Below are 54,873 nucleotides of genomic sequence, written 5' to 3'. Positions count from 1 at the left end.
TTCGAGATCCAAGAGCAAACAATGATCCACTCTTTCCTTCGAGGTAATTATGGAAAACTCTAAGCCGTTTCATGAAGTTGCAAATGGAGACATCAACGTTTGGGTCGATGAAGGCGGCGCCATTTGCATAAAATCTCGTGAACCGTTCGGAGACCCGGTGGAGCTTGCAGAGCATGAAGCTTTGGAATTGGCAAATTTGCTGATTCGATTAGTTGAGGAACTTCGTAACTAGGGCTGTAAGCTGGGCTGCAAAGCCCAGCCATTACAACGCGGTAAGCCAGACAGCGCCCGACCAACCGCTGACGGTCAACGCCGGTAGGGCGGATGAGCGCAGCGTTATCCGCCGTTTCACCGTGTTAGATACATCGAATGTAGGTGGTGCATCAAGCGGCGGATAACGCTGCGCTCATCCGCCCTACGCGTTGGTGGAATATCGACCCACGCCAACCACCTCACTCCACCCCCACCACATTCCACCAACCACCCCCCAAAGCCTGCAACAACGCCGCCGTATCGCTATAGCGCGCAGCCTGTGCCGCGATCCGCTCCAGGTCGGTTTGCAGGCGCTGGCGCTGGGCGTCCAGCAGGCTGAGATGGCTGATGCCGCCGGCTTGGTATTGCCGCTGCGTGATCGTCAGGCTGCTGGCGGCGTTGTCGCTGGCCTGGGTGCGCGCCTGCAAGGCTAGCGCGTCGTTCTCTAGCGCCCGCAACGCATCCGCTACCTGCTGCAGGGCCTGCAATACGGTCTGTTGATACAGCGCCGCGGCGGCGTCGTAGGCGGCTGCCGCGGAACGTTTTTTGGCGCGCAATTCGCCGCCGTGAAACAAGGGTTGCATCAATTTGAAGCCGACATTCCAGACATTGATGCTGCTGACCAGATCCTCGATCCGGGTCCGTTCCGTACCGGCGCTGGCCGCTAGCGTCAGGCGCGGATAAAGATTGGCGGTGGCGACGCCGAGCTGGGCGCTGGCTTGATGCAGCATGGCTTCCGCGGCTCGGATGTCGGGCCGCTGGCGCGCCAGCATAGACGGCAGGCTGAGCGGCAGCGTGGCGGGCAAGGTCAACGTGTTCAAGTCCAGCGGCTGGCGGTCGGTTTGCGCCGGCGCCTGGCCCAGGTAGACCGCGAGCTGGTGGCTGACTTGTGCCAGTTGCTGTTGCAGCGGCGGCAGTGTGGCCTCGCTTTGTGCTACCAAGGTGCGCTGATTCTTTAGCTCGACTTCGGCGATGCCGCCGGCGGCCAGGCGCTGCTGCATGATGTCGAGCTGTTCGCGCTGCAAGCGCAGTATCTGTTCGGTGGCGTCTAGCTGGGCTTGCAGCGCGGCTTGCCGGATGGCTGCCGTGACCACGTTGCCGGCCAAGGCCAGGCGTGCCGCCTGCAACTGGTATGCCTGCAGTTCCACTTGCGCCTGCAAGCCTTCCAGCGTGCGCAGGTTGGCGCCGAACGCATCCACCGTGTAAGAGACGTTGAGCGTCGCGTTGTACAAGTTGAACGGACCGGATTTGGGGATGTTGCGGATGCCTAGCGCTGTCGGGTCAATCTGCTGGCGGGTCGCGCCTAGCTGCAGATCGGCTTGCGGATAACGGGTGGCGCCGGTTTCCGCGTTCAGGTTTTCTTGGGCCTGGCGCAGCACGGCGCGCGCCTGGATCAGGGTAGGGCTGTTCGCAAGAGCAGCGCGCACCAGCGCGTCCAACTGGGGTGAATGGAATAGCGTCCACCATTGCGCGGGAATGTCGGCGCCGACCTCGAAGCTTTGCGCGGTGCCGCCCGGGCCGGTGCTGGCGACCGTGGCGAGTGCTTGCGTCCCCGGCGTGTACTGCTGCACCTCGGGCATCGCCGGCGCATGAAAATCCGGGCCGGCGGCGCAGCCCGCCAGCACACTCGCCGCCATGCATAGCCATCGTTGCATTTGTTTTCCTCAATCCAGCGTGCGGCGATAAAAGCGCACCGCAATCGCCATCACGATGATGGTGAACACTATCAGCGGCCACACATTGGGCCACAAGTCGGCCCAGCCGTTGCCTTTCAGCAGGATGCCGCGTATCAGCCGGTTGAAGTAGGTCAGCGGCAGCAGGTTGCCGATGAACTGGGCCCATTTCGGCATGCCCTGGAACGGGAACATAAAGCCCGACAACAGGATGTTGGGCAGGAAGTAAAACATGGTCAGCTGCATCGCCTGCAATTGGTTTTGCGCGATCGAGGACAGGGTGATGCCGACGGTCAGGCTGGCGCCGATGAACAGCAGCGCGGCCAGGTAGATCGCGGCCACGCTGCCGGCAAACGGCACGTGGAACAGGAAGCGCGCGCCGAGCAGGACGATGCTGGCCTGGATCAGTCCGATGGCGATGTAGGGCATGATTTTGCCGGTCATCATTTCTATCGGTTTGACCGGCGTCGCCAGCAGATTTTCCATGGTGCCGCGCTCGCGTTCGCGGGTCATCGCCAGGCCGGTCATCATCACCATCGTCATTGACAGGATCACGCCCATCAAGCCCGGCACCACGTTGTACTGGCTGATGCCTTCCGGGTTGTACAGGCGGTGCACGCGCACCTCGAAGGCGGGTGCGCCGCCGCCGAATTTGGCCAGCGGTCCGGTCAGATCCCTGTCGGCCACCGCTTGCGCCAGTTGCGGCAACGCGCCCAGGGCGATGGCGGTGGCGGTGGGGTCGGTGGCGTCGGCCTCGACCAGCAGCGCCGGCCGCTCGCCGCGCAGCAGAGCGCGGGTGAAGTCGGGCGGGATGTTGAGCACGAACTGCACCTTGCCCTGCGCCAGCGCGGCGCGGCCCGCTTCTTCGTCCGTCAGTGTGGCGACGATGTTGAAGTAGCTGGAGGCGGTCATCGCCGCGATGAAGCTGCGCGTGAACTCGCTGTGATCGGCGGCGATGACGGCGGTCGGCATGTGCTTGGGATCGCTGTTGATGGCAAAGCCGAACAACAGCATCTGCATGATAGGAATCATTGTGATCATGCGCACCGTGACGCGGTCGCGCATCAGTTGCAGGAACTCCTTGAGCACGATGCTCCACCAGCGCCTGAAAGAAAGATCGCTGAAACGGTTCATGCCTGCCCCTCGAAATTGTCCTTGGAGCGGTTCATCAAGTAGATGAACACATCTTCCAGGCTGGTGTCGATCGCTTCCATCCGCAGTTGCTGCCCCTCGGTGGTCTGGCGCAAGGTCTGTTCGAGCTGGGCCGCATCCTTGCCGCACACATGCAGCGCGGTGCCGAACGCGACCGTTTGATCGACCCCGGGCTGGCCGCGCAATTGCTGCGACAGCGCCACCAGGTTGTTGCCGTAGATGGCCCAGGTGCTCAAGGCTTGCGCGGCGACGATCTCGACCGCGGTGCCTTGCACCAGCAGCTGGCCGTAGGCGAGGTAGGCCAGCTTGTGGCAGCGCTCGGCTTCGTCCATATAGTGAGTGCTGACCAGGACGCTGATGCCCTGTGCCGCAAGCAGGTGCAGCTCTTCCCAAAAGTCGCGGCGGGCGGTGGGGTCGACGCCGGCGGTCGGTTCGTCCAGAAGCAACAGCTGAGGCTGGTGCAGCATGCAGGCGGCCAGCGCCAGCCGCTGTTTCCAGCCGCCGGACAGCGCACCGGCCAGCTGTTTGGCGCGGCTGGCCAGGCCCAGGTTGTGCAGGGCGCGTTCGACCGCTTCCTTGCGCTTGTCCATCTCGTAGACGCGCGCCACAAAATCCAGGTTTTCGCGGATGCTCAGATCGTCCCAGTATGAAAATCTCTGCGTCATATAGCCGACCCGGCGCTTGATTTGATCGCTTTGCTTGATGATGTCGAAGCCCAGGCAGGAGCCGCGTCCCGAGTCCGGCGTCAGCAAGCCGCACATCATGCGGATGGTGGTGGTCTTGCCGCTGCCGTTGGGGCCCATGAAGCCGAAGATCTCGCCGCGCCGCACTTGCAGCGACAGGTCTCTGACCACGTGCTTGTCGCCGAAATGTTTGTTGATGCGGTCGACGTCGATCGCCAGTTCGTTGATGGTGGCGCTATCGGTCGTCGTCATGGCAGCCTCACTTCCAGCGGCTGGCCCGGGTGCAGCTTGGGCGCATCGGCGGCGGCGGGACGGGCTTCGATCAGGTAGACCAGCTTGGCCCGGTTCTCATTGCTGTAGATGATAGGCGGCGTGTATTCGGATTGGGTCGAGATGTAGGTGATGCGCAGCGGCAGCTCGGCCGGGCAGCCGTCGCAATGCAGCGTCACCTGCTGATTCAGCTTGAGCCGGCCCAGTACCGGTTCCGGCACGTAGAAGCGGACTTTGACGTTCTCCGGCGGCAGCATGCGCAGCACCGGATTGCCGGCCGCCACCCATTCGCCTTCGCGATACAGGGTGTCGTAGACCAGTCCGGCACGGGTGGCTTTGACGGCTTTTTGGGCCAGTTTCCAATCGGCTTGCTCCAATGCCGCCTGCGAGGCCGCGACCTGCGCCTGTTGCGCCCGGATTTGCGCTTCGCGATTGGGCAGCCGGTCCACCGCCAACTGGCTTTGCCACTGCCGCACTTGCGCCGCGCTGGTGGCGGCGGCGGAGCGGGAATCGTCGAGCTGCTGGCGGGCGATGCCGCCGGCCTGATATTGGGCTTCGTCGCGCGCCAGCTGCAGCGCCGCTTTGCGGGCGGCGGCCTGTGCTTGCAGCAGCTGCGCCTGGGTCACGTTCACCTCTTGCGGCCGCTTGCCGCTCTGGATGTCGGCTAGTTGCGCCTCGGCAGCTTGCAGCTGACGCTGGGCCTGGCGCTGGGCCGCGGCTTCGGCGTCGGATTCCAGCGCAAACAGCGGCGCGCCGGCGGCGATCTGTTGTCCGCGTTCGACCGCCAGATGGTCCAGCCGCCCGGCTTGCGACGACGCGACGGCGACGAAATCGCCTTCCACATAACCTTGCCAAACGTTATCGGGTTTGGCCGAACAAGCTGCCAGCAGCAGCGGGCCGAAAGCGGGAGCCAGCGTCCGCAAGACAGTGAGCAGCAGAACGCGTTTTGTCTGGGGCCTATGCATGACGATTCCCTGGCTAGCGAGGGGAAGGGCGCTGAGGTATGGCAATACCTGCAAGCAGCGCCTCGATGTTTCATATCAGAACTGGTTTGTTCATCATAGTCGTCTTTATGCGTGAAAAATACCCTTTGACCTCGGAGGATATGCAGGGGGTGCGCTTATGCGTGGATGGCGGGGCGACGCTAAAGAAGTGTCGTGGATCGCACGTTTCATTTAATATTGCCGCTCGTTAATAACCAGGAGTGCACGAGCATGCGCAATACGAGAGGTCGATCTTTACGTTTCTTCACACCGGGAGTGCTGGCGGCACTGGGCGGCGGTTTGCTGCTGACTGCCTGCGGCGGCGGCGCCGACAGTCCGTTACAGCGCTCCACGCTGCCGACGCTCAATGGCGATGCGCCGCTGGTGATCGGGCATCGCGGCTTGCCTGGGCTTTTTCCGGAAGAAACCAAGCCCTCTTACGAAGGCGCCGCCGACCAGGGCGCGGATTCGCTGGAATTGGACCTGCATTTGACCAAGGACTGCGTACTGGTGGCCCGCCATAATCCCTGGCTCAGCGACAACACCAATATTGCCGAGGTCGCAAAAACCAATGCCGTGGTTGCCGCTCGCAAGCGCACCGTGCCTGGCGTCAATGTCAAAGTCGCGTACCCGGTCACGGCCGACAGCGGCCCCGCCACGTATTTGAGCGATCTGACCAATCCGAACGATCCGGCCTCAGTGCTGAAATCCCTGGTGGTCGATGGCGAGGATCACACCAACGACTGGTCGATCACCGATTTCACGCTGGCTGAACTCAAGCAATGGATAGGCGGCACCACCTATGATGCCCGCAACGAGCGCCCGACAGACCTGAACGGCAAGTACCCGGTGCTGAGCTTCCAGGAAGTGATCGACATCGCCAAGGCAAAGAGCCTGGCAAGCGGGCGCACGATTTCGGTCTACCCCGAGAGCAAAAACCCGATCTGGAATAACGCGCAGGCAATCGCCAACGGTTGCGGCAAAGCCGGCAGCCACCCGTTTGAGGACGCACTGCTCAAGATCCTCAACGACAACCAGTTGAACAGCAAGGATGCGGCGGTATTTGTCCAGAGCTTCGATCCCGCCAGTTTGAAATACCTGCGCTCCGTGGGTCTGCGGACCAAAGTGGTGCAACTGATCGACGGCAACGCCATCAATTTCAAGACCGGCGAAATGACTTACAACACCAACAACGCCTATACCTTTGTCGATGGCCGTCCCTATAGCTGGACGCTGGCCGGCGACGCGCGCTATTTCGGCGTCATGCTGACGCCGGCCGGCCTGGCCGAGATCAAGACCTATGCCGATGGCATCGGCCCCTGGAAGCCGCAGGTCGTGCCGCTCAAGGTGACGCCGTGGAAAGACCAGAACGCCGACGGCTCGCCTTATGTCGGATCGGCCGCCGACGCCACGTCCCAGACCCCCAACAGCCTGGTCGCCGATGCCCACAAGGCCGGCCTGTTCGTCCACGTCTATACCTTCCGCAATGAAAAGAAATACCTCGCAGCCAATTACAACGGCGACCCGCAAGCGGAATATCTGAAGTTCTTCCGTGCCGGGGTCGATGGCGTGTTTACCGATTTCTCCAATACGGCTTATGCCGCCCGGGCCGTTTATTTGCGCGAGACCGGCCGTTAACAAGCAGGTGCAGAGCAGGGACGAGGGCGGCAATAGGGCACCTCGAAAAACCGTAGCGAGCGGCCCAAGGTCGGGGCGACGAAGTTGCAACACCTGCAGCCGTACGGTTGTACGGCGAGCATCACAGCCCCGAGATTGGCGGGCTTGCCAAACCCTGCAGTAGGTTTTTCGAGGTGCCCAATAGTTTTGTGAAACTGGGCATGCGGCAGGATGCCGCTGCCCAGGGTGTTGCAGGCTTTATTGCGGACGATAGCTGACCGTCAGCTTGTACGACGAAGCGGCATAGCCGTTCAACAGGAGATAGACGTCGCCGTTGGCGGCCATATTGAGCGCGCAGTTTTCGGTGCTGGTCGGGCCGTCCGATTTGCAGTCATAGGTGGTGGTGCTGGGGGCCGCTGCCTTGCGGACGTAGAGGTCGGTATCGCCGCTGCCGCTCAGTGCCGCCTTGATGCTGCCGCCGGCGCCGACTTTGTAGGGGCCGTAGGTTTTTTTCTGGCCCTTGGTCAGGCTGCCGGAAAACGTTTCGACCTTGTCGGCAGGCGGGGTCCCGCCTGAGCCTTCGCTGCCCAATTCAACCGCATAGGCGGCGGCCAGGCGCGCGAATTTCAACGCATGCGCGGCTTGGCTGCCGGAGTTGGCATAGGTGTCGTCCGAGGTGTGGATGTAGGGGTTGTATTGGCTGAAGGCGGCTTCGAACGGCATCGACGTCGGATAGCCTTGCGCATCCCAGGAGGCATGGTCCGAGCACGCATAGCCGCATTGGTCGTAGCCTATGCTCAGGGTCGGCAGGTAGGTGCTGATCAGTTTGGCGACGAAGTCGTTTTGCTGGCTGTTGGTGTAGTCGGTGTACAGGTAGATGTCGCTGGACGAGCCTTGGTAGTTGGTCATGTCCAGTTGCATCACGCCGACCACGTTGACGTTGTTGTCCTTGAAGTTTTGGGCGATCTCTTGCGAGCCGCGCAGGCCGACTTCTTCCGCTGCATAGCCGATTATTTTGATGGTGCGGCGCGGCTTGTAGCCGTTGGCCAGCATGACCCGCAATGCTTCGGTGAGACTGGCGATGCCGGAAGCGTCGTCGTCCGCGCCGGGCGCTATGGTGGTCTCATAGGTGCCGTTCATATTGATGGTATCCAGGTGCGCGCCCAACACCACGACTTCGGCTGGATTGTCGCTGCCCTTGATGGTCAGGATGACCGATTTCTGGCCCCAGTTGGGGTGGCTGAATTGGGCCACTGAAATGTCGCTGCGGCCGGCTGTCATGTCGGTCCATTTTTTCAGTAGCCAATTCGATGCGTTGGCACCGTTGGTGGTGGCGTAGTAACGGTTGTCGAACGCGGCCATGTCGACGATGGTTTGCACGATATTACTGTCCTGCATTTGCGCCAGCATAGGCGTGACGATGGCCTGGTTGCCGATCGCGTAAGCGGGGCGGGCGGCTGCCGGGCGCTTGACCAGCGGCTTGTTCAATGCCTTGCGACCGGCGCTCTCGCTGGGGTGGAACATGAAGCCGCCGCAGCGCTTGAGTTCTTGATGGACCGCTGCCGACAGCTTCAGCAGTTGTTGTTCGTCGACTTCCACCAGATGCACTTTTTCGGTGCCGGTGAAGCGGCTGCTGGCCTGGTTGGTCAGGGTGATCCGGCTTTCCCTGGCTATCGCCTGCGGCGCGACTTTTTGCAGCTGGGCGTAGGCGGCGTCGCCCACGGTAATCCAGACCTTCTTGGTATCCATGGCCGCTGTGCTGCCGACAAACAATCCTGCGGCCAGCAAGGCGGCAATTTTTGGCGCGATGCCGGAAATGGCGAAGTGGCTCTTTCGAATGTCCATCTGTTCTCCTCTTTTTAGTGGTTGGGGGTGATTCCCCTTTACTCAGCGGACCTTTTGTTGATGGTCAAAAAGCCGCTCCTCCTGAAGTCAATGCCGCCTGGACGGCGGCATCGGTTTGGATCTAAAAATGCGGGCGCGAGAAACGAGGTCGCCTCAAGGGCGGCAGGATTTTTCTTGTGAAGACACTAAACGTGATTTCAGGCGCGGCGGCAACTGGCAAGGTTGACAGTGCGGAGCGCCGGTTCGGCGGCGGGCCGTTGCATGGAATGTCGTGGCTGGGCTGGGAAGCCCGACGATTGATGGCGATTAATGGATTGTTGTGCCTTGCAGCCCAACAATCCTGTTGGCGCGGCTAACCGTTTTACAACGCAGTCATGCCGCCGTCGATGATCAGCTCGCTGCCGACCGAGAACGCGGATTCGTCGGACGCCAAATAGACCACCGCCTTGGCGATCTCTTTCGCCTGGCCGAAGCGGCCGGCCGGGATCTGGCTCAGGATGTGGCCGGCCATTTTCTCCAGTTCCTCTGCCGGTAGTCCCAGCTTGCCGTAGATCGGCGTCGTGACCGGGCCGGGGCTGATGGCGTTGACGCGGATGCCGCGCGAGATCAGTTCGCCCGACAACGTGCGTGCCAGCGAGATCAGGCCGGCCTTGGTGGCGGCGTAGACGCTGGAGTTGGGCATGCCGATGTGTGCGTTGATCGAGGTGTTGAGCACCACCGATGCCGGATTGGCGAGAATCGGCAGCAATGCCTGCATCAGGAAGAACGGACCCTTGAGATTGATCGCCAGCGAGCGGTCGAAGCCGGCTTCATCCCATAGATCGAGCGGCCTGAAATCGCCGACGCCGGCGTTGAGGAAAACCACGTCGAGCTGGTCAAAGGCGTGGCCGGCTGCTTGCGCGAGTTGTTTCTGTTCGCTGACATTGCCGGCATTGATCTTCAAGATGAGGACCTCTTGGCCCAGTTCCTGTCTGGCCTGTTCGATGGTCTCGGGGTTGTTGCCTGTGATGGCGACACGCGCGCCTTCCGCCAGGAATTGTTTGGCGGTTTCAAGGCCGATACCGCTGGTGCCGCCGGTGATCAGTGCGCGTTTGCCGTTGAGCCTGAGCATGAAAATCTCCTGGTATGGACTTTGAGGTCCGGGACCGCAAATATAGGTTTTCTCAAGGAAAATGATTCGCCGAATCCGGACATCCTATGCGGCATCTCGCAGGCAGCACCGGTGTGCACAAGAATGCCGCGTCCACGGCAGGCTGGCATTTAACAGATCGAATGCGCCCAAAAAAACATAACAGTCATCCTCCGTATTTCCTTCTGTTAATGTATGCAGCTTGCTAGGGCCTGTTGACACATCGCTGGCTTGCGTTTGCGAGCTTTAACCTTACCGTGCAAATCCGATGGACCGATTAAGCGTAATGAGATTGTTTGTCGACGCCTCGATGTTGGGCAGCTTTTCGGCGGCGGGACGCAAACATGGATTGTCGCCTGCCGCTTCGAGCGCTTGCATCCAGCGACTGGAGGCGACGTTGCGTGTCAAGCTGTTCGAGCGCACCACGCGCCAGTTGCGGCTGACCGAAGAAGGGCAGTTGTACAAGCTGTACTGCCAGCAGGCGCTGGAGCTGATGGATGAGGCGGAGCAGGCGCTGCAGGCTGGCAAAAGCCTGGTGCAGGGCACGGTCAGGATCTCGGCGCCGTCGGATCTGGGGCGCAACGTGCTGCTCGATTACCTGGATGAATTCCAGCGGCAGTACCCACAGGTGCAGTTTGCCCTGTCGCTGACCGATTCGACAGCGAACCTGGTGCAGGACGATGTCGATCTGGCAATCCGCTACGGCGTGCCGCCGGACAGCGGCATGGTGGCGCGGCCGTTGATGGCGAACCGGCGCGTGGTGTGCGTTGCGCCCGAATGCGCGGCCCGGGTCGGACTGCCGCAGACGCCGGAGCAATTGAGCGAGTTTCCGGCTTTGGTATTGGTGACCGCCGCGGGGCCGATGAACGAGTGGCGCTACCGTCAAGGCGGCAAGAGCAAGTCGGTGCGGCTCAGCCGCTATCAGCAAAGCAACGACGGCGAAGTCATTCGCAAGTGGGCATTGCGCGGCCAGGGCTACGCCTATAAATCGCTGCTGGATATCAGCGAAGATTTGCGTGCCGGTCGCCTGCAAACGGTGCTGGATGATTTCTTCACCGACAGCGTGCCGCTCAACGTGCTGTATCACCGCAGCAGTTTCCGGCCGCCGCGGGTCAAGTTGCTGATCGAGTTTTTGCAAGACCGTTTCGCCGGCACGGCGTCTCAGTCGGCAAGCGCCGGATAGTCGGTATAGCCGCCGGCATCGCCGCCGAACAGGCGAGCGCCGTCGAACTCCGCCAGCGGCAGATTTTCGGCCAGCCGGCGCGGCAAGTCGGGATTGGCGACAAACGGCCGGCCGAACGCGACCAGATCCGCCAAACCTTCTTCCAATATCCGTGCGGCGCGCGCCTGGTCGTAGCGGCCGGCGACGATCAGCTGGCCGTGATAGACGGCGCGCAGATCGTGACGGAACTGCTCGGGGATGGTCGGCGCATCGTCCCAATCGGCCTCGGATAGGTGGATATAGGCGATCCCGATTTTATCCAGCGCGGCGGCCGCATGCAGGATGGTCGGCGCAATCTGCGGTTCCGCCATGTCCTTGAAAGTGATGTAAGGCGCCAGCCGCACGCCGACCTTGTCGGCGCCGATTTCATCGGCCACCGCCGCGCTCAGTTGCAGCAGGAAGCGGGTACGGTTTTCGATCGAGCCGCCGTATTCGTCGGTCCGCGGATTGGATACCGTGCGCAGGAACTGGTCGATCAGGTAGCCGTTGCCGCCGTGGATTTCGACGCCGTCGAAACCGGCGGCCATTGCGTTGGCCGCGCCCTGGCGGAAATCATTGATGACATCCTGAATCTCCTCCCTGGACAAGGCGCGCGGTGTCGGGCAATCGACCATGCGGCCGACGCCGTCGTCGCCGACGATCCAGACCTGGGTGCCGCGCGGCTGGATCGCCGACGGCGCGACCGGCGCCGCGCCGTCCTGGAATACGCTGTGCGACACGCGGCCGACATGCCACAGCTGCAAAAAGATGCGGCCGCCGACCGCATGCACGGCATCGGTGACCAGCCGCCAGCCTGCGATTTGCTCTTGCCGGTAAATGCCCGGTGTAAATGAATAGCCTTGGCCCTGGCGTGAAATCTGGGTCGCTTCGCTCACGATCAAGCCGGCCGTGGCGCGCTGTGCGTAATACTCGGCCATCAACGCATTGGGTATATCGCCCGGTTGCGAGCTGCGGGCGCGGCTCATCGGCGCCATCACGATTCGGTTAGGCAAGTGCAGATCGCCCAGCCGTGCGGGCGTGAAAAGAGTGGGAGTGGAAGAAGAGCCGTCGATGACGGCCGCGTTTTGATTTTTGACAGTAGTTTGCGTAAGCATGGAAAATTCTCGCGGTTGGTTGAACGGTGTGGCCGATGCACAGGCTGCAGTTTCCGCTCATGCGATGAATTTGATAATTGGCCGTAATTTTGAATCATCTGCTTGTTTATGTTGAATATAGGCGGGAGTCTGGTCATCAATCTGTCATCAATGGGTCTTACAATGTGTTCTCCTGGAAACCATTTGATAGATTTATGACCTCATTTTTGAACCAAAAACTGATTGCCGCTTCGTTCACCGCATTGTGTTCTGCAACGCTGATGACGGCTTGTGGCGGCGGCTCCGGCGATGCCGGTAGCGCCAACGCCAACACCGCGAGCAAGACGGCCGCCTCGAACCAAGCTATGCCATCGTCGTCGCAGGCCGTCAATCCGACCCCGGCTCAGACCGCGAACGGCAAAATGGTGCTGGCGTATTACTCCGACTACCCGAATAACTTCAGCTCGCTGAGCAAGTACGCCGCGAACGTCAACGCCGTCGCTGTCGACTTCTGGAACATCAGCAGCAGCGGCGACATCAGCGGCAACGGCGCTGCGGCTCCCGACAATGCGATGGCCTTCCTGAAAGCCCGAGGCATCGCGATCTACGGTTGTATTTCCAATGTCGATGACGGCGGCAATTGGAGCTCTGCCATTGCGCATGATGTTAGCGTTACCAACAGAGCTATCGCGATTGCCAACCTGGTCGCGTTCGCGCAAGCCAACGGCATGGCCGGCATCAATATCGACTTCGAAAATGTCGATCAAGGCGATCGCGCCAATATGAGCGCCTTTTCGGCCGACCTCGCCAGTGCGCTGCACGCCAACGGTCTGAAGCTGATCATGACCGTTCCGGCATTTTCGGAGAAAGATGAAAGCAATCCCTATAACTATGGATTCGACCTCGCGGCGCTCGGGAAGTCGGCTGATTTTTTGCAGATCATGACCTACGATGAGGCGATCCCGGCTTGGGACCCAGGCCCGGTCGCAGGCTCCGACTGGATGGAAAACGATCTCGATTACGCCGTCAGCAAAGCACCGGCGTCAAAGATCCTGAACGGCATCCCGGCCTATGGTTACGACTGGACCAAGCCCGGCACCGGCAGCCAGCTGTACTGGCGGCAAACGGCGGCACTCATCAAGCAATACGGCGTCACCCCGCGCTACGACGCCGCCAGCAATTCGCTGACCTTTAACTACACCGCCAGCGACGGCAGCGGCAACCACACCGTCTGGACCGAAAACGCCGCCAGCGTGACCTTGAAAGCCAGCCTGGTCAGCGCCTACGGACTGGGCGGCACCTCGGTGTACGCGTTCGGCATGGAGGATGGCAATTTCTGGAAGGGCGTCAATGCTGGGTTACAAAAGTAAATAGCGCGTTGGGTTGTGTAATCCAACGATCCTGCATGGATTGTCATGGCAGCTAATAGCGTTTATAGTCGGCCCCGTCCTTGAGAAAAAAATCGAGGATAAGGTTGGAAAGCCTTTAATTCCAAAAGGTGCATACCGCGCAATGCGGGTTATGTACGAACACCGTTGCTCGTCCCTATGGACGGCAGTGGTGGGGAGCCTTCGGGCTGCCGGTTTTTTCCTTTTGGTTCCGGTCTTTCCATCCTGCCTACTGCCGTCCTCCCGTTGGAAAGCGGGAGGTTGCTTCAATAACGCAACCAAAAGGAAACCGCTATGACTAAAGCCACACCGCCTAAACAATCAGGCAAATCTCCACCCGCACCAGACCGTCCTACCACTATTTCCACAATCAACAGCTATCCAGACCGGCATTTAACCGTCGGCGTCTGCCCGGAGGGTAAGCTCAGAACCCCCTGGATCCGGCTGCGCGGCAAGTGGTTATTAGCAGCAGGCTTCACGCCTCAGACCCGGATCCGGGTGCAGGTGAGACGAGGCTGCTTGTTTATTACGAGGGAGTAAAACGTAGGGCGGATGAGCGCAGCGTTATCCGCCGTTGGATGTGCCGCATGCATTCGATGTATCCGACACGGCGGAAGGCGCTGCGCTTTTCCGCCCTACGATTCTGGGGCGGAGAATGGTCAATGAGATTGTTAAATCCAATATTTGATTGAACGCTTGATCTGTTCTTCATCAACTATCGTTAGATTTTCCAGGCACCAGCGCAAGAAAGATGCAACGGCCGACCTCTGCTCGGCGTTGCATCGATATCGAAAATTAAAATGATTGTTGTGCTCAATCTTGCTGCGACCAAAGTTGGCGATTGCGTCTATCGTGTAATCAGTGACCAGTTGGTCGTAATTGTCTTTATTTCGAATGCACCACAGCATATAGGCCGGAACATATTTCAAATAATCCGGCGTACCTTCAATTTCCATCAGGCTTTCGTTTTGCTGTATGGCCTCGTCAGAAATTGAAGATTCATTCATTGCATCTGGAAACGCATTCTGTATCACTTGTACGATGTTCATGTGCTGGCATGGTTGAAATCAAGACGGTCGGCGTGGCTTCGTATCTCGATTAAATTTTGAATTCGCTTCAATCGTGACTTCGCCCCTTTTCTTTTTCGATCGTTCCCGCGTACCGACATCAGGTAAAAACCAGTCGCAGGCGTCAAAAATATCGCAGGCGCATGTGCCGAGATCGCACGTATCGCAAGAGTCGGATGGGCCCAGGTCGCACCCATCGCAATGGCCGGCTTGAAAATTGACCGGCTTGGCGAAATCAACGTTTTGTCTGCATGATTGAATATGCAGTCGGTGTTGTCTTGAGCATTCGTTCAGTCGTCGCCGTAGCAGCGCCAGTCCGATCCGGATGCCATGGCGTTCGATTGCCCGATAGCCAAAGGCTGAGCAGCTATCGCCGCCAGTACAAATTCGATACGCGCACGAAAATCCTTTTAGCGGTGAGAGGTGTCGCTGATACAGGGTGATGGCGGTCAGGCAGAGCTTCTTCATTGACTGAGTAATCGTTCAGAGCGGGACTGGGGATGCGGCTGGATTGACCGGCGCGCTTGCCCATCGCTCTTTGTCTTACCGCAAATTACGGCAGCGCATTTATACCACTGTAATGCTGTAAAGCAAGCAAATTTGCCGGCCTTGTGCCTGAAAATAGTTGCCCACTTCAATTTGGTCCGCGCCAAGAATCAACTAGACTGAATGCACTGCTGCCGCCCCGCTAAGTGGGGCATTGTCAATAATGAAGAAAGAAGGCCGTCATGCACCATTTTTACAAATTAGGAATTGCCGTGGCTTTGATGCTATCGGCCGCGCTGGTAGTTTCGTCGGCGCAAGCGCAGGGGCGCTGGGGATTGCCCGCGGGCTCTTATCAGGAATCTTGTCGCGATATCGTCATCCTGGAGGACGGGACTTACGGCACCAAGCTTGAAGCCACTTGCGACCAGTCCAATGGGCGCGAGATTCGCAGCGCGTTGCCATTGCCGTGCAACGCCGACATCGCCAATATCGAAGGCCGCCTGGTGTGTGAAGAGCGCAGAGGCGGCTACGGCCGGCTATACCCGCCCATGCAGCCCAGGGCGCAGCGCTTGCCCGAGGGTTCATATCAAAAATCCTGCCGCGATATCGTGATCCAGGATGACCGCTCTTATGGCCCCAGACTGGAGGCTACCTGCGGCAAATCCAATGGCGGCCAGCAGCGCAGTTCGCTGCCTTTGCCGTGCAACGGCGGCATCGCCAATATGGATGGCCGTCTGGTGTGCGAAGGGCAGGGCGCTTATCGCGACAATCGATACCCATCGGCGCGGCAAGGCCCGAGATTGCCTGAGGGTTCGTACCAGCAGTCGTGCAAAGATATCGAGATCCGGAACGGGCCTTATGGTCCCGAACTTGAGGCGACCTGCGGCAAATCCAATGGGCAGCAGCAACGCAGCTCGTTGCGTTTGCCGTGCCGCGGCGGCGTCGGCAATATTGAAGGCAATCTGGTATGCGAGGGCGGTCGCTAGAGCTTCTGAGTAGACCGTGAGCAGTTTTTCCTTAGCGATGTTAAATTGCTGCTTTGCAATTTTTGGCAAGTTGGCATCAATCGTATGAGCATGGGTTTATTTGAAGAGAAAGGTTTCATCGTCATTGGTCCGCTACTTGGTGCGGCCGAGTGCTTGGAGCTGGATTCGGCTATGCCTCAGCTTCAGGCGGGCAGCGCGGGGGCTAGGCATTTACTTGACTTCTCGTGGTGTACCAAGCTTGCGAAGTTAATTAAGGCCCATCCCGAAATCGGGCCGCTGCTGCCATCCGATCCCGTGGCGATCCAGTGTATTTTTTTTGAAAAGTCTAAAGATCAGAACTGGCTGGTTCCGCTGCATCAAGACTTGAGCATTCCGGTCAAAGAAAGAGTGCCGCATGCGGAGTTGATTGGATGGTCTGAAAAAGAAGGTTCGCTGTTTGTTCAGCCGCCGGATAGCGTTTTGCAAGAACTGGTGGCAGTCCGTCTGCACATGGACGATTGTGGGCCGGACGACGGCCCGTTGCGGATGGTCCCGGGTTCGCATAAAAAAGGTCGCTTATCCGGCGCGCAGGCATTGGCCGAGCGTGATCGTTTGGGAGAAATGGTCTGTCCGGTTGCAAGGGGAGGCGCTTTACTGATGAAGCCGCTGCTGTTGCATGCGTCGTCCAAAGCGTCCGGTCAAAGCAAGAGGCGGATCTTGCATTTTGTCTTCGGGCCGCGCTCATTGCCATGCGGCTTGCAATGGCAGTACGCGGTCTAATCAAATTTTTTAAGGGGGAGGCGTTATGAAAACCAAGATTTTTGTGAATTTGCCAGTCAAAGACCTTAATCAATCGGTGGCGTTTTTTACCCAGCTTGGCTTCAGTTTCAATCCGCAATTTACCGATGAGACGGCCACTTGCATGATCGTCAGCGATGATATTTTCGTCATGCTGTTAATTGAAGAAAAATTCAAGACTTTCACTCCGAAGGAAGTTTGCGATGCCAGGAAATACACCGAAGTGCTGGTGTGCTTATCACTGGAAAGCCGCGCCAAGGTTGATGAAATGGTGCGCAAGGCAGTCGCCGCCGGAGGCACCACTTACAAGGAGCCGCAAGATCACGGATTCATGTATGAACACGGCTTTCAGGACGTGGATGGCCATATTTGGGAGCTTGTTTTCATGGAGCCGAGCTCGATCAGCGAAGTTTGAATAGGTAATTGACTGAGCGTGATGAAGAAGAACGTTTTGCTTGAATTCGAATCCGCCGCGTTTGCGGACTCGCCTGGCGCGGACCAGCACACCAACCCCGGCGTGGTCGGCAAGGCCCTGGCGCAGTGGCTGGCAGAGCAGTTGCGCGCGCAAGGGCTGATCGTGGGTCAAGTTGTCGCGGAGGATTTTGGCTGGCTGGTGCCGGTGGAGGCCAAGCCGCACCTCCTTTTTGTTGCGTGCGCCAATGCTGAAGAAACGAACAATCGCTGGCGCGTATTCACCTTCGCGGAGAGCGGGCTGTTGAGCCGGCTGTTCGGCCGGGACAATAGCGCCGAGCCGCTGGCTTTTTTGTTTGCGGCCGTCAAGCAGGCCTTGCAGTCTGATCCTGCGATTCAGGGTTTGCGTGAAGTGGCGGCGTGACGCTCAAGCTTTCATTCCAGCGCGTCGTCTTCGACCTTCATTGAACGGCTGGCAGGGTTGAAGATTTACTGCGAGAGGCGCGTCCCTTGATCGATTAATTTCAGCAATTTTCCCTATGCTCCCGGCCGTGCTCGTCAGTCCAGCGCCCCGACCAGAGGAAGGGGAAAACCTGCTGCGCCCAGAAGCCTTGCGGTACGTAGTCTCCAAGCACGCCATACGCATTCGGCCAGATTTTATTTTTATCGGCTTTCACTGCAGTGCCGAACAAATAATCCAAAAATGCAAAATGGGCCGCGTAGCAACGGTCCAGCCCTTCCGCATCTCGGCTATGGTGCCAATGATGAAAATTCGGGGTAACGATGAGGTAACGCAAAGGCCCCAGGCGCACAGAGGCATTCGTGTGATTAAAGACGGCCTGCACCCCTGCTATCAATATGTAGAAATTAATCACATTTTGCGAAAACCCCAATAAAAAAGCAGGAGCCAGGATCACCACCGTGGACAGCACAGTTTCAATCCCATGGGTGCGGCTGCCCGATATCCAATCCATATCTTCCGCACTGTGGTGGATCGCGTGCAGGCGCCAGCCGATAGCGGTCTCGTGATAGAAGCGATGCAGCCAATAACGGGCAAGGTCGGTAATCAGCATCAGCAGCAACAGCGCCCAGCCGAACGGCAATTGTTGAATCCAGCCGCGCACCGAGTCTTGTGCAATCGGGGCGATAGAAGTGGCTGTATTGGTGATTCCGTAAAGAACGGCGTAGACCAGGAACAATGTCAGGCCTACCAGCAGATGCCCGGTCGCAAAGTAGGCGAAATCCGTTTGCCAGTATTTGCGGAAAACAGGCATCTCCAGCTTTAAAGGCTTGATTTTTTCTATCGTCGTAAACAGCAAGGTAGTCGCCAGCAAGTCGAAAATCAGCCAGTCGACTCCCAGGTAAGGTATGTGCGTAGGTATCTCTCCGGCCGACAACCAGCTGCGGCCGGCAAGACTTGCGCCTACCCAGGAAATGAGCAGGGCAACGGATAGCCATAGCAGCGCCCAACTGGAAAGTCTGCGAACGCGGTTAAAGACAATATTGAAAATGGCAATGGCGCCGCACGTCACCATGGCGGCCAGCAGCGCCACACGCATGGCGTCAAAGCTGACAAATTCGCGCACCTTGGGTGTTGTCAGGTAATTCGGGAATTGAAACATCAGCACCCCGAGCAAACAAAAATTCGCCAGAAATAGCGCAATCATGCCGCTGACCATGCCTTTTCCAGCGCGCAAAGGGCCATGTGACATTGCCAGGGCTATGCCTTTTTGTACTTCGCTATCGATGATGTTTTTCATGAATTGAATGCTTTGATTGGCTTGTGCATCCGTGCCCGATGCCGGATAAAGCGCCTCGCTCCGGCTGGTGATATCGCTGCTTTGTGAAAGTTGCTAAAAAGATATAGTTGCATTGTAGCATTCGGATGCCGGATTTTAGTGAAATTGAGCAACATGCTGTTGTAACTCATTGTTTTATATAGGCGCATACAGTGCTCAAATGTGGATGCTGTATAATGCCGCCACATTACATAACCCCATGATTCAATTAAGAAAAGACGCAATTTAAGATGCTTTCTACCGCAAATATCACGATGCAGTTCGGCCCCAAGCCGCTGTTTGAAAACATTTCCGTCAAATTCGGCGACGGTAATCGTTATGGCCTGATCGGCGCTAACGGTTGTGGCAAGTCCACCTTCATGAAGATTTTGGGCGGCGATCTTGAAGCGTCGGGCGGCAACGTGATGCTCGATCCCAATGAGCGCCTGGGTAAGTTGCGTCAGGATCAATTTGCGTTTGAAGAAATGCGGGTGCTGGATGTGGTGATGATGGGCCACACCGAGATGTGGGCGGCGATGTCCGAGCGCGATGCGATTTATGCCAATCCGGACGCCACCGACGACGATTACATGAAGGCCGCCGACCTGGAAGCCAGGTTTGCCGAATACGACGGTTACACCGCGGAAGCGCGCGCCGGCGAATTGCTGCTCGGCGTCGGCGTTGCGATGGAACAGCATCAGGGGCCGATGAGCAACGTCGCGCCGGGCTGGAAGCTGCGCGTGCTGCTGGCGCAGGCGCTATTTTCCAATCCGGATATCCTGCTGCTCGACGAGCCGACCAATAACCTCGATATCAATACCATCCGTTGGCTGGAAGATGTACTGAATCAGCGCAACTCGACCATGATCATCATTTCCCATGATCGTCACTTCCTGAATCAGGTGTGCACCCACATGGCCGACATGGATTACGGCACCTTGAAGGTGTATCCGGGCAATTACGACGACTACATGCTGGCTTCATCGCAAGCGCGCGCCCAGCAGCTGTCGGCCAATGCCAAGGCCAAGGATAAAGTCGCCGAACTGCAGGATTTCGTGCGCCGTTTCTCGGCCAACAAATCGAAAGCGCGTCAGGCCACCTCGCGCGCCAAGCAAATCGAAAAAATCAAGGTCGAGGATGTCAAGCCATCCAGCCGCGCCAATCCGTTTGTGCGCTTCGACGGCGAGAAAAAGCTGCACCGCCTGGCGGTGGAAGTGCAGGGCGCCAGCAAGACTTACGACCGTCCGATCTTCAAGAATTTCAGCATCATGGTGGAAGCCGGCGAGAAAATCGCCATCATCGGCGCCAACGGTGCCGGTAAAACCACGCTGTTGCGCTGCATCGGCGGCACCGATATCAGCGGCCTGGCAGCCGATAGCGGCATGGTCAAGTGGGCGGAAAACGCCAACGTCGGCTACATGCCGCAAGATCCGACCGAAGATTTCGCGACCGATAAGACATTGACCGATTGGATGGGGCAATGGACGCAAGAAGGCGACGACGACCAGGCCGTGCGTTCCAGCCTGGGGCGTTTGCTGTTCAGCGGCGATGACGTCAAGAAGTCGGTAAAAGTATTGTCCGGCGGCGAGAAGGGCCGCATGATGTACGGCAAATTGATGCTGGGGCGGCATAACGTGCTGTTACTGGATGAGCCGACCAACCACATGGATATGGAATCGATCGAGTCGCTCAATATCGCGCTGGAGAAGTACGCCGGCACTCTGATCTTCGTATCGCATGACCGTGAATTCGTATCGTCGCTGGCAACCCGGGTGCTGGAGGTCAAGGAAAATGAAGTGGTCGACTTCCAGGGCTCGTATGAAGACTACCTGAGCAGCCAGGGCATCGAATAAATCCTTACGGATGTAGATGTAAAAACGCGGCCGGGATTTCCCGGCCGCGTTTTTTTATGGAAGGGCACCTCGAAAAACCGTAGCGAGCGGCCCAAGGTCGGGTCGAGAAGCGCAGCCGTACGGAGGTACGGTGAGCATCACAGGCCCGAGATTGGGCCGCGCAGTAGATTTCTCGAGGTGCCCTGAAGCCGCATCGGGCTATCTTTGTGTACTTGAAGAAGGTGTTTTTTCGCCCAGGAACAGCAACTGATCAAGCCGGCCGCGCATGCTGCGAGCGATTTCGTCGCCCTTGGCTTTGTGTACCGCTTCCAGGTAAGCTTGCCGCAGTTCACGAAAATCTTCGATTGAGCTGGCGCGTTCCACCTTCAATTGCAAACTGTATCCGCGCAAACCGATCATGTTCTTGATGGTGTCGTTATAGAAATGGTAGATCGCCTCGAATTGGGTTTGTCCTGGCGGCAAAACCGGCTCGCTGGAAGGCGGCGGCGGTGCGTTTGATGAGGGGCTTGCCGGCATTGCCGCAGTGTTGCTGCGGTCGGCGCTGACCTGTATCAGGCCGGCTTGTCGCAACTCATCCAGATGTTCGGGGCCAAGGCCGAGTCCGGCGACTTTCTTTAACAACTCGTCATCGCTGGTTTTGCCGTCGACCAGTAACAGTAGCGTGCGCAGGCGCGGAGCCAAGGCTTGATCGCGGGTTTTGATCTGATCGCGACCGAGGTCGGTTTTATCAAAAATAATCATGATCCCCTCATATGACTTCTATTGAATTTTTGTTAAAGATATTACGGGAGATCATGACGGCTGGCAATATTTAATGGTCCGGTGCTTGGGGCCTGTTAATAATCAATTCACACTCACAAATTGATTGTTAACAGGCCCCATTGGTAGATAGCGGTAGAATTGCGCTCTTACCGAACCACGTTCAATCATTCATCGTCACCATGCAAACCCAAGCCATCAAAACCGTTGAATTCGAACGGCCGCAAATGGAGCTAGGCAGCAGTTGCACCGCACATGCCTGGGCTCGCGTCCCCGCCACACCGTCGCCAGAACAGAAGACCGCTCTCAAGGAACGCATCAAGCGCTTGTTGAAAGAACAGCAAGCGGTGCTGGTCGCCCACTATTACGTCGATGCCGATCTGCAGGATCTGGCGGAAGAAACCGGCGGCTGCGTCTCCGATTCGCTGGAAATGGCGCGCTTCGGGCGCGATCATCCGGCCCAGACGCTGGTAGTTGCTGGCGTCAAATTCATGGGCGAAACGTCCAAGATCCTGAGCCCGCACAAGCGCGTGCTGATGCCCGATCTGGACGCTACCTGTTCGCTCGATCTGGGCTGTCCGGCTGACGAGTTTGCGGCCTTTTGCGACGCTCATCCGGATCGCACCGTGGTGGTGTACGCCAACACCAGCGCCGCCGTCAAAGCGCGCGCCGACTGGATGGTGACATCCTCGATCGGGCTGGATATCGTGGCCCATCTGCACGCGCAGGGCAAAAAGATCCTGTGGGCGCCGGACAAGCATCTGGGTGGGTATATACAAAAGAAAACCGGTGCCGACATGTTGCTGTGGCAGGGTTCCTGCTTGGTGCATGACGAGTTCAAGGGTATCGAACTGGAATTGCTGCGCCGCCAGCATCCGCGCGCCAAGATCCTGGTCCATCCGGAATCGCCGGAAGCGGTGGTGGCGCAGGCCGATGTGGTCGGCTCAACCACCCAGTTGATCGCTGCCGCACAGACGCTGGATGCCGATGAATTTATCGTCGCCACCGACAACGGCATTTTGCACAAGATGAAAATGGCGGCGCCCGGCAAGCGCTTCATCGACGCCCCGACCGCCGGCAATAGCGCCACGTGCAAGAGCTGCGCGCATTGTCCGTGGATGGCGATGAATGGTTTGCAGAACCTGGCCGATGTGCTGGAATCCGGCCGCAACCAGATTCACGTCGATGCCGATATCAGCCGCAAGGCCGTGCTCTGCATCGATCGCATGCTCGATTTCGCCGCACAACGCAAAGCCAACGTTCGTCCATCCAGCGATCTGGCGCAAGAACAAAAACTGTTTTCAGGAATTGGCCCCGCATGAGCAACGCCACACCTCTCGCCAGCAATTTAAAGAACCGCTTCGCACCGTTTGACGCGGCGCTGCAAGCCGCCTTCGACAACAATATCCGTACCGCGATTGCCGAAGACGTCGGCAGCGGCGATGTGACCGGCAAGCTGGTGCCGGCTGACGGCATGGTCCAGGCGCGCGTGATCGTGCGCGAGGCGGCGGTCCTGTGCGGTGCGCCCTGGTTCGACGCCGTGATGCTGCAACTCGATGCCCGCATCCGCATCGACTGGCATTACGCCGAAGGCGATCTGATGATCGCCGACAGCGCCGTCTGCACCATCGAAGCACCGGCCCGCGCCTTGCTGACGGCAGAACGCAGCGCCCTGAATTTCCTGCAACTGCTGTCCGGCGTGGCTACCGCAACCCGCCACTATGTGAACGTCATCGCCGGCACCCGTGCGCATATTCTCGACACCCGCAAAACCTTGCCCGGCTTGCGCCTGGCGCAAAAATACGCGGTCCGCGTCGGCGGCGGCCAGAACCAGCGGCTGGCGCTGTACGACGGCATCCTGATCAAGGAAAACCACATCGCCGCCGCCGGCGGCATCACCGCTGCGATGCGTGCTGCACAAAACCTGGATGCCGGCGTCACGATCCAGGTCGAGGTGGAAAGTCTGGTGCAGCTGGAGGAAGCGCTGGCGGCCGGTGCGAGTTCGGTGTTGCTCGACAACTTTAGCCTGGCTGCAATGCGCGATGCGGTTAATTTGACCGCTGGCCGGGCGCTGCTGGAAGCTTCCGGCGGCATCAATATGGAAACCGTGCGGGCGATTGCCGAAACCGGCGTCGACCGGATTTCCATCGGCAGCCTGACCAAGGATATTCGGGCCACCGATTATTCGTTGCGGATCGTTGAGTGATCGTTAAGCAAGTAGCAAGTAGGGCGGAAAAGCGTAGCGTCTTCCGCCGTGTTGGATCCATCAAACGCATACGGCACATCCAAAACGGCGGATAACGCTGCGCTCATCCGCCCTACACCGTCGCAGATTTTGAGCAGCCTCTTAGAGCAACATGAAACAGATCGTCAGTTGGTTATCCGCGCTTGGCATCGCCGTCAGCATCTTTGGCTGCGCCAGCGCACCTGCGCCGATGACACCCCTGATGGCAGAGCACCTGCGCTCGCAGCCGCCGATCCGTTTCCTGCTGACTTTCGATGACGGCCCGAGCGCCTCCAGGTTTGCCAATCCTACCCAGTCGATTCTCGATGATCTGGCTCACAACCCGGTGCAATCCGGGATCAAATCGATTTTTTTTGTGCAGACTCATGCCAGCGGCGGCGGCGGGACCGAACTCGGCCGAAAAATCATGCAGCGTGAAAACGATGAGGGGCATCTGCTGGGGTTTCACACAGCCACGCCGCATCATGCCAATCATCGCTTTCTCAGCTCTGAGGAATTGGAGCAATCGCTGACCGACGGCGTGGCCGATATTAAAGCCATCACAGGTGCGGCGCCGACCCTGGTGCGGCCGCCATTCTGGAATTACGACCAGCGGACATTTGCCGCGTATCGGCAACACGGCCTGCATATTTTGCTGACCGATTTGAGCGCCAACGACGGCAAGACCTGGGGCATCACTTTCAGCCCGAGAAGGCGTTCCAACCTGGTCCGCCAATTATCCGAACTGCGCGAACACATCGCGGCCGGCGAGCGGCCGGCGGTCAATGCCTGCATTCCGGTGGTGGTGACTTTTCACGATGTCAATCGTTATACCGCCCGCCATATGCAGGAATACCTGCAGATCCTGGTCGATAGCGCGCGCGAGGTCGGCCTGGCGACCAGCGCCAAGCCTTTCTACGATGAGCGCTCGGAATTGCAGCGCGCTGCGATGGCCAGTACCGTCGCCCGTAGCGATCAGCCGGTCCATTTGCCCGGGGTATGGAATTGGATATGGAATGCCAATAAACCCTGAAAGCAAGTAGGGCGGAAAAGCGTAGCGTCTTCCGCCGTTTTGGATGTATCGAGCGCAGGCGGCACATCCATCGGCGGATAGCGCTGCGCTCATCCGCCCTACAAATGCTAATTCGTCCTGTTCGCCGGTCGACCTTCGCGTAGGGCGGAAAAGCGCAGCGCCTTCCGCCGTGTTGGGTGCGTCAAACGCATGTGGTACATCCAACGGCGGATAACGCTGCGCTCATCCGCCCTACAGGCCGTTGGAGATTTCTACCGGCAACGCTGCTGATCGCTTCAACGCCGTTGCGGCGTCAATACTGTTGGCAGAGCTTTGGCCAGCGTCTCCGGATAATCCTGGCTGAAATGCAGGCCGCGGCTTTCGTGGCGCGACAGTGCGCTTTCGACGATCAGCGAAGCGACTTGCACCAGGTTGCGCAGTTCCAGCAAGTCGCGGCTGATGCGGAAGTGGGCGTAGTACTCGTCGATTTCTTCCTTGAGCAGCCTGAGCCGGTGTTGCGCCCGTTCCAGCCGCTTGTTGGTGCGCACGATGCCGACGTAATTCCACATGAAGCGGCGCAGCTCATCCCAGTTGTGGGAAATCACGACTTCCTCGTCGGCGTCGGTCACGCGGCTCTCGTCCCAGGCGGGCAGGGCGGTGCTTTTCGGCGCCGGTTGCTGCGCGATGTATTTGGCGGCGGCGCGGCCGATGACGACGCATTCCAGCAGCGAGTTGCTGGCCAGCCGATTGGCGCCATGCAAGCCGGTGTAGGCGGTTTCGCCGACCGCGTACAGGCCGGGCAGGTCGGTGCGGCCGTTGAGGTCGGTGACGATGCCGCCGCAGGTGAAGTGGACCGCCGGAACCACCGGGATCGGCTGCTTGGTGATGTCGATCCCGAGTTCCAGGCAGCGGGCGTAGATGGTCGGGAAATGTTCTTTCAAAAATTCCGGCGACTTGTGGGTGATGTCCAGGTTGACGTAATCGAGGCCGCGTTTTTTCATCTCGAAGTCGATGGCGCGTGCCACCACGTCGCGCGGCGCCAGTTCGGCCCGTGCGTCGTGCGCCGGCATGAAGCGCAGGCCGGCATCGGCGCCTTCGGTATCGGGCAATTTGAGCAGGCCGCCTTCGCCGCGTATCGCTTCGGTGATCAGGAACGACTTGGCGTAGGGGTGGTACAGGCAGGTTGGATGGAACTGGATGAACTCCATATTGGCGACCCGGCAACCGGCGCGCCAGGCCATCGCAATGCCGTCGCCGGTGGCGCTGTCGGGATTGGTGGTGTACAGGTAGACCTTGCCGGCGCCGCCGGTGGCCAGCACGGTATGGCTGGCGGCTACGGTTAGCACTTTGCCGGTCTTGACGTTCTTGGCATACAAGCCGAGGCAATGCGGCGCGGCATCGTTGGCGCCGATTTTCTTGGAGGTGATCAGGTCGATCGCGTAATGATCTTCGAGCAGCGTGATGTTGGGATGGGCCCGGACTTTTTGTTCCAGCGTGACCTGCACCGCATGGCCGGTGGCATCGGCGGCATGGATGATGCGGCGCTGGCTATGACCGCCTTCGCGGGTCAGGTGAAAGCCCAGCTCGGCGCTGGCATCCGGGGTGAACGGCACGCCTTGTTCAATCAGCCATTCGATCGCGGCACGGCCGTTTTCAACGATGAAGCGGGTCGCGCTTTCGTCGCACAAACCGGCGCCGGCGATCAAGGTGTCGTTGATGTGCTGCTCGTGACTGTCGCCGGAGTCGAGCACGGCGGCGATCCCGCCCTGGGCCCAGTTGCTGGCGCCGTCGAGCAGCGCGCGTTTGGAGATGACTGCTACTTTATTGTTTTCAGCAAGATGCAGCGCGACCGACAGGCCGGCCAGTCCGCTGCCGATAATGGCGACATCGAATTTCATGGCGAATTGTGAGTTGTTGGTGTTTCTGATGATAAGTACCCTGCGGCGGCATTGATGCCGCCGCAGAGCGATGTCCTTAGCTGACGATCACCGGCTTTACTTTGGCCGCCGCCTGTTTGGCCCGGATCCGAGCATCGTCGATATCGTTGGCGGTGGCCAGCGCGACTCCCATGCGGCGGCGCTTGAACGACTCGGGTTTGCCGAACAGACGGATATCGACGCCGGGAATGCGCATGGCGTCGGCCACGCCCTCAAAGGCAATGCCCGGGGCATCGTGCTGACCGTAAATCACGGCCGAAGCAGCCGGGTTGCGCAGCGCCACGTTGACCGGCAAGCCGAGGATTGCCTTGGCGTGCAATTCAAATTCGCTTTGGTGCTGGCTGGCCATGGTGACCATGCCGGTGTCGTGCGGCCGTGGGCTGACTTCAGAGAACCAGACCATGTCGTTCTTGACGAACAGCTCAACCCCGAACAGCCCGAGGCCGCCCAGGTTGTCGGTGACCTTTTTAGCGATCTCGCGCGCCTTGCTCAAGGCTAGCGGGTGCATCGGATGCGGCTGCCAGGATTCGACGTAATCGCCTTGCACCTGGATATGGCCGATCGGTTCGCAGAAATGGGTCGCGATGCTGCCGTCCGCTTCCCGCGCACGCACTGTCAGCAGCGTAATTTCATAGTCGAAGTCGATGAAGCCTTCGACGATCACGCGGCCGGCATTGACCCGGCTGCCGTTGGCGGCATAGGCCCATGCGTCCTCAATGTCGGCGGCGCTGTCGAGCTTGGACTGGCCTTTGCCGGAGGACGACATGACCGGCTTGACCACGCACGGGAAGCCGACTTCGGAACAGCCGGTTTTCAGTTCGTCCAGGTTGTTGGCGAAGCGGTAGGGCGAGGTCGGCAGGCCCAGGGTTTCGCCGGCCAGGCGGCGGATGCCTTCGCGGTTCATGGTCAGCCAGGCGGCGCGGGCGGTCGGGATGACGCTGACTTTGCCGGCTTCTTCCAGCGCGACCAGGGTTTCGGTGGCGATGGCTTCGATTTCCGGCACCACCAGATCCGGCTTTTCCCGTTCGATCAATGCTTCCAGTGCGGCGCCGTTGGTCATGTCGATTACATGCGAACGATGCGCGACTTGCTGGCCGGGCGCGTTCGGGTAGCGGTCAACGGCGATCACTTCCACCCCGAGCCGTTGCAGCGAGATGATGACTTCTTTGCCGAGCTCGCCGGAGCCGAGCAGCATGACTTTGATGGCGGATGGGGAAAGCGGGGTACCGAGTCTGATGGGTGTCTTCATAGTGGGGCAGGAGTTGCGACCGATGACGGCTCGCAATAATCGTTAGTGGATGGGCTGGATGATGAGTTGAAAACAAATTGCTATTTATTTGTCAATAATCGGGTGGTCTAACCCTACGAGCGACCGACAATAGCAAATATTGTTGCTCATGCACAGTTGCCAAAACAAAAAAACCGCCAGAAATGATCTGGCGGCTTTCTTTTTCGATGGCTGCTCAGGCGTAGCCGTAAGCATATGCCATTTATAAGTGCCCTGCTCCGTATATGGAACAGGGCGCTAGCGCTCGGTCTGGTAAATGTCGTAATCCTTGGTTTCCCTGACAAACAGCATGCCGATGATGAAGGTGGCGACCGCGATCACGATCGGGTACCACAGGCCGAAATAAATATCGCCCTTGAAAGCCACCAAGGCAAACGCGGTGGTCGGCAGCAAGCCGCCGAACCAGCCGTTGCCGATGTGGTAAGGCAAGGACATCGAGGTGTAGCGGATACGGGTCGGGAACATTTCAACCAGCATCGCCGCAATCGGGCCGTACACCATGGTCACGTAGATCACCAGGATGAACAGTAGCAGCAGCACCATCGGCTTATTGATTTGATCCGGATTGGCCTTGGTCGGATAGCCGGCAGCCTTGATGTCGCCCGCCAGTTCCGCGGAGAACGCCTTGTCCTTGGCAGCGGCTTCTTCTTTTGATAGACCGTTGGCGTCATACGACGTCAGGACTTTGTCGCCGATCTTGACGGTGGCCACCGAACCTGGTGCGCTCTCCACGTTTTCATAGTTGACCGATGCGGCCGATAGTTTGGCTTTGACGATGTCGCAGGAGGAGGTGAACTTCTTGGTGCCGGTCGGATTGAACTGGAACTGGCAAGTGGCGGGGTCGGCGGTGACGATCACCGGAGCATTTTTCAGTGCCGCTTCCAATGCCGGATTGGCATAGTGGGTCAGGCCGGAAAAGATCGGGAAATAGGTCACTGCGGCAATCAGGCAGCCGGCCATGATGATGGGCTTGCGGCCGATTTTGTCGGACAGCGTGCCGAAGATCACGAAGAACGGCGTCGCCAGCACCAGCGCCAATGCGATCAGGATGTTGGCGGTGGACAGATCGACCTTGAGCGACTGGGTCAGGAAGAACAGCGCGTAGAACTGGCCGGTGTACCAGACCACCGCTTGGCCGGCGGTCAGGCCCAGCAGCGCCAGGATCACCAGTTTCAGGTTTTTCCATTGGGCGAAGGCTTCGGTCAACGGTGCTTTGGAAGTTTTGCCTTCCGCCTTCATTCTGGCAAATGCCGGCGATTCGCTCATCGACAGCCGGATCCAGACCGAGACCCCGAGCAGGATCACCGACACCAGGAACGGAATGCGCCAGCCCCAGACGGCAAACGCTTCTTCGCCGATCGCGGTGCGCACCCCCAGGATCACCAGCAAGGACAGGAACAGGCCCAAGGTGGCGGTGGTTTGAATCCACGATGTGAAGGCTCCGCGTTTGTGGTCCGGCGCGTGTTCTGCGACATAGGTGGCGGCACCCCCGTATTCGCCGCCTAGAGCCAGGCCTTGCAGGATGCGCAGCGAGATCAGGATGACCGGCGCGGCCAGCCCGATCGATGCGTAATTGGGCAGGATGCCGACAATGAAAGTCGATGTACCCATGATCACGATGGTGACCAGGAAGGTGTATTTGCGGCCTATCATGTCGCCCAGGCGGCCAAACACCAAGGCCCCGAACGGCCGCACGATAAAGCCGGCGGCAAATGCCAGCAAGGCAAAAATGAACGCGGTATTGGGATCGGTTCCGGCAAAGAACTGCTTGGCGATAATTGCCGCCAGCGAGCCGTACAGATAGAAGTCATACCACTCGAATATGGTGCCTAGCGACGACGCAAAAATAACCTTGCGTTCCTCGGGCGTAAGACCGCGTCCGGCCGGTTGTGCTGTCGCCATGCTTGGTTGGATGGTCGCCATGTTGTCTCCTCGTTATTGGGCACCTCTAAAAACCTACTGCGCGACTCAATCTCGGGGCTGCGATGCTCGCTGTACCTCCGTACAGCTGTGCTTCTCGCCCCGACCTTGAGCCGCTCGCTACGGTTTTTAGAGGTGCCCTATTTATATCGGTGGGCAAATTCGCTTTGCCCCCTTTGTACTGGAGTGGAGTGTGCGACGGAAACCTTACGCGGGACTTGCTTGAAACTTACGTCAAGCTGACGGGAGAATTGATCGTAATTCGTCGTGTCACACTGTTATTTCGTCCGAATAAAGACTTGAACAGAACAATAGAGACTTGAATGGGAGGCACGGCCCAAACAATAAAGTCTTGAATAGGAAGAATCGTTTCGATAATGTACCGTGGGGCTACCACCCGCAATGGGCGGTCGAGCGAAAAATCCCGATGATGATTAATGCCCATATCGAGAAAGCGGCCACCGGTCCGATGTTTCGCGGCATGTTCAAGTCGGGCCGCGCGATCGTGCCGGCCGACGGTTGGTTCGAGTGGACGGGCGACAAAGGCCGTAAGCAGCCCTGGTACATCAAGCTGAAATCCGACGAGCCAGTATTCATGGCGGCGATTACCGACTTCCGGCCAGGCAAGGAAATGCACGAAGGTTCCGGTTTCGTGATTGTCACGGCTGCGGCCGAGGGCGGCATGGTTGACGTGCATGACCGGCAGCCGGTGGTATTGGCGCCGGAAGATGCACTACTTTGGATGGATCCGGATTTATCCGCGGATCAAGCCGAACAGATCGCTCGGCAAATGGCGCTTGGCGCGGATGACTTCGAGTGGTTCAAGGTATCAACAGAAGTCAATAAAGCCGGCCACAGCGACCCACATATGATTGAACCGTTGGAAACATAAGTTATTCCTTCGATGGATACTCGTGCTCCCTCTGGGGGGGCATAAATGAATCACGTTCTACGAACGTGGTTCATTTACGCCCCAAATATGTCAGCTACCTGTCTGGCAATTTCGTTATCGTGTACGGGAATTGTCTTTAGCTCTAACTCATGTGCAGCAGTAAGTCGATGCCGGCCATCTAAAGTTCGAATCTTAGTCTGTCCACCTTCGTCCTCAAACGATTGTAAAATTATCGGCTTGACAGATTCCTTGTTGTTTTGCAATTGTTCTTTGTGATAATCAACACTATCACGTCTAATATTGTCATTTTTTTGTGATGATTGCCAATTGTTATAAATTGTCTTGACACTCATCTGAATAGGAGGTGCAGACGATTTACTCTCGGATATTTTTGCCGTTTCTTCCACTTCGGATGCGGAATCCTCTCCCGAGTCTGCCTTGAACTCTGTTTGTTGTCGAGCCATAGCAGCCATCGCTCTTGCTCGCGCCGCTGCCGCTTTAGCTTTGGCGTCCGCAGGTTGTTCTGTTCGCGTTTGATTATTTAATTGACCAGACGAATCAGGAACTTTAGGGGAGGACTGTTCGTTACCGTGAACAGGCAATGGAGGGCTGGAGGAACCAATGTTAACTTTGTGCATAAAACCACTTTCAATAAATAAGTATGCAAATATTTAGGGGTAGGTGCTCGGCCGGAACGCTCATTACCGAATACCCTTGCCTCCTAAAATGTTATAAATTAGCCTATATCGGCTCCATATCCGCGGCGTGAAGATCATCGACATCGCCAACATGAGCGGCACAGTTGGAATTTTGCGCCGAAGGCATCAATCATCTGAGCGGTACAAATACTAAGCGGCGCGGCTGCAACGACAATCCGGCATGACGAACATACCGCCGATGGCGCATACTGGCCGACCGATTAAATTCAGCCACGCCCGTAACGTCGAATGTATCGGCCTGCTTGGCAGGCGTTACCGCATTGCTGGCAGTTGCTGCGGCAACATCCGCGTTCGGCCTCGAATTGAAATTGATAGGAATGGCAAACATACCCTTTATGTGGCGAATGACACGTAGATGGTTCCATCACTGCCCTGACTTGGATTTCAGGTCGGTTCAGTTTTGGCAAGGCATTCTTAACATACCAAGAGATTAGGCAGAAAGTGTTTGAGAGCCGGAAGTCCTGGCGGGTGGACTCGGATCATTGAACTGGACGTTCATCTCCATGACCCTGTGCCATGGGTCGTGCAACGTAATGCTCTGCAGGAGATGCTGCGTTTTTTAACGGGGGATTTCTGGACCATCAACGTTTTGCCCGGTGGCGAGTCGCTGCCTCAGTCCACCGCTCCTGCTACGTACGATGCTGACTGTGTATCGCTTTTATCGGGGGGCGTGGATAGCCTCTGCTCTTAGATCTCAGAGTGGAAAGGCTGATAAGCCGACGAGTCTATTCAAGAATATATTGTTTCAGTGTAAGCAAAACCGACCGGTTTTCCATGATGTTCAAGATTCCGAGTCGTGTTGCCTGCCCAATCCGGAATCGTAAGTCTTTGATTTAATTGGAGTGCCATTCAAGTCTTTATTCGGACGAAACAGCCACCGTAGAAGCAGTGCCTTACGCCTGGCTATAGAGCATGCGAGATCGAACGCAATCTACCGGCTCGTTTTGCGGTATTTGCAAAAAATACTTCAGTTGCCAACTTTGCGTTTTTTGGGCTTGCCGACTGGTCGTCCGATCCCACGGAGGATAAACCCGTATTGCGCGCTTCCCGCCGGCGCCATTCTTTGAAACGATATCCTGCTCGCATAGAACGGATTTCGGAAATACGAACTGTCCAAAATGATCGTCCTGGCGGACGCTGACAATGAAAAAATCGACCGGGTCCGACAGGTCGTAAGGCTGGATCGGGCCGGTCCCGATTCTTTTCCATAGAGTCACGAATTGTCCGACCTTGGTTGGCGTGATTTTGGCGACGCGAAACCTGATGGCGCTGCCATTTAATTCGAAGACATAAGCGCCATATTCGGCGCTTTCCGCTTCCATTCGTGGTTCCGAACATTCGAAGCCGCCAGGGTAATAAACAAGATCCCTGGAGGCTAGAAGGTCGCTATGAATGTTTGAGTTTTGCATCTTTGCGTTCCTCGGGTGTAAGACCGCGCCCGGCTGGTTGTGCTGTCGCCATGCTTGGTTGGTCGCCATTGCCTGTCTCCTCGATTATTAATATCGGTGGGCAAATCCGCTTTGCCCCCTTTGTACTGGAGTGGAGTGTGCGAAGGAAACCTTACGCGGGACTTGCTTGAAACTTACGGGACGCTAACATTGGTTGACGTTCAAATTGGGATGCCCGGAGTGAGCGGGGGGCGTGCTCAAGGCGTCAGTGCTGTTCCGGAGCGATCCAAAGCAGGCTTCTTCACCTGGGTGTAGAAAAACCGGATCATCTCCCTGCTCGCGTCCGGACCTTTTGCATCGGTATAACTGCCGCGCTGGCTGCCGCCTGACCAGGCATGGGCGGCGCCATGGATCAGCCAATGTTCGGCAACGGCCTGTCCTTCGGCATTGTGGTGCGTGGTTTGGGTGTAGGCGTGTCCGTTTGGAATTTTGCCGCGCCGCACGCTTGGCGCGGGTTTCAGCGGCGTTGCCGCGGAGGCCGCGGGTGGGTCTTGATGGCGCAGCCTCTGGTGCGCGGTTTGCGGCGCGCTTTGCGCTATCACCTTTTCGCCATTGCGCGGATGGACCGTGGTATCACTATCGCCATGAAATACGATGATCGGGATCGCATTCAAGCGGGTGCTGGCGGCAGCCGACGATCCGTTGCGCGGCGGCTGGCCTGGTGCGCCATCTCTCATTGCCGCCAGTGCCGACGGCAAGTCATGCGCCGAGGCATAGGGCAAACCGGAATGGACGCCGACCGCCGCATACAGATCGGGATAGAGCGTCCCCATGACGACGGCCATGGCGCCGCCGGCCGACATGCCGGCAATATAGACCTGGCTGGTGTCGATATTCTGTGTGTCGATGATCTGGCGCGTGATGCCGGCGATGATCGAGGGCTCGCCCTGGTCGCGCTGCTGGTCGATGGCCTTGAACCAGTTCCAGCACTTGGAACTGTTGGCCGACTGTGCTTGTGCCGGATAGGCGACGAAGCATCGTTGTTCTTCGGCGATCGCGTTCATCCGGGTGCCGGCGGCAAAGTTGTCGGGATTTTGCGTACAGCCATGCAGCATTACCATCAATGGCAACGCCTGGCCGTGATGGCAGCTCGGAATATACAATTTGTAAGCGCGGCTGCCGGCCCGGTTGGAATAGGAAGCGGCGATAAAGCGGCCTGGGCTGCCGGCATCTGTTGCTACCTGTTGCGGTAGCTGGGGCCGCAACGATGGCGTCAGAAATTCGGGCGAGGCAAATTCTGGCTGAACAAATTGTCCGCCTTCAAGATGGGATGGAATGCCCAGCTGCGCCAATAATCCGGAGACAAAATCATTTTTCAGCGCGAGATTGCCGACCTCGGTCAGTTCTGTCTCTGGGACGGGATTGATATCGCGCAGCGGGCGCGGCTGGGGCGTGTCCCAGGCATCGTGGCCGACACCTTTTTGCAGCGCCTGCTGAATTGCGACAGTCGCTGCCATCGGCCCGCTTGTCAGAATTTTTTGCATGGCTTCGCGCATATTCGCGAACATTTTTTCATCGAATTTCATTGGGAACCATCCTTTCAATTGCCGCCGGAAGGTGCGGCCATCGGCGACCAAGGACAACTTTTCACCTAACGAATGCGTCCAGCCAGCGCGGCTTTAACTGCCGCAGTTGCATGTAATGCGCCCAGCACCGTCACGGAATCGATCGTCGCCAGCGCGAGTTCCGGGGATACATCGGTGGCTATGCTGGCCAAGCCCAATACCTGAATTTGCAAGCGCTGTCCTGCGGCTTGTACGGCCTCAAGATCGGCACGCGCATAGTGTTGCAAGCCGAGCACCAGACTCTTGCGCGCCACCGTTTGCATGACTACATCGGCATGGGTGCTCAACTGATTGCGAATCGCCGTGCGGATCAGGTCGGTACGATTGGAGTAAAAGCCCTCCTGTATCAATAAATCAATTTGCCCAAGATCAATTAATCCCAGATTAATGGTGATCTTCTCGCTTTCGCTGAGCTTGGGCCGAATTTCATGCACGCTCATATTGCCTCCATTTAGACTCCACAAGCCATCCATATACCATCTATATGGATGGTAGTTTAGCTTGGGTCGGATGATTGTCAAGAATGACGGCCGGTAAAACACAACGACGCTCAATGTCCGGCAACGAACAGATCCCGCTATAGGGGGTTAAAGAAACCCATGCGCGATGCCGCACATGGAAGTATTTTGCTCACTGGCGTTACCGCAATCGCGAGTTAAAGATGACGCTATGTGCGTCAGCGAACCGATCCCGCAAAAAATACGTCTTATAACATCACCTATTGAGAGGCGCGTTCCGCGAAATCCAATCCTCGGTTCCTACACTGCGGTCACTGTTTCGTTGATATCGGCATAGGGATCCCATCGTTAAGGTTTGGTCAAATCAACGAACCTCGAATCGTTTTCCTGTAGAACACCTGGCAAGTTCTCCGTCGTAAGACTGATTTATTACGCGCGCACTCAATGTTCAAAAGGAGAGTCGTCGTGGGTAAATATTTGTTGGGATGGATTTTGGGTGTACCGCTAGTGGTGTTGGTCGTGATCTATTTGTTCGTGCACTAGTCGATTACCTGTACGTACCAAGTTCCCAGATTTTTTGCAGTGCTGTTAAAAAATTCTCGTCGAGAAAAACAGCAGATTAGGTATGTCTATCAACTGAAGGAGATTCGATCATGAACAAAGACCAAGTCAAAGGCGTTTCCAAAGAAATCGCAGGCAAAATTCAAGAGGGCGCCGGGAAGCTGGTTGGAAGCAAAGAACAACAAGCGAAAGGCTTGCAAAAGCAAGTCGAGGGCAAAGTTGAGAAAACGCTTGGAGATGCAGAAGAAATCATCAAAGATGCTGCTGGCAAATGATAAGCCTGAATCGCATGAATGCATGTCTTGCAGAACGGATGCTGTTGATCCGTTGATCTGGACTGTCACGCAGACCCTATTCAAGCCGCTCAGCGCGGCTTCTTTTTTGCTGGCCCTCGCCTTCGTCGGCTTTGCAGTACATGTCGATAGATTCAATCCTCGAGCCAAAAATCGCCGACCGCGCTGGGCAGATCTGCTCAATCCAGCATCCACAGATGCTTATCGGATACCACGCCGACGATTGATTTTCTTCGTTCCAGGGGGCGATCGGTTGTAGTGGCTCGCAATCTGCACATTGCTGAGGGCGATTAATTCTTCTTGCTGCCAAAGAATAGGAGCGTGCCACCAATCGCTATCGCCCCGATGCCAATCCAAACTGGAACGTTGACCGTTTGCCTTTCCGTTACCGACAGGCTGAAAGGCCCAAGCGTGGCCTCACGGGTCTCCTTGGTGTAGCTGAAACCGCCATACACCAATCCCAGGATGCCGGCCACGATCAGTACGATCCCTGTAATCTTGACTGCGTACATTTGGACTCCTCTTGCTAACGAAAGTATTGGATACTCACATCGGACAGCATGCCAAGGAATGGCTAGTCATGTGAAGGGCTGCGCTGCGTACGCCGTCGACGCCTCATACCGCGTTGACGATGGCTGGTCCCGTACAAAGCGAGAGAGATCTCAACGCAGCAATTGAACTTTGTTCCTCTATGTGACGGCGCTCTGTGCGCTAACGAACGTACAGCTTCATTGCGGCATTCTGGATCGTGCATTGCTTCTGAATATGAAAACTCCCGCATCCCGCCCATGGCAATGGTCCTGCCATCGTCGTCATGACGACAAGCAATGATTTTCAATGTATGGGAAGGGCGACGTTTGTCAACGTATCTCCGTTAGCGATCGATTGCGGCATTGCTGCGTGCGATAGCGAACAGACGTCGGCAGGCGCGCGTTTTAAGCTTTTTTCAGCGACACAATTTTGGCATTGGAATCATTGCAATCATCATTATTCTGCTTCTAATTCTTGGACGGTCAAAAATTCCTCGGCTGCCTGCGATCCAAGCTGGTTGGCCAACGATGTTGACGGGATTTTGGGATCGCGCGGTGAAAGTTTTGTCGCTGGCCGCCGCCCGCCTGGAACTCAACATTGAAGCAGTCGGATATGAGCTACACGCGTGTATTCCCTAGGAGAACGAGATGAATGAACACTCTGAGTTGAGTGATTTGGCGGGTGCTTTGTTACGAGGTTTACAGGGGGCGCCGAAGAAGAATAAAGACTGCGTCAGAGTCGCCGAGTATGCAGCCACTATTTTTGGAATGTCGGTCCACTCTATGTCCCCAAAAATGTTTCATGAAAACGTTAACGACATCATGATTTTTTTCAAGGGCTTCGTTAAATTTTGCGGTTTGGCAGTCGGACTTTCTGACGAAGATTGCGTTGATGCATTCGAGGTATTTTTTGTCGAAATCACAGGTTTGCCTCATCAGGACGGAGCGATGACTTTCAGTGTTTTGGACAGGATGGCGAAAACGCCGGAAGGCATTACATTGATCAAAGCGGGGCAATTGGCGGCCTATGATTGCCAGGAAGGTCATGTTGATAAGGCAATAGCGGCACTGGACAAAGCACTCGGCATTTAAATACAGATTCACGCCTCGCGAAAAACCGGTAAGGCGATTTATGAAATGTCGTCGAAACCCTTGGGTAATTGCTGTCTCAAGAATGTGATCGATCTAAGACAAATCCTTAGGCTGGCGTCGAAATTTAACCAGCGCTCAGCAATGAGGCTTATTTTCGTTTGCCGCACGTTTTCCTATTGAACGATTCGGCAAATAGACCCCATGCTCCCACCGGGCGCTTGTATTTTTGTTTTTATTCTTTGCGGTCCATTTGCGCGATCTCGTGAAATTTTCCCTAGAAAATCTGTGATGCGATCATCTCAAAATGAGAAACAAAATAAGGATGAGGACAACGGTACCTATGCCGATATACATTTGAGTCTCCTGTCATGGTTAGCTTGGAGTAGATATCTAAACCCGAAAACTGGCGCCGGTCTGTGCGTTGGAAGACATAGGCGGCAGCTGTCCTACTCAGCGTGCTGGAGATTGACCTTGCGGCGAAGCATTCTTGCAATTTGAAAAATGGCTGCGCTCTAAAAGAGCGCGGCCATTTTCATTTCCAGACCTGTCCCGGCTACAACCGGATGCTGACAAAGTTCGATAGCGCACATACGGCAGGCATTTCGCTTGATAAATTTGGTTTTTAAATCGGAGGTCATCATGCCAATCAAGCAGATTCGTTTTGTTTCAGCATTCGCCAACGTCAGTCGCACAGCAGCCTGGTTGCCGGCGCTGACGTTTATCGTGTTCGGTACGGCCGCAACAGTGGCGATGGCTGCCGGCAATGTGCAAGACGCGAACGCGCGCTACCGGGCCGAAGTGGCCGTCTGCAATAGCGGTCAGTCGAACCAGGATCGCGCCACTTGCCTGCGGGAGGCAGGGGCTGCGCTGCAAGAGTCAAGAAGAGGGCGCCTCAATGACGGCCCGGCTGCGTATCAGCAAAATGCGTTGATTCGCTGCAATGCACTGCCGGCGGCCGACCAGGATGCGTGTCAGCGCCGCATCAACGGCGAAGGTACGACCAGCGGTAGCGTACTGGACGGTGGTCTGGGGCGAGAACTTGTCGTGCCGGATAAAAAATAATCGTTGCGAAACCCGCGCCTTATTTCAAGTCAGTGTTCCGTCCGTCATCATGCTTTCCACCAGCTCGGCGAAGGCGAGGGCGGCGGCGCTTTGGTAACTGCCTTTGCGACGCAGCAGCGCCACGGTGCGGTGCGGCAGAGCGGGCTTCAGGGCAATATTCCTGAGCGCGGCGTTCTCGCGCGTGATTGCATCGGGAAGTATCGTCGCCATGCTTCCGCGCCGGACAATCTCGACAATCGCATTGATGGTATTGGCTTCGATGACGATTTTTGGCGCGATTCCCTGCTTCTGCAAATACGCATCGACATAACTCCGCGTCGCAAAATCCGCGGTCAACAAGGCCAGCGGTTCCTGCTCCAGATCCTTGGGGGCGATCGCTGCCGCGCGCTGCGCAAACGGGTGATCGACGCCGACCACAACGCTGAGTTTTTCAACGAACAGCGGATGGCAATCTATCTCTGCCGAGCGCACCTTGCTGAAGGCGATGCCAAGGTCGACTTCATCTGCGGCCAATGCCGATTCGATGGTGTCCAGGGGCATTTCCTTGATCAGCAGGGAGATGCCGGGGTAGCTGGCGTTGAAGCGCGCGATCAGCGGTCCTACCAGGTAAGAAGTGAAGGTCGGCGTCGTCGCCAGACGGAGCGTGCCGCGCGTCAGGTCGCGCACATCATGGACCGCCCGTTCCCCCGCTTCAAACTCTCGTAATGCCCGGCGCGCATAGGCGATATAGGCCTCGCCGGCATCGGTCGCGCGCACCGTTCTGCCGCTCCGGTCCAGCAACTGCACCCCAAGTTCGTCTTCCAGCTGCCTGATCTGCTGCGACAGCGTCGGTTGCGACACGTAGAGCGCTTCGGCCGCGCGCGTGAAATTGCGGTGTTCCACGACAGCTAGTAGATAGCGTATGTGGCGTATGAGCATAATGATCAACTATAGGAAATAATTATGGATGTGATTGTATATCGGTCTTGGACCTAATAGATCAATCGCTTCATCATGGCGTCACTGCTTCATCACACAAGGAGAAACGCCATGAAGTCCATCGTCGAAGGTGTCTTGAAATTTCAGCGGGATGCTTTTCCCGGCATGTCCGGTCTTTTCAAGGAACTAGCCACCGCCCAGAGCCCAAGTGCGCTCTTCATCACCTGCTCGGACAGCCGGGTGGTACCTGAACTGCTGACCCAGCAAGATCCGGGCGATATCTTCGTGATTCGCAATGCCGGCAACATCGTCCCATCCTATAGTTCGGCGCCGGGCGGCGTCACCGCCACGGTCGAATACGCGGTCGCCGCGTTGGGCGTCACCGATATCGTGGTGTGCGGACACTCGGATTGCGGCGCCATGACGGCCATCGCCAGTTGCAAGTGCCTGGATCATATGCCCGCCGTTGCCGGCTGGTTGCGCCACGCGGACTCGGCAAAAATAGTCAACGAAGCGCGCACCCATATCTCGCCGGCGGCAAGGGTCAGTTCGATGGTGCGCGAAAACGTGATTGCCCAGCTGGTGAATATCAAGACCCATCCGTCGGTGGCGCTGGCGCTGGAGCAAGGCCGGCTCAAGCTGCACGGTTGGGTCTACGACATCGAAACAGGTTCCATTGTGGCGCTGGATGGCGAGACCAATAGCTTCGTTTCACTCGCCGAATTCCCACAAACAACTGCTACGCCGGCCAAGCGTAGCGCTTTGGCGGCTTGACCGTCGTCTTCTCTTATTACTTCACTCACTGAAAAGGAAAACATCATGCAACAATCCAATGCCTATCAAGATCCCCGCCTGGCACTCACCGCACGCGCCATCGCCGCCAAGGCGCTTAAAGATCTCTCCTGGCAGCAACTGTCCGCCGGCACCGGCCTCAGCGTCGCCTATGTCACCGCAGCGCTGTTAGGGCAGCACGCGCTGCCTAAGGACGTCGCCGAGATCGTTTGCGAACGCCTGGGGCTGGGTGCTGAAGATGCGGCGCAGCTGCAAGCCATCCCACTGCGCGGCAGCATCGCCGGCGGCATCCCGACCGATCCGACCATCTACCGCTTCTACGAAATGATCCAGATCTACGGCACCACGTTGAAGGCGCTGGTGCACGAACAGTTCGGCGACGGCATCATCAGCGCGATCAACTTCAAGCTGGACATTAAAAAAGTAGAAGACCCGGACGGCGGTTCGCGTGCGGTGATCACGCTGGATGGGAAATTCTTGCCGAACAAGCCGTTCTAAGGCTGTTCCACCCGCGAGGCTAACGTCATCCGCGGGGCCGTTATGCCAGGGCCATGACCGATAGCCATGGAGTCCTTTCGGACTTCCATTGCGTCGGCCGATGGCTTTTTTTTCGTTCAGTAGCCAAACGATCTGAGCGCCGCGTGCCCGTGAGACTGTCGCCTACCTGTCAGTTATGACATCTAGGACGGCATTGTCGAATCAGACAGAATCTATTCCAGTTCAATACGGGATTTCGAGATAAGACGTATATCGCCTGCGACATACATACAGTCTCTTGATCCTATAAATTGACGTGTCAGCAATAACTGGCACCTGGTAAATATGCCGTTCGATATTTATCAACTTGGAAAAGAGCAAACCGCGCTGGAGACAGCGGCAGGCGAAGCATCTTATTTTTACACGTCATGGATTTTCTATTACTTGAAAGACGCTGATATGGCACACGGTACTGTTAAGTGGTTCAACGACTCCAAAGGTTTCGGTTTCATCACTCCGGATGAAGGGGGGGAAGACTTGTTCGCACATTTTTCCGCCATCAATATGAATGGCTTCAAGACTCTCAAAGAAGGTCAAAAAGTCAGCTTTGAAATCACCCAAGGCCCCAAAGGAAAGCAAGCTTCCAACATTCAAGCCGCATCCAATTGATGATGGAATAGGGCTGTGTATCCGTTTGGCTAACACGGCTCTTATTTTTCCGGCCAGTGCGCAGCCCTGAAAAGTTGGCGAGCGCTCTGAATCGGCGCGATTGACCGATATGGCTGATGCTGTCAGGGTGATGCGCTCATCGGGTCGACCGGTATCCGCAATCCCGTTTAACTCTTTGCCGCGGCGAATCGCTGCGCCAATATTCCCCCGCAACTTCGCTGACCCGATGAAACTCAACGGTGACAGCCAAGGCGGGTTTTTGCGTTCATGTTTGAAGCACGCGAAGCGCCGCTTCACGAAAAAGAAAGGCTGACCATGGTTAACCGGTCGTTCAAGAACAACACACTAGTCGTAGCGCTAAGCGCAGTGCTGGGTCCGCTGGCAGTCCTTTTCTACGGCATGCTCGCCAGTCCGCCGGCGCTGGCCGATGAGACCTGCAATTCACCTTATATTTCCAACCTGATCAAAGGCCAGGAAGAGTTCGCGTATGTCTGGACGCTTGGGGTGCAGGGCATGGGGGATGGCTCCGACAAGCTGGTGACGGTGGATGTCAATCCGGCCTCGAAGAAATACGGCAAAGTGCTGACCAGCCTGTCGGTAGGTTCACGCGGCGAGGCGCATCACATCGGCTTTACCGACGACCGGCGCTTCGTGTGGGCCGGCGGCCTGGACGACAACAAGATTTATGTATTCGATATTTATACCGATCCAGCCAAGCCCAAGCTGGTCAAAACCATCAGCGATTTTGCCGCCAAATCCGGCTTCGTCGGGCCCCACACTTTTTATGCAATGCCCGGCCGCATGCTGGTCGGCGGCCTGTCCAACAACAAGGATCACGGCGGCGTCACCGGCATGGCGCTGTATAACAACAAGGGCGATTTCGTCAGCAAGTACGACATGCCGACCGCCAAGGGCGGCGACGGCTACGGCTACGACATCGGCATCAACCCGGGCAAGAACGCGCTGCTCACCTCCAGCTTTACCGGCTGGAACAACTACATGATGGACATGGGCAAGCTGCTGAAGGACCCGGCAGCCATGAAAAACTTCGGCGGCTCCCTGGTCATGTGGAACCTGAAATCCATGCAGCCGGAAAAAGTGATGAGCGTGCCAGGCGCACCGCTAGAGGTCCGCTGGTCGTTGAAGGACGGCGAAGACTGGGCCATCACCGCCACCGCGTTGACTTCCAAACTGTGGCTGGTGAAAAAAGATGCCAAGGGCGGATGGCAAGCCAAGGATGTGGCCAACATCGGCGACCCGGCCAAGATCCCGCTGCCGGTCGACATCTCGATCACTGCCGACGGCAAGGGCTTGTGGGTCAACACCTTCATGGACGGCACCACGCATTACTTCGATCTCAGCAATCCGGAAGCGCCGAAAGAAACCTATTCCAAGCACACCGGCTCGCAAGTGAACATGGTGTCGCAAAGCTGGGACGGCAAGCGCGTCTATATCAGCAGCTCCTTGCTCGCCAATTGGGACAAGAAGGGCGCCGACGACGAACAGTTCCTGAAACTCTTCAGCTGGGACGGCAAGGAATTGAAGGAGCAATGGAAGATCGATTTCTACAAACTCAAACTGGGCCGCGCACACCACATCAAATTCGGTTCCAGCTCGTTGCGGAGTGCGTATTAGCCTATCAAGCAAGCCGCGCAACATGGCCGGCGCGTTGGCGACTGCTTTGTTACTGAGCGCCGCTAGCCTGTTCTCCGCCACGTCTGCCCATAGCCATGAGCAGGCGGGGCGGATGGATTTTGTGCCGCCTGCGGCCGGCACTTACCGCTTGCAGCGCATCATGACGACGCCGGAAGGCGTGGTGCTCGACAGCGACGGCAGCCAGCACAAGCTGTCCAGCTTCACCACCGGCAAGGTCACGCTGTTCTCCTTCATCTACACCTATTGCACCGACCCCAAAGGCTGTCCGCTGGCCTATGCAACCTTGCACCAGCTGAAGCAATCGATCGAAGCCAATCCCAAGATGCGCGACCAGGTCCGCTTTGTCAGCATGAGCTTCGATCCGCAATACGACACGCCGCAGGCGATGCGCAGCTACGGCGGCAAGGATGCGCGCGATACCCAGGGTTTGCCGTGGCATTTTCTGACCACCCGCTCGCGCCAGGATTTGCGGCCGCTGCTGGATGGGTTTGGGCAAGACGTGTCGCTCGCGGCCAACCAGCCGGCCGGGCAGAGGGTGCCGCTGCTGAGCCATATGCTGAAGGTGTTCCTGATCGACGCCAGCGGCCAGGTGCGGGAGATCTACAGCACATCATTCCTGCTGCACAGCGTATTGCTGAACGACGTCAAGACGCTGCTGATGGAGCAGGGCGTCAAGTTCAAATGAGCTATCGGATCGCCGCCGCCTGCCTGCTGGCAAGCGTCCTCGCTGCCTGCCAGCGCCCGGATGCCGGCCATCCGGCGCGGCTTGACACATCAGCGAACGCGGCGGCGATGACGCCAAACGCGCCGCTCGGGCTGCCGCCGCTTCCTGCGGCTGACGGCGACCCGGCGACGCCGGCCAGGATCGCCCTCGGCCGCAAGCTGTTCATGGATCGCCGGCTGTCGCACAACAACACCATGTCCTGCGCCATGTGTCACATCCCCGAGCAAGGCTTTACCTCCAATGTGCTGGCGACCCCGATCGGCGTCGAGGGGCGCAGCCTGCGCCGCAATGCGCCCACCATTTTCAATGTCGCTTATGTTCGAGAGCTATTCCATGACGGCCGCGAATCCAGTCTGGAAAACCAGGTCTGGGGACCGCTGCTGGCAGCCAATGAAATGGCCAATCCGTCGACCCAGCATGTGACTGAAAAAATCAAGATCATGGCCGATTATCGGCACCTGTTCGAAGCCGCTTTCGACGGCCGCGGGCCGACGGTGGAAACCATAGGCGCTGCGTTGGCCAGTTATGAACGCACCCTGGTGTCGGGCAATTCGCGCTTTGATCGCTGGTACTTCGACCGCCAGAAAAACGCCATGAGCAGCGCGGAACAGGCTGGCTTCAAGGTTTTTTCAGGCAAGGCCAACTGCATCGCCTGCCACAGCGTCGGCGAAAAATCGGCGTTGTTTGCCGATGGCCGCTTTCACAATACCGGCATTGGCAGCAGGGGAGGCAGCGCGCAGAAGCATAGCGTCCAGCTGGCGCCGGGATTGGTGGTGCAAGTGGACGATCAACTTTTGCAGAGCGTGTCCGAACCGGCGCAAACAGATTTGGGCCGCTACGAAGTCACGCACAATAGCGCCGAGCGCTGGTCCTATCGCACCCCGAGCTTGCGCAACATCGCGCTCACCGGGCCGTACATGCACGACGGCTCGCTGGCCACGCTGGAAGACGTGATGGCGTTTTACCAGCGCGGCGGCATCGACAACCCGCATAAGGATCCCTTGATCAAGCCGCTGCATTTGAGCGCAGCAGAACGGCGCAACCTGATCGCCTTTCTCCATGCGCTGACCGGCGACAATGTCGAGCAGTTGAAAAATGCAGCGCGGGCCGAACCGCTCGACAAGGAAATCCCGCAGTCGAATTTTAATCAACAGTAACCACAACCACACTCATCCACGGCACAGCCACTTGCAATTGACCTGCGCTGAATGAGCGATCGGTGGCGATCCGGCGCGGCGGCTGAAATTGCGGCCCGCTCGCAAACGCGCCAGGGTCCATCCCGCGCGCGTACTGCCACACCGAATAAGTGCCGCTGTCCTTGCCGACCAGGGCTACCGTAGCGGTCTGGTCGGTGCTGGTCGATTTATTGATCAGGATGATTTTCTTCGCATGGTCGGTGGCGTACACCTCGACCTCCGGCAACGAGGTGCTGGCCGCCACCATCGTGCTGCCGAAGCGACGCATCCACGCGCCGCCGGTCCAGGCGGACAGCCCCCAGTAAGCAGGCAAGCGCACAAACTGGCCGGGTGGCTGGCCGTTATTGCCGGTGCCGTCGCTGATCAAGCCCAGCGGACCGTTATTGTCCGAATACTGATAAGCGCGTCCGCCCTGTTGCAGCATATGCCCCACCACCGAGGCGGTATGCACCAGGTTGCGCGAGGTGTAGAAGGCGTCGTTCCAGTCGCTATAGGACGAGTTGTAGTTGAATTCGCCGAGCTGGATGCCGATGTCGGCGCTGCGGCTGCCGAAGTAATTGCCGATCTCGGTGCGCAGCCAATTGACCGCATCGCTGTACTCATACGTGCGGTTCAGATTGTCGAGATGCTGGCCGTCGCCATATTTGTGGAAATCGACAATATCCGCATCGGCGTTCGCATTGGCGAAGAAGGTGCGGAAGTCGCCGAATTTGTAATCGGCCCAGGTGACCAGCGACGGTCCGGCAATGGTCAGGCGGCGCGTGGTCGCGCTGCGCATGGCGCTGACATTGGCATGGAATCCGGAACTGCCGTTGCCGCCGTACAGGTAATTGTTCAAGCCGAAGCCGTTGTCCGGCTCGTTGCCGACGATGTAGTAGTCTACCGGACCGCCATGCTGGCCGGCGCCATCGTTGAAATAGTGCACCAGCCTGGCCGCATCGGCGGCCTGGATATCGTTGTCGTTGGTGGAACCGCCGACGGCGATCATCGGCGTGCCTTTGATGGATTTGATGGCGGCGATATACGCCGCGCCCTCGTCGCCGCCATGCACGCCGCCGGCGGACGAACCCACTTGTCCGTCGTGGTAATAGAGCGGGATGCGCCATACCATAGGCCCGAGATCCTGCAAATATTGCCGCCATAGCGAGCGCTGTGGACCCTTGATCAGATTGCTGCCGCTGCCGGCGTAGGTGGAGATGGCCGAGCCGACCGAGAGCGCCGATGTGGCGTGGGTCGGCGCAGTGAAATCAACCCGCACATTGCCTGCTGCCGGCTTCAATGGCGCGCTGGCGAGCGGCTCCGGAGTCGCAGCGTAGCCGCCACCGCAAACGGTCGCAATGCTGGTCAACGCAATGGCGAAAATGCTGCCGGTCTTCCATCCAGTACTCCTCATTTTTTTCCCTTTTTAGTGTGAAACCGCTCTCTATATTCTCCCGGCGTGATACCGAGTTCCCTTTGCAGCGCCCGGCGCATCAATTGCGTCTCGCCGTAACCGCATGCCGCTGCGATCCGCTCCATGCTCCATGCATTTTCTTCCAGCATCTGACGCGCCCGTTCCAGGCGCAGGCTTTGGACATAGCGGGCGGGAGTAATCCCTGTTTCTTGCTTGAACACGCGGGCAAAGTGACGCGGGCTCATCGCGACCTGATCCGCCAGGCGCTCTACGGAAAGGTCTTTCGACAGGTTTTCCAGCATCCAGACTTGCAATTGGCGCAAGGGCCGGGAGCCGGGCCGGCGGCTGGTCATGGTCACGCTGAATTGCGCTTGCCCGCCGGGCCGATGCAAAAAAACCACCATGCCGCGCGCGACCTCCAATGCAGTAGCCGCGCCCAGATCGTCTTCAATCAGCGCCAGCGCCAGATCGATGCCGGCGGTCACGCCGGCCGAGGTATACACATTGCCGTCGCGAACCCAAATCGAGTCCGGTTCCAGCTTCACCTCAGGAAAGCGCGTTGCCAGCGACGCCGCCAGCGCCCAGTGCGTGGTGGCGCGACGCCGATCCAGCAAGCCGGCCTCGGCCAGCAGGAACGCGCCGGTGCAGACCGACACAATGCGTCTCGTGTGCTGCGTCATATCTCGCAACCAGCTCAGCAAGCCCGGCTCATGCGCGGTGCCGGTCTCGCGGCCGCTGATCACCACCAGGGTATCCACCGCGCCCGACACCTGGGAATAACTTTGGCCGGTCAGCAAGCCAATGCCTGATTGGCCCGCCACGTTCAGAGCGGCCGTGCCCGCCACGATGTCGACCCGATACGGCGGCGTAGGCTGACTGGCGTGGCCGGCGCAGCGATTGGCCCCGAGAAAGGCCGAAACCGGGCCGAACAGGTCGATTTCCTCGATCGGCGGCACGGCGACAAACATGATGCGACGAACGTGATGCACCGGATTGCGGGCATGGGATGGCGGCGGCAGGCTGTTGTTTTTCTTGATAGTCATGGGCGGATATTTTGGCAGAAAAAGCCCTAACAAGGTCAAATCAGACATAGCGAGCTTCAATACAGTGGCGAGCACGTCCTTTAAATAGAAAGCCACCTCATGAACCAATCCATCAATCAATCCACCGCTGCCGCACCACTGGAGATCGGCATGCTGATCTATCCCGGCATGACCGCACTCGACATGGTGGCGCCGCAACTGGTGTTCGCCAATTTGATGGACGTCCGCGTGCATCTGCTGTGGAAAACGCTGGCCCCGGTCGCCAGCGACAGCGGCATGGCGATCTTGCCGACTTGCACGCTGGACGACTGCCCGCGGGATCTCGACCTCTTGTTCGTCGGCGGCAGCAAGGCCGATACCTGGCCTTTATTGGCTGATGCGGAAGTAATCGATTTTCTGGCGGATCGCGGCACGCGCGCCAAATGGGTCACCAGCGTCTGTACCGGCTCCCTGCTGCTGGGAGCCGCGGGACTGCTGGACGGCTATCGCGCAACCTCGCACTGGGCCGTGCGCCACTTGCTGGCAATGACCGGAGCAATCCCGACCGATGACCGGGTTGTGACCGATCGCAACCGCATTACCGGCGGCGGCGTCACGGCCGGCATGGATTTCGGCCTGACCATCGCCGCCATGTTGCGCGGCGAGCACTATGCCAAGACGCTGCAAATGCTGTTCGAGTACGACCCGCAACCGCCATTCCAAACCGGAGCTCCGCACAGCGCCGAAGCCGAAGTGCTGCAGACCGCGACCCAGATATATGCAGCGGAAATCGAACGCGCCGAAGCGTCGGTGCGGGCGCTGCAGCGGCATCTGGTTGAACGTGAAGAGGCGGTCAAATAGCGTGTATCGGATGGCCGCTATATGCCGCCTTCAACGCTTAGGAAAAGTTGCCGGCCGCCCGTTTGGCGATCGCCATGCGCCGCTCGGTCAGGTCGGTCGTCGCGCTCCGCACACGCGCCAGGATCGGCGCCGGAGCATTCTGCGGCGAGCCGGAATTGAACGGCGGCTGCGGGTCATATTCGAGACCGAGCTGAATCGTTTGCGCCAGCTCCTTGCCCCATAGCAGGCCGACTACAGTCAGCCCAAAGTCGATGCCGGCGGTAACGCCGCCGCCGGTGATCCGATTGCGGTCGATCACCACCCGTTGCCGGACCGGCGTAGCGCCCAGCAACGGCAGCACATCCATTGCCGTCCAATGCGTGGCTGCGCGGTATCCGCGCAACAGCCCGGCCGCACCCAGCACCAGCGCGCCGGTGCATACCGAGCTGACCCATTGCGCGCGCCGCGCGCGCGATCGCAAAAATTCCAGCACCTCGCCGTCCTCCATCAAGGCATTCACCCCCGGGCCGCCGCCGACAAACAGCATGTCCAGCTCGGGCGCGTCCTTCAACGTCATGCTCGGCAGGATCGTACCGCCGACATCGGTGCGGACCGGCGCATCGCTCTTGGCCAGCACATGCACCGTCGCGCCAGGCACCCGGGCCAGCACTTCAAACGGACCCGCGAAATCCAGATTGGTCATGCCGGGAAAAATCAGCATGCCGATATGGAACGGCGCATCGGCCTTGAGCGGCTGCTGGGCGGGCAGGCTGCCGGCTTCGGCATTGCCGGCCCGCGCGCTGTTAGCCAGCTCCAGGGGCAGCGCCGTGAGTCCAAGTGCGCGAGTGAAATTCCTTCTATTCATCATGTCTGCCTTTCGTTTTTGGTGGTTTGCAACGCAAGTGTAGATTTCAACGTCAACTTGGGCCATGACAAATTCGCGGCATATTCTGCCACCGGGTTGCCGGCACAGCTCGTCAGACCAGGTCTCGGAATTCGGGCCGATGTTTGACCGGAGAGAATTCGACGATCTCGTATTCCGCGATGCGCTGCTGCTGGAACGGGTCTTGTTCGAAGATCTGCTTCAAGCGCTCCGCGCCAACGTCTTTGACCATGATCACGCCGCCCGTGCGCGGCACCTTGGGACCGGACAGCAGGAAATCGCCGGAGGCATAGTGCCGGTCGAGAAAGGCGCGGTGCGCGTCGCGCCAGCGGTCGACTATCTCGAGTGGTTGGATGTAGTGCAGCATAACCAGATACATGATTGCTCCTTATGGGCACCTCTAAAAACCTACTGCAGGGTTTGACCAGCCCGGCAATCTCGGAGCTGCAGGGTTGGCAAGATCGTCACCGTACCTCCGTACGGCTGCAGGTGTTGCAACTTCATCGCTCCGACCTTGTGTCGCTCGCTACGGTTTTTAGAGGTGCCCTTATCTAAAGTGGTGGATGACGACGAATGCGGTGCGTTGACCTTGGGCAATCATATGGCTTACGATGCGTGCCGTCCAAGACACTCTTTGAAGGACTTAAGACGCAACATGTCTCAACTATTGGATCTGCGCTTGCTGCGCTATTTCATTGCCGTGGCGGAGGAGGGCAATGTCGGCCGCGCCGCACAGCGCCTGTGTATTTCGCAGTCGCCGCTGAGCCGGCAAATCAAGGAGCTGGAACAACGCCTGGGTCTGGTGTTGTTCGAGCGGGTGCGCCAGCGCCTGTTGCTTACCGCGACCGGCCATGCCTTCCTGGAAGAGGCGCGCGGCATGCTGGCGCACGCTGCGCAGGTAGAACAGCGTGCCAGGCGCTGGGCGCAGGCGGATGAGGGCAGTTTGATGATCGGCTTCGTCGAAGCTGCCATTTTCAGCGATTTTCTGTCGCGCTCGCTACAGCGGCTACGGGCCGATTATCCCGCCGTCCAGGTCGAGTTGCGCGCCATGCGATCGGCCCCGCAGTGTGAAGCGATCCGACGGCGCGAGCTTGACCTCGGCCTGGTCTACAATCCGCCGCCCGTTGACGATGCCGAGTTGACGTCGAATCCGATAGTGACTGAGCGCCTGTTGTTGGCGCTGCCGGCAGGGCATCCGCTGCAGCAATGCCGCACGATCCGGCCGCAGGATCTGGATCGGGCCGCATGGATTGCGCTGCCGCGCCGGCAAAACGTCGCGGCGCGCGAGCGGTTTCTGGCCAGTTGCCGGCAAGCCGGGTTCGAGCCCGATATTCGGCATGAAGCGGCCGAGGTGTTGACTGTGCTGGGCCTGGTCAGCGCAGGGATGGGGCTGGCCTTGGTGCAGGAGGGCGTGGCTTCGATGACGCAATTTCCGCGCGTGGTGTTTCGGCCGCTGGACTGGTTTCCGGCATCGGTTGCTGTGCATTTGGTCTACCGTCGGGGTAGTAGCGAGTTGTTGTTGAAGCGGTTTCTGGATGTGATCGAGATGGTGGCGGGCTGAGTGTCGCGCACCGGGGTCAGAATGCAGCGACGGCATAGTTAAATGGGGTCAGAGTTTTTTTTCGTCGGCTGTTTGACGAAAATTACTCTGACCCCTTTTGACGGGCCACGGAGTATGGGCGGTTGCATTCGGTCGGTCTTTGGTAGCTAACACGGTCGCTACTCCGTTGATACTAGTCGGGGGTAGCCCGACAGCTAGTTACTTTTCTTGCTTCGCCAAGAAAAGTAACCAAAAGAAGGCGACCGCAAGCCACTGCCCTCCCGTTGGTCGGGTCCCCAAATGGGTCAACTATTAGCCGGGTGTGAAGACAAACTCGCCTGCGGCTCAAACATGTTTTCCCACAATTCCCGGCTAACAGTCGTCCCATTTGGCAGCGTCTCAATGCGGAATTCAACGTCAACGGCCACGTCAAAAACAACGTCAGCCCCAACCCCTCGGCGCTCCGTGGTTCGTGTGCGGGGATGCATTAATTCGGCGCGCTGCGCTGCCTCATCTAGGGCGAGTTCAACCGAAGCGTCATGCCAACAATTCTCGAACGGAATAAACCAATCCGATCATTGCTACCAGCAAAAGACAGAGACTAGACAGCAGGATGATCAGCGTCTTGTAACGTTTGATTTTTTTCTGGCTCATCAAGAACACGTAGAACGATAAGATCGCGAGGTCCAAAGCGATCCATACCACCGTGAGTATGCTCAAGCTGAGATGCCTGTTGGGCGAGATGGAAATGAATTGAGGGAAGAAGGAGGCGAAAAATATGATGTCCTTCGGATTCGATATCCCGACCATGAATCCCTTCTGAAACCCGGCGTCTTTGCTGCGTTGTTCGCCACCCACCGGTTCAATACCGACGCTTCGGGTGCGATACACATGCCACAGGCCATCCAACGCAATGTAAATAAGATAGAGGCAGCCTAGCGCTTTGAGGACGGTCAGCAAAAACGCATTTATCGCAAATACCTGATTGATTACCAGGGCCGTGATGGCGATCAATACCAGCGAAGCGGCGTTGGTTCCAAGGATGGTTTTCAAGCCATGGACAGGTCCCTGTTGCAGGCTGGCGTTCATCACCAGCATCACCACCGGACCAGGTGTGGAAATCAGTGCTACTACCGAGAATACATACAGAAGCAAGACGGGATAATCCATGAGAGACTCCGAGAAGGGACGGAAATCAAACGAATGCAAATGCCTGCACTCCGTAGCCCGTAAAAAAGGGCCAGAGTTTTTCGCAACTGCATCGCGAAAAACTCTGGCCCCCTTTAACTGCGTACTGCGATGTTTCGCGCTCGATTAAAACGCCGGCACCACCGCACCTTTGTATTTTTCTTCAATGAATTTCTTCACTTCCGGCGAGTTCAGCGCTGCTGCCAGTTTCTTGACCGCTACGCTGTCCTTGTTGTCGGCGCGCGCCACCAGCAGGTTGGCGTAAGGCGAATTGGCATCTTCGATGAACAGCGAATCCTTGACCGGATTGAGCTTGGCTTCGATCGCGTAGTTGGTGTTGATCAGGGCCAGATCGACTTGGTTCAGCACTCTTGGCAGGGTCGCAGCTTCCAGTTCCTTGAATTTCAGGTGCTTGGGATTGTCGATGATGTCTTTTTGTGTCGCCGAGATATTGCTCGGGTCTTTCAGCTTCAGCAAACCTTGACGCGCCAGCAGCAGCAAGGAGCGGCCCGAGTTGGACGGGTCGTTCGGGATCGCGATGGTGGCGCCGTCGGGTAGGTCGGCCAGTTTCTTGTATTTGCTGGAGTAGCCGGCAAACGGTTCGACGTGGACCTTGGTGACCACTACTTCGGCGTCGTTCTTATGGCTCTTCTTGAATTCGTTCAGGTAGGGCTGATGCAGGAAGAAATTGCCGTCGACGCGCTTCTCGTTGGTTTGCACCGCCGGCTGCACGTAGTCGGTGAAGACCTTGACTTGCAGATCGACGTTTTGCTTGGCCAGGATCGGTTTGACGAACTCCAGGATTTCAGCGTGCGGCACCGGGGTTGCCGCGATCACCAGCTTGTCGGCCGCATGCGCCGCAGTGCCGGCCAGCAGGCCGAAAGTCGAGAACGCCGCAGCGGCCAATCCCAGCGATAGCGAAAATTTGCGTGACATATAAACTCCCTTTTTGGATTTGAAAAGATTACTTGCGAGTGAAAAACTGCACCAGCCGATCGCCGGAGAACTGCAACAGCTGCACCAGCACCACCAGCACCGCGACGGTAGCGACCATCACCTCGGTCTGAAAACGCTGGTAGCCGAAACGGATCGCCAGGTCGCCCAGGCCGCCGCCGCCGATCACGCCCGACATCGCCGCATACGACATCAGCGCAATCGCGGTGACGGTGGTGGCGGCGATCAGGCCGGGCAGGGCTTCCGGCAGCAGCGCGCCAAAAATGATCTGGCGCTTGTTGGCGCCCATCGCCTGACAGGCCTCGATCACGCCGCGGTCGATTTCGCGCAGCACGTTTTCCACCAGGCGGGCGAAGAACGGCGCGGTGCCCAGCACCAGCGGCGGGATCGCGCCCATCACCCCGAGCGAAGTGCCGACCATCAGCACCGTGAACGGAATCATCACGATCAACAAGATCAGGAAGGGCACCGAGCGCAGCACGTTGACCGCCAGCGCCAGCGCCGTGTAGATGCCGCGCTGTTCCAGCAGCTGGCGCTTGCCGGTGATGAACAGCAGGATGCCGAGCGGCAGCCCAAGCAGCACCGTGAACAACAATGAAAAGCCGGTCATGGCCAGCGTTTCCCAGGTGGCCTGCCAGATGTCGGCCCAGTCGATAAGCGAAAAATCCATTATGCCAATACCTCGTGCCGGATGTTGTGTTGATCGAGCGTGCTGAACACCTGCGCGATGTGCTCCGGTTCGCCGCGCAATTCCACCAGCAGCTGGCCGTACGGCGTGTCCTTGATGCGGGCGATGGTGCCTTGCAGGATGGTGATCAACGCCGGCGTGGCGGCGGCGATGCTGCTCAGGATAGGTTGATAGGTGATGTCGCCGACATAAGTCAGGCGCACCAATTGCCCGCGCAACTGTTCGATGCCGGGCACCGACGCCGCCGATTGCAGCAACGCGGCCTCGGCCGAGAACGGTGTGCTTTCGGCCACCATGCTTTGCGTGACCGCGTGCTGCGGATGCAAAAACACTTCGGCCACGTCGCCCGATTCGACAATGCGGCCGGCCTCGATCACTGCCACCCGGTCGCAAATGGTGCGGATCACTTGCATCTCATGCGTGATCAGCACGATGGTCAGGCCCAGCTTGCGGTTGATGTCCAGCAGCAGCCGCAAAATCGACTGCGTGGTTTCCGGATCGAGCGCCGAAGTTGCCTCGTCGCACAGCAGCAGATGCGGCGTGTTGGCCAGTGCGCGGGCGATGCCGACCCGCTGCTTTTGACCGCCGGACAGCTGCGATGGATATTTGTCGCGCTGCGCGCTGAGGCCGACCAGCTCCAGCAATTCGGCGACGCGCGCGTTGCGTTCTTGCTGCGTGTATTTGCCGGTGATCTTCAGCGGCCAGTCGATATTGGCCGCAACCGTTTTGGCGTTGAGCAGATTGAAGTGCTGGAAAATCATCCCGATCCGCTGCCGCAGCTTGTGCAGGCCGGTATTGTCGAGTGCCGTAATGTCCTGGTCCTCGACCAACACCCGGCCGCTGGACGGGCGCTCCAGCATGTTGAGAGTGCGAATCAGCGTGCTCTTGCCGGCGCCGGAGCGGCCGATAATGCCGAAAATTTCACCCTTTTGAATGTGTAGATTGATGTCCGACAATGCGGCGACGGGCGGCCCGGCGGTCTTGGCATTGCGTTCCAGCGGATAGGTTTTATGCAGTTGCTCGATGCGAATCACGGGTGCTTGTTTGATAGTAATAAATTGAGCAGCTGATTTTAGCAGGGCAACTATATGCGCCAAAGTCATAAATCGTTATTTGCATATGCCGATTGTGGTGTTTTGACCGAGAGAAGGCTGTTTGACGCGGATTTGATATACGGAATGCGTATTGGAACGGGCGGTTGAGGCAGCTTGGAGACTGCATGGATTGTCATCGCATCCAATAGCGTTTATAGTCGGCCGGTCCCTGAAACAGAAGGGACCTTGTCTAGCGACTTGAGATACCCCAAACGCACAGACCGCGCCATGCGGCTGCGTGCGTGCACCATTGCGCGTCCACTATGGACGGCAGTGGTGGGGAGCCTTCGGGCTGCCGGTGTGCTTTGGGGTACCGGTTCGCTAGTCCTACCACCTGCCGTCGTGTGTCAAGAACGCAAAAGCCGAAGTATCGGCCGCTGCGATGCTTTATTGAAGATGAGGGTCGGCCCCTCGTGATCGGCGTGCAGGCGCAG

General features: G+C 58.0%; 55 protein-coding genes. 27 read left to right on the top strand and 28 right to left on the bottom strand.

Going from position 1 to position 54,873, the window contains the following annotated elements:
* The first annotated feature begins 49 nt into the window (after positions 1–49).
* Positions 50–232, top strand: a complete 183-nt coding sequence (locus ACFPM8_RS02475; protein ID WP_378994626.1) for a hypothetical protein — start codon at positions 50–52, stop codon at positions 230–232.
* Between the two features lie 220 nt (positions 233–452).
* Here ACFPM8_RS02475 and ACFPM8_RS02470 read toward each other — a convergent pair whose 3' ends face one another.
* Genes ACFPM8_RS02470 through ACFPM8_RS02455 form a run of 4 tightly spaced genes read right to left on the bottom strand, consistent with a single transcriptional unit; the run spans position 453 to position 4,995 of the window.
* Positions 453–1,907, bottom strand: coding sequence for an efflux transporter outer membrane subunit (locus ACFPM8_RS02470; RefSeq protein WP_378994623.1), 1,455 nt, complete (start codon positions 1,905–1,907; stop codon positions 453–455).
* Positions 1,908–1,916: 9 nt separating this feature from the next.
* The gene (locus ACFPM8_RS02465; RefSeq protein WP_378994620.1) at positions 1,917–3,059 is read right to left on the bottom strand and encodes an ABC transporter permease; all 1,143 of its coding nucleotides are present in this window, start codon (positions 3,057–3,059) and stop codon (positions 1,917–1,919) included.
* Positions 3,056–4,012, bottom strand: coding sequence for an ABC transporter ATP-binding protein (locus ACFPM8_RS02460; protein ID WP_378994617.1), 957 nt, complete (start codon positions 4,010–4,012; stop codon positions 3,056–3,058). The genes ACFPM8_RS02465 and ACFPM8_RS02460 overlap by 4 nt, the downstream gene beginning before the upstream one ends.
* Entirely contained in the window at positions 4,009–4,995 is a 987-nt protein-coding gene (locus ACFPM8_RS02455) for an HlyD family secretion protein (protein WP_378994614.1), read from the bottom strand. The genes ACFPM8_RS02460 and ACFPM8_RS02455 overlap by 4 nt, the downstream gene beginning before the upstream one ends.
* Before the next feature lie 249 nt (positions 4,996–5,244).
* Here ACFPM8_RS02455 and ACFPM8_RS02450 point away from each other — a divergent pair, with 249 nt between their 5' ends.
* Complete coding sequence (locus ACFPM8_RS02450) at positions 5,245–6,651, top strand: glycerophosphodiester phosphodiesterase family protein (RefSeq protein ID WP_378994611.1); 1,407 nt, start codon at positions 5,245–5,247, stop codon at positions 6,649–6,651.
* Positions 6,652–6,888: 237 nt separating this feature from the next.
* On the opposite strand, the gene ACFPM8_RS02445 is transcribed toward ACFPM8_RS02450, so the two are convergent.
* A complete protein-coding gene (locus ACFPM8_RS02445; protein WP_378994608.1) occupies positions 6,889–8,475 on the bottom strand; it encodes a M20/M25/M40 family metallo-hydrolase in 1,587 nt (528 codons plus the stop codon).
* A 361-nt stretch (positions 8,476–8,836) separates the two neighbouring features.
* Positions 8,837–9,586, bottom strand: a complete 750-nt coding sequence (locus tag ACFPM8_RS02440; RefSeq protein ID WP_378994605.1) for an SDR family oxidoreductase — start codon at positions 9,584–9,586, stop codon at positions 8,837–8,839.
* A gap of 304 nt (positions 9,587–9,890) precedes the next feature.
* On the opposite strand from ACFPM8_RS02440, the gene ACFPM8_RS02435 reads away from it, so the two are divergent.
* Positions 9,891–10,787, top strand: coding sequence for a LysR family transcriptional regulator (locus tag ACFPM8_RS02435; protein ID WP_378994603.1), 897 nt, complete (start codon positions 9,891–9,893; stop codon positions 10,785–10,787).
* Here ACFPM8_RS02435 and ACFPM8_RS02430 read toward each other — a convergent pair.
* Positions 10,766–11,920, bottom strand: a complete 1,155-nt coding sequence (locus ACFPM8_RS02430) for an alkene reductase (RefSeq protein ID WP_378994600.1) — start codon at positions 11,918–11,920, stop codon at positions 10,766–10,768. The two genes, ACFPM8_RS02435 and ACFPM8_RS02430, sit on opposite strands and share 22 nt — an antisense overlap.
* Before the next feature lie 194 nt (positions 11,921–12,114).
* On the opposite strand from ACFPM8_RS02430, the gene ACFPM8_RS02425 reads away from it, so the two are divergent.
* Both ACFPM8_RS02425 and ACFPM8_RS02420 read left to right on the top strand, forming a co-directional pair.
* Positions 12,115–13,269, top strand: coding sequence for a glycosyl hydrolase family 18 protein (locus tag ACFPM8_RS02425; RefSeq protein ID WP_378994598.1), 1,155 nt, complete (start codon positions 12,115–12,117; stop codon positions 13,267–13,269).
* Positions 13,270–13,581: 312 nt separating this feature from the next.
* On the top strand, positions 13,582–13,827 hold the full coding sequence (locus tag ACFPM8_RS02420) for a SymE family type I addiction module toxin (protein WP_378994596.1): 246 nt from the start codon (positions 13,582–13,584) through the stop codon (positions 13,825–13,827).
* Between the two features lie 131 nt (positions 13,828–13,958).
* Here ACFPM8_RS02420 and ACFPM8_RS02415 read toward each other — a convergent pair whose 3' ends face one another.
* Complete coding sequence (locus tag ACFPM8_RS02415; protein ID WP_378994594.1) at positions 13,959–14,336, bottom strand: DUF6714 family protein; 378 nt, start codon at positions 14,334–14,336, stop codon at positions 13,959–13,961.
* An 18-nt stretch (positions 14,337–14,354) separates the two neighbouring features.
* Positions 14,355–14,822 carry a membrane protein insertion efficiency factor YidD gene (gene yidD / locus ACFPM8_RS02410; RefSeq protein ID WP_378994592.1) on the bottom strand — a complete coding sequence of 156 codons (468 nt, stop codon included), beginning with the start codon at positions 14,820–14,822 and terminating at the stop codon, positions 14,355–14,357.
* A 299-nt stretch (positions 14,823–15,121) separates the two neighbouring features.
* Here yidD and ACFPM8_RS02405 point away from each other — a divergent pair, with 299 nt between their 5' ends.
* The 4 genes from ACFPM8_RS02405 to ACFPM8_RS02390 all read left to right on the top strand — a co-directional run bounded on the left by ACFPM8_RS02405 (position 15,122) and on the right by ACFPM8_RS02390 (position 17,438).
* Complete coding sequence (locus tag ACFPM8_RS02405) at positions 15,122–15,826, top strand: CVNH domain-containing protein (protein WP_378994646.1); 705 nt, start codon at positions 15,122–15,124, stop codon at positions 15,824–15,826.
* Between the two features lie 84 nt (positions 15,827–15,910).
* Positions 15,911–16,585 (top strand): phytanoyl-CoA dioxygenase family protein, encoded by a 675-nt coding sequence (locus tag ACFPM8_RS02400; protein WP_378994590.1) that lies wholly within the window; start codon positions 15,911–15,913, stop codon positions 16,583–16,585.
* A gap of 25 nt (positions 16,586–16,610) precedes the next feature.
* Positions 16,611–17,018: a VOC family protein gene (locus ACFPM8_RS02395; protein WP_378994588.1), complete on the top strand. Its 408-nt coding sequence runs from the start codon at positions 16,611–16,613 to the stop codon at positions 17,016–17,018.
* Between the two features lie 21 nt (positions 17,019–17,039).
* Positions 17,040–17,438, top strand: coding sequence for a hypothetical protein (locus tag ACFPM8_RS02390; protein WP_378994586.1), 399 nt, complete (start codon positions 17,040–17,042; stop codon positions 17,436–17,438).
* Between the two features lie 100 nt (positions 17,439–17,538).
* Here ACFPM8_RS02390 and ACFPM8_RS02385 read toward each other — a convergent pair whose 3' ends face one another.
* The gene (locus tag ACFPM8_RS02385) at positions 17,539–18,774 is read right to left on the bottom strand and encodes a sterol desaturase family protein (protein ID WP_378994585.1); all 1,236 of its coding nucleotides are present in this window, start codon (positions 18,772–18,774) and stop codon (positions 17,539–17,541) included.
* Positions 18,775–19,043: 269 nt separating this feature from the next.
* Here ACFPM8_RS02385 and ACFPM8_RS02380 point away from each other — a divergent pair, with 269 nt between their 5' ends.
* Positions 19,044–20,645 (top strand): ABC-F family ATPase, encoded by a 1,602-nt coding sequence (locus ACFPM8_RS02380; RefSeq protein WP_378994583.1) that lies wholly within the window; start codon positions 19,044–19,046, stop codon positions 20,643–20,645.
* A 198-nt stretch (positions 20,646–20,843) separates the two neighbouring features.
* On the opposite strand, the gene ACFPM8_RS02375 is transcribed toward ACFPM8_RS02380, so the two are convergent.
* Positions 20,844–21,386 carry a hypothetical protein gene (locus tag ACFPM8_RS02375; RefSeq protein WP_378994581.1) on the bottom strand — a complete coding sequence of 181 codons (543 nt, stop codon included), beginning with the start codon at positions 21,384–21,386 and terminating at the stop codon, positions 20,844–20,846.
* A 200-nt stretch (positions 21,387–21,586) separates the two neighbouring features.
* Here ACFPM8_RS02375 and nadA point away from each other — a divergent pair, with 200 nt between their 5' ends.
* From nadA to ACFPM8_RS02360, 3 genes are all read left to right on the top strand, one after another.
* On the top strand, positions 21,587–22,726 hold the full coding sequence (nadA, locus tag ACFPM8_RS02370; protein WP_378994579.1) for a quinolinate synthase NadA: 1,140 nt from the start codon (positions 21,587–21,589) through the stop codon (positions 22,724–22,726).
* On the top strand, positions 22,723–23,610 hold the full coding sequence (nadC, locus tag ACFPM8_RS02365; RefSeq protein WP_378994577.1) for a carboxylating nicotinate-nucleotide diphosphorylase: 888 nt from the start codon (positions 22,723–22,725) through the stop codon (positions 23,608–23,610). The genes nadA and nadC overlap by 4 nt, the downstream gene beginning before the upstream one ends.
* 151 nt (positions 23,611–23,761) lie before the next feature.
* Complete coding sequence (locus tag ACFPM8_RS02360) at positions 23,762–24,661, top strand: polysaccharide deacetylase family protein (protein WP_378994575.1); 900 nt, start codon at positions 23,762–23,764, stop codon at positions 24,659–24,661.
* Between the two features lie 275 nt (positions 24,662–24,936).
* Here ACFPM8_RS02360 and nadB read toward each other — a convergent pair whose 3' ends face one another.
* The 3 genes from nadB to ACFPM8_RS02345 all read right to left on the bottom strand — a co-directional run bounded on the left by nadB (position 24,937) and on the right by ACFPM8_RS02345 (position 29,767).
* Positions 24,937–26,538: an L-aspartate oxidase gene (gene nadB, locus ACFPM8_RS02355; RefSeq protein ID WP_378994573.1), complete on the bottom strand. Its 1,602-nt coding sequence runs from the start codon at positions 26,536–26,538 to the stop codon at positions 24,937–24,939.
* Positions 26,539–26,614: 76 nt separating this feature from the next.
* Complete coding sequence (purT, locus tag ACFPM8_RS02350) at positions 26,615–27,826, bottom strand: formate-dependent phosphoribosylglycinamide formyltransferase (protein ID WP_378994572.1); 1,212 nt, start codon at positions 27,824–27,826, stop codon at positions 26,615–26,617.
* 276 nt (positions 27,827–28,102) lie between these two features.
* Positions 28,103–29,767 carry an MFS transporter gene (locus tag ACFPM8_RS02345; protein ID WP_378994643.1) on the bottom strand — a complete coding sequence of 555 codons (1,665 nt, stop codon included), beginning with the start codon at positions 29,765–29,767 and terminating at the stop codon, positions 28,103–28,105.
* 370 nt (positions 29,768–30,137) lie between these two features.
* Here ACFPM8_RS02345 and ACFPM8_RS02340 point away from each other — a divergent pair, with 370 nt between their 5' ends.
* Positions 30,138–30,677, top strand: a complete 540-nt coding sequence (locus ACFPM8_RS02340) for an SOS response-associated peptidase (RefSeq protein ID WP_378994570.1) — start codon at positions 30,138–30,140, stop codon at positions 30,675–30,677.
* A 74-nt stretch (positions 30,678–30,751) separates the two neighbouring features.
* On the opposite strand, the gene ACFPM8_RS02335 is transcribed toward ACFPM8_RS02340, so the two are convergent.
* From ACFPM8_RS02335 to ACFPM8_RS02320, 4 genes are all read right to left on the bottom strand, one after another.
* Positions 30,752–31,315 carry a ParB N-terminal domain-containing protein gene (locus tag ACFPM8_RS02335; protein WP_378994568.1) on the bottom strand — a complete coding sequence of 188 codons (564 nt, stop codon included), beginning with the start codon at positions 31,313–31,315 and terminating at the stop codon, positions 30,752–30,754.
* 974 nt (positions 31,316–32,289) lie between these two features.
* Positions 32,290–32,874 (bottom strand): MepB family protein, encoded by a 585-nt coding sequence (locus tag ACFPM8_RS02330; RefSeq protein WP_378994566.1) that lies wholly within the window; start codon positions 32,872–32,874, stop codon positions 32,290–32,292.
* Positions 32,875–33,041: 167 nt separating this feature from the next.
* Positions 33,042–34,370 (bottom strand): extracellular catalytic domain type 1 short-chain-length polyhydroxyalkanoate depolymerase, encoded by a 1,329-nt coding sequence (locus ACFPM8_RS02325; protein WP_378994564.1) that lies wholly within the window; start codon positions 34,368–34,370, stop codon positions 33,042–33,044.
* A 65-nt stretch (positions 34,371–34,435) separates the two neighbouring features.
* Positions 34,436–34,882: a CopG family transcriptional regulator gene (locus ACFPM8_RS02320; RefSeq protein ID WP_378994561.1), complete on the bottom strand. Its 447-nt coding sequence runs from the start codon at positions 34,880–34,882 to the stop codon at positions 34,436–34,438.
* A gap of 638 nt (positions 34,883–35,520) precedes the next feature.
* On the opposite strand from ACFPM8_RS02320, the gene ACFPM8_RS02315 reads away from it, so the two are divergent.
* Positions 35,521–35,703, top strand: coding sequence for a CsbD family protein (locus ACFPM8_RS02315; RefSeq protein ID WP_378994559.1), 183 nt, complete (start codon positions 35,521–35,523; stop codon positions 35,701–35,703).
* Positions 35,666–35,980: a hypothetical protein gene (locus ACFPM8_RS02310; RefSeq protein WP_378994557.1), complete on the top strand. Its 315-nt coding sequence runs from the start codon at positions 35,666–35,668 to the stop codon at positions 35,978–35,980. The genes ACFPM8_RS02315 and ACFPM8_RS02310 overlap by 38 nt, the downstream gene beginning before the upstream one ends.
* Before the next feature lie 31 nt (positions 35,981–36,011).
* Here the strand turns inward: ACFPM8_RS02310 and ACFPM8_RS02305 are convergent, their stop codons facing one another.
* A complete protein-coding gene (locus ACFPM8_RS02305) occupies positions 36,012–36,233 on the bottom strand; it encodes a hypothetical protein (RefSeq protein WP_378994555.1) in 222 nt (73 codons plus the stop codon).
* A gap of 302 nt (positions 36,234–36,535) precedes the next feature.
* Here ACFPM8_RS02305 and ACFPM8_RS02300 point away from each other — a divergent pair, with 302 nt between their 5' ends.
* The 3 genes from ACFPM8_RS02300 to ACFPM8_RS02290 all read left to right on the top strand — a co-directional run bounded on the left by ACFPM8_RS02300 (position 36,536) and on the right by ACFPM8_RS02290 (position 38,405).
* Positions 36,536–36,853: a hypothetical protein gene (locus tag ACFPM8_RS02300; RefSeq protein WP_378994553.1), complete on the top strand. Its 318-nt coding sequence runs from the start codon at positions 36,536–36,538 to the stop codon at positions 36,851–36,853.
* Between the two features lie 46 nt (positions 36,854–36,899).
* Positions 36,900–37,343, top strand: coding sequence for a hypothetical protein (locus ACFPM8_RS02295; protein WP_378994551.1), 444 nt, complete (start codon positions 36,900–36,902; stop codon positions 37,341–37,343).
* A gap of 639 nt (positions 37,344–37,982) precedes the next feature.
* On the top strand, positions 37,983–38,405 hold the full coding sequence (locus ACFPM8_RS02290; RefSeq protein ID WP_378994549.1) for a hypothetical protein: 423 nt from the start codon (positions 37,983–37,985) through the stop codon (positions 38,403–38,405).
* 24 nt (positions 38,406–38,429) lie between these two features.
* On the opposite strand, the gene cynR is transcribed toward ACFPM8_RS02290, so the two are convergent.
* Positions 38,430–39,323, bottom strand: coding sequence for a transcriptional regulator CynR (cynR, locus tag ACFPM8_RS02285; RefSeq protein ID WP_378994547.1), 894 nt, complete (start codon positions 39,321–39,323; stop codon positions 38,430–38,432).
* Between the two features lie 111 nt (positions 39,324–39,434).
* On the opposite strand from cynR, the gene ACFPM8_RS02280 reads away from it, so the two are divergent.
* The 6 genes from ACFPM8_RS02280 (at position 39,435) to ACFPM8_RS02255 (ending at position 44,798) form a co-directional block, all read left to right on the top strand.
* On the top strand, positions 39,435–40,097 hold the full coding sequence (locus ACFPM8_RS02280; protein WP_378994545.1) for a carbonic anhydrase: 663 nt from the start codon (positions 39,435–39,437) through the stop codon (positions 40,095–40,097).
* A gap of 45 nt (positions 40,098–40,142) precedes the next feature.
* Complete coding sequence (cynS, locus tag ACFPM8_RS02275; protein WP_378994543.1) at positions 40,143–40,613, top strand: cyanase; 471 nt, start codon at positions 40,143–40,145, stop codon at positions 40,611–40,613.
* A gap of 438 nt (positions 40,614–41,051) precedes the next feature.
* Entirely contained in the window at positions 41,052–41,261 is a 210-nt protein-coding gene (locus ACFPM8_RS02270) for a cold-shock protein (RefSeq protein ID WP_378994640.1), read from the top strand.
* A gap of 267 nt (positions 41,262–41,528) precedes the next feature.
* On the top strand, positions 41,529–42,896 hold the full coding sequence (gene mtoX / locus ACFPM8_RS02265; RefSeq protein ID WP_378994541.1) for a methanethiol oxidase: 1,368 nt from the start codon (positions 41,529–41,531) through the stop codon (positions 42,894–42,896).
* 22 nt (positions 42,897–42,918) lie between these two features.
* Positions 42,919–43,602: an SCO family protein gene (locus ACFPM8_RS02260; RefSeq protein WP_378994539.1), complete on the top strand. Its 684-nt coding sequence runs from the start codon at positions 42,919–42,921 to the stop codon at positions 43,600–43,602.
* Positions 43,599–44,798 (top strand): cytochrome-c peroxidase, encoded by a 1,200-nt coding sequence (locus ACFPM8_RS02255; RefSeq protein ID WP_378994537.1) that lies wholly within the window; start codon positions 43,599–43,601, stop codon positions 44,796–44,798. The genes ACFPM8_RS02260 and ACFPM8_RS02255 overlap by 4 nt, the downstream gene beginning before the upstream one ends.
* Here the strand turns inward: ACFPM8_RS02255 and ACFPM8_RS02250 are convergent.
* Positions 44,785–46,230 carry a hypothetical protein gene (locus tag ACFPM8_RS02250; protein WP_378994535.1) on the bottom strand — a complete coding sequence of 482 codons (1,446 nt, stop codon included), beginning with the start codon at positions 46,228–46,230 and terminating at the stop codon, positions 44,785–44,787. The genes ACFPM8_RS02255 and ACFPM8_RS02250 overlap by 14 nt on opposite strands.
* Entirely contained in the window at positions 46,227–47,273 is a 1,047-nt protein-coding gene (locus ACFPM8_RS02245; protein WP_378994533.1) for a GlxA family transcriptional regulator, read from the bottom strand. Before ACFPM8_RS02245 ends, ACFPM8_RS02250 begins: the two co-directional genes overlap by 4 nt.
* A gap of 99 nt (positions 47,274–47,372) precedes the next feature.
* Here ACFPM8_RS02245 and ACFPM8_RS02240 point away from each other — a divergent pair, with 99 nt between their 5' ends.
* Positions 47,373–48,113 (top strand): DJ-1/PfpI family protein, encoded by a 741-nt coding sequence (locus ACFPM8_RS02240; RefSeq protein WP_378994531.1) that lies wholly within the window; start codon positions 47,373–47,375, stop codon positions 48,111–48,113.
* A gap of 37 nt (positions 48,114–48,150) precedes the next feature.
* Here the strand turns inward: ACFPM8_RS02240 and ACFPM8_RS02235 are convergent, their stop codons facing one another.
* On the bottom strand, positions 48,151–48,960 hold the full coding sequence (locus tag ACFPM8_RS02235; protein WP_378994529.1) for a DJ-1/PfpI family protein: 810 nt from the start codon (positions 48,958–48,960) through the stop codon (positions 48,151–48,153).
* 109 nt (positions 48,961–49,069) lie between these two features.
* Positions 49,070–49,354, bottom strand: a complete 285-nt coding sequence (locus tag ACFPM8_RS02230; RefSeq protein WP_378994527.1) for a YciI family protein — start codon at positions 49,352–49,354, stop codon at positions 49,070–49,072.
* Between the two features lie 276 nt (positions 49,355–49,630).
* Here ACFPM8_RS02230 and ACFPM8_RS02225 point away from each other — a divergent pair, with 276 nt between their 5' ends.
* On the top strand, positions 49,631–50,536 hold the full coding sequence (locus ACFPM8_RS02225; RefSeq protein WP_378994525.1) for a LysR substrate-binding domain-containing protein: 906 nt from the start codon (positions 49,631–49,633) through the stop codon (positions 50,534–50,536).
* Between the two features lie 516 nt (positions 50,537–51,052).
* On the opposite strand, the gene ACFPM8_RS02220 is transcribed toward ACFPM8_RS02225, so the two are convergent.
* The 4 genes from ACFPM8_RS02220 to ACFPM8_RS02205 form a co-directional block, all read right to left on the bottom strand.
* Complete coding sequence (locus ACFPM8_RS02220) at positions 51,053–51,685, bottom strand: LysE family translocator (RefSeq protein ID WP_378994522.1); 633 nt, start codon at positions 51,683–51,685, stop codon at positions 51,053–51,055.
* Between the two features lie 144 nt (positions 51,686–51,829).
* Positions 51,830–52,639, bottom strand: a complete 810-nt coding sequence (locus tag ACFPM8_RS02215; protein WP_378994519.1) for a MetQ/NlpA family ABC transporter substrate-binding protein — start codon at positions 52,637–52,639, stop codon at positions 51,830–51,832.
* 28 nt (positions 52,640–52,667) lie between these two features.
* A complete protein-coding gene (locus tag ACFPM8_RS02210) occupies positions 52,668–53,327 on the bottom strand; it encodes a methionine ABC transporter permease (protein ID WP_378994517.1) in 660 nt (219 codons plus the stop codon).
* Positions 53,327–54,379, bottom strand: coding sequence for a methionine ABC transporter ATP-binding protein (locus ACFPM8_RS02205; protein ID WP_378994514.1), 1,053 nt, complete (start codon positions 54,377–54,379; stop codon positions 53,327–53,329). The genes ACFPM8_RS02210 and ACFPM8_RS02205 overlap by 1 nt, the downstream gene beginning before the upstream one ends.
* Between the last annotated feature and the right edge of the window lie 494 nt (positions 54,380–54,873).

The sequence above is a fragment of the Paraherbaspirillum soli genome (assembly GCF_042654985.1).
Lineage (GTDB): Bacteria > Pseudomonadota > Gammaproteobacteria > Burkholderiales > Burkholderiaceae_D > Paraherbaspirillum > Paraherbaspirillum soli.
This window is presented reverse-complemented; position numbering and strand designations above follow the sequence as displayed.

What these genes read in the sequence shown, in the direction of transcription:
- ACFPM8_RS02465 (WP_378994620.1), bottom strand. Translation starts at nt 3,059, where the DNA reads ATGAACCGTTTCAGCGATCTTTCTTTCAGGCGCTGGTGGAGCATCGTG.
- nadC (WP_378994577.1), top strand. Translation starts at nt 22,723, where the DNA reads ATGAGCAACGCCACACCTCTCGCCAGCAATTTAAAGAACCGCTTCGCA.
- ACFPM8_RS02450 (WP_378994611.1), top strand. Translation starts at nt 5,245, where the DNA reads ATGCGCAATACGAGAGGTCGATCTTTACGTTTCTTCACACCGGGAGTG.
- ACFPM8_RS02300 (WP_378994553.1), top strand. Translation starts at nt 36,536, where the DNA reads ATGACGACAAGCAATGATTTTCAATGTATGGGAAGGGCGACGTTTGTC.
- nadB (WP_378994573.1), bottom strand. Translation starts at nt 26,538, where the DNA reads ATGAAATTCGATGTCGCCATTATCGGCAGCGGACTGGCCGGCCTGTCG.
- mtoX (WP_378994541.1), top strand. Translation starts at nt 41,529, where the DNA reads ATGTTTGAAGCACGCGAAGCGCCGCTTCACGAAAAAGAAAGGCTGACC.
- ACFPM8_RS02270 (WP_378994640.1), top strand. Translation starts at nt 41,052, where the DNA reads ATGGCACACGGTACTGTTAAGTGGTTCAACGACTCCAAAGGTTTCGGT.
- ACFPM8_RS02335 (WP_378994568.1), bottom strand. Translation starts at nt 31,315, where the DNA reads ATGCACAAAGTTAACATTGGTTCCTCCAGCCCTCCATTGCCTGTTCAC.
- ACFPM8_RS02215 (WP_378994519.1), bottom strand. Translation starts at nt 52,639, where the DNA reads ATGTCACGCAAATTTTCGCTATCGCTGGGATTGGCCGCTGCGGCGTTC.
- ACFPM8_RS02240 (WP_378994531.1), top strand. Translation starts at nt 47,373, where the DNA reads ATGAACCAATCCATCAATCAATCCACCGCTGCCGCACCACTGGAGATC.
- ACFPM8_RS02250 (WP_378994535.1), bottom strand. Translation starts at nt 46,230, where the DNA reads ATGAGGAGTACTGGATGGAAGACCGGCAGCATTTTCGCCATTGCGTTG.
- ACFPM8_RS02475 (WP_378994626.1), top strand. Translation starts at nt 50, where the DNA reads ATGGAAAACTCTAAGCCGTTTCATGAAGTTGCAAATGGAGACATCAAC.
- ACFPM8_RS02470 (WP_378994623.1), bottom strand. Translation starts at nt 1,907, where the DNA reads ATGCAACGATGGCTATGCATGGCGGCGAGTGTGCTGGCGGGCTGCGCC.
- ACFPM8_RS02310 (WP_378994557.1), top strand. Translation starts at nt 35,666, where the DNA reads ATGCAGAAGAAATCATCAAAGATGCTGCTGGCAAATGATAAGCCTGAA.
- ACFPM8_RS02435 (WP_378994603.1), top strand. Translation starts at nt 9,891, where the DNA reads ATGAGATTGTTTGTCGACGCCTCGATGTTGGGCAGCTTTTCGGCGGCG.
- ACFPM8_RS02415 (WP_378994594.1), bottom strand. Translation starts at nt 14,336, where the DNA reads ATGAACATCGTACAAGTGATACAGAATGCGTTTCCAGATGCAATGAAT.
- ACFPM8_RS02455 (WP_378994614.1), bottom strand. Translation starts at nt 4,995, where the DNA reads ATGCATAGGCCCCAGACAAAACGCGTTCTGCTGCTCACTGTCTTGCGG.
- ACFPM8_RS02375 (WP_378994581.1), bottom strand. Translation starts at nt 21,386, where the DNA reads ATGATTATTTTTGATAAAACCGACCTCGGTCGCGATCAGATCAAAACC.
- ACFPM8_RS02320 (WP_378994561.1), bottom strand. Translation starts at nt 34,882, where the DNA reads ATGGATGGCTTGTGGAGTCTAAATGGAGGCAATATGAGCGTGCATGAA.
- nadA (WP_378994579.1), top strand. Translation starts at nt 21,587, where the DNA reads ATGCAAACCCAAGCCATCAAAACCGTTGAATTCGAACGGCCGCAAATG.
- purT (WP_378994572.1), bottom strand. Translation starts at nt 27,826, where the DNA reads ATGAAGACACCCATCAGACTCGGTACCCCGCTTTCCCCATCCGCCATC.
- ACFPM8_RS02305 (WP_378994555.1), bottom strand. Translation starts at nt 36,233, where the DNA reads ATGTACGCAGTCAAGATTACAGGGATCGTACTGATCGTGGCCGGCATC.
- ACFPM8_RS02380 (WP_378994583.1), top strand. Translation starts at nt 19,044, where the DNA reads ATGCTTTCTACCGCAAATATCACGATGCAGTTCGGCCCCAAGCCGCTG.
- ACFPM8_RS02220 (WP_378994522.1), bottom strand. Translation starts at nt 51,685, where the DNA reads ATGGATTATCCCGTCTTGCTTCTGTATGTATTCTCGGTAGTAGCACTG.
- yidD (WP_378994592.1), bottom strand. Translation starts at nt 14,822, where the DNA reads ATGAAGAAGCTCTGCCTGACCGCCATCACCCTGTATCAGCGACACCTC.
- ACFPM8_RS02280 (WP_378994545.1), top strand. Translation starts at nt 39,435, where the DNA reads ATGAAGTCCATCGTCGAAGGTGTCTTGAAATTTCAGCGGGATGCTTTT.
- ACFPM8_RS02405 (WP_378994646.1), top strand. Translation starts at nt 15,122, where the DNA reads ATGCTATCGGCCGCGCTGGTAGTTTCGTCGGCGCAAGCGCAGGGGCGC.
- ACFPM8_RS02390 (WP_378994586.1), top strand. Translation starts at nt 17,040, where the DNA reads ATGAAGAAGAACGTTTTGCTTGAATTCGAATCCGCCGCGTTTGCGGAC.
- ACFPM8_RS02235 (WP_378994529.1), bottom strand. Translation starts at nt 48,960, where the DNA reads ATGATGAATAGAAGGAATTTCACTCGCGCACTTGGACTCACGGCGCTG.
- ACFPM8_RS02260 (WP_378994539.1), top strand. Translation starts at nt 42,919, where the DNA reads ATGGCCGGCGCGTTGGCGACTGCTTTGTTACTGAGCGCCGCTAGCCTG.
- ACFPM8_RS02420 (WP_378994596.1), top strand. Translation starts at nt 13,582, where the DNA reads ATGACTAAAGCCACACCGCCTAAACAATCAGGCAAATCTCCACCCGCA.
- ACFPM8_RS02395 (WP_378994588.1), top strand. Translation starts at nt 16,611, where the DNA reads ATGAAAACCAAGATTTTTGTGAATTTGCCAGTCAAAGACCTTAATCAA.
- ACFPM8_RS02315 (WP_378994559.1), top strand. Translation starts at nt 35,521, where the DNA reads ATGAACAAAGACCAAGTCAAAGGCGTTTCCAAAGAAATCGCAGGCAAA.
- ACFPM8_RS02230 (WP_378994527.1), bottom strand. Translation starts at nt 49,354, where the DNA reads ATGTATCTGGTTATGCTGCACTACATCCAACCACTCGAGATAGTCGAC.
- ACFPM8_RS02385 (WP_378994585.1), bottom strand. Translation starts at nt 18,774, where the DNA reads ATGAAAAACATCATCGATAGCGAAGTACAAAAAGGCATAGCCCTGGCA.
- ACFPM8_RS02400 (WP_378994590.1), top strand. Translation starts at nt 15,911, where the DNA reads ATGAGCATGGGTTTATTTGAAGAGAAAGGTTTCATCGTCATTGGTCCG.
- ACFPM8_RS02440 (WP_378994605.1), bottom strand. Translation starts at nt 9,586, where the DNA reads ATGCTCAGGCTCAACGGCAAACGCGCACTGATCACCGGCGGCACCAGC.
- ACFPM8_RS02325 (WP_378994564.1), bottom strand. Translation starts at nt 34,370, where the DNA reads ATGAAATTCGATGAAAAAATGTTCGCGAATATGCGCGAAGCCATGCAA.
- ACFPM8_RS02330 (WP_378994566.1), bottom strand. Translation starts at nt 32,874, where the DNA reads ATGGCGACCAACCAAGCATGGCGACAGCACAACCAGCCGGGCGCGGTC.
- ACFPM8_RS02360 (WP_378994575.1), top strand. Translation starts at nt 23,762, where the DNA reads ATGAAACAGATCGTCAGTTGGTTATCCGCGCTTGGCATCGCCGTCAGC.
- ACFPM8_RS02290 (WP_378994549.1), top strand. Translation starts at nt 37,983, where the DNA reads ATGCCAATCAAGCAGATTCGTTTTGTTTCAGCATTCGCCAACGTCAGT.
- ACFPM8_RS02345 (WP_378994643.1), bottom strand. Translation starts at nt 29,767, where the DNA reads ATGGCGACAGCACAACCGGCCGGACGCGGTCTTACGCCCGAGGAACGC.
- ACFPM8_RS02445 (WP_378994608.1), bottom strand. Translation starts at nt 8,475, where the DNA reads ATGGACATTCGAAAGAGCCACTTCGCCATTTCCGGCATCGCGCCAAAA.
- ACFPM8_RS02255 (WP_378994537.1), top strand. Translation starts at nt 43,599, where the DNA reads ATGAGCTATCGGATCGCCGCCGCCTGCCTGCTGGCAAGCGTCCTCGCT.
- ACFPM8_RS02295 (WP_378994551.1), top strand. Translation starts at nt 36,900, where the DNA reads ATGAATGAACACTCTGAGTTGAGTGATTTGGCGGGTGCTTTGTTACGA.
- ACFPM8_RS02460 (WP_378994617.1), bottom strand. Translation starts at nt 4,012, where the DNA reads ATGACGACGACCGATAGCGCCACCATCAACGAACTGGCGATCGACGTC.
- cynS (WP_378994543.1), top strand. Translation starts at nt 40,143, where the DNA reads ATGCAACAATCCAATGCCTATCAAGATCCCCGCCTGGCACTCACCGCA.
- ACFPM8_RS02425 (WP_378994598.1), top strand. Translation starts at nt 12,115, where the DNA reads ATGACCTCATTTTTGAACCAAAAACTGATTGCCGCTTCGTTCACCGCA.
- cynR (WP_378994547.1), bottom strand. Translation starts at nt 39,323, where the DNA reads ATGCTCATACGCCACATACGCTATCTACTAGCTGTCGTGGAACACCGC.
- ACFPM8_RS02210 (WP_378994517.1), bottom strand. Translation starts at nt 53,327, where the DNA reads ATGGATTTTTCGCTTATCGACTGGGCCGACATCTGGCAGGCCACCTGG.
- ACFPM8_RS02430 (WP_378994600.1), bottom strand. Translation starts at nt 11,920, where the DNA reads ATGCTTACGCAAACTACTGTCAAAAATCAAAACGCGGCCGTCATCGAC.
- ACFPM8_RS02245 (WP_378994533.1), bottom strand. Translation starts at nt 47,273, where the DNA reads ATGACTATCAAGAAAAACAACAGCCTGCCGCCGCCATCCCATGCCCGC.
- ACFPM8_RS02225 (WP_378994525.1), top strand. Translation starts at nt 49,631, where the DNA reads ATGTCTCAACTATTGGATCTGCGCTTGCTGCGCTATTTCATTGCCGTG.